The following is a 42,345-nucleotide window of genomic DNA, read 5'->3' on the forward strand; positions in this document are numbered from 1 at the left end:
GTGAAGCACGCGCCCAGACCATCATGATCACGGCCAATACCAACGCCAGCACGCCAATATTGCTCCAGCGCCCACGCATGGAAAACACACTCCCCAACAAACCTGAACGAAGGTTTTCCAGACGGCGGCTGATATCGTATAAACCCAGCGCCAGCAAGGGGCCAACCAGCAAAAAACCACAAGTCAGCGCCGACAAATATTCCGGCGCATTGTTGAGCACCAGTTTCAATACCATGCCCATGGCCGCAAAACAGACACCGTAGAAAAAACTGGCCCCACCGGACGCACGAAAATCTTGCCAACCCATCTTTAACCAGACGAAGGGACGAAATATTCCAACCCGTCGCAAGGGTGGGAAAACCGACTCTTGGTCAATCACTGTCTTGATATCGGGTGGGGCGCTGTCCTCATCCCTTGCTTGATTTGTCATTGTCTGTCCCCATTCTTTTAATGTCTTGATAAGCATGGCTGTCCGATTTATAGAAACGGATCACGTCCATTGCAAACATCCTAAGTCAGTATGGGTCGAATGGCAATGCTTGACGACGCCGATGATTAAAGGGGACTCATTTCAATTTATCACGTAAAAAAGTAGTCAGCGCCGTTGATAATTCGGGTGCCAAAGGCAAAGCTGGGTCGCCATAAGAGGCTCTTTGCTGGCTCAAATCTCCAGTCACGATTTTCAGTACATGATTCATATTGTGTACCAGCACCGACGTGGCATCCGGCTTGGCGGCTTTTAGTATGCTCAGTTGACTGGCGTCGATCTGTGTATCGTTATCACCTTGTAGCAGTAACACTGGACAAGTCAGCTTGCCGATTTCATTTTCCGGCGTGTAGCGAAACCATGAAATCAAATAGGGCTGGATACTGTCACGGTACATCGATTTCAATTCTGGCGGCATCTCGCTCACCAGTTTTCCGGCTTGCAAGTTTGTAAGAATTTCTTCATTTTTTTGTGTCAGCAAAGGTGGTAATTTACGCTGCATTTGCTGACGCAATAGATCACCCGCGTTTTTGGCGGGACCGGCAACCGAAATCAATGCCTTTACCTGTTCCTGCTGTGCCGCCAGAATCGCAATCAATGATCCCTCGCTATGGCCAAGTATGGCAACACCTGAAAAACGGGGATCGGCTTTCAGCAACTTCAACCAGTCAACTGCATCCTGAACATAGGTTTCAAAACGCAAGACAGATTCACTGGTCGCCGCAGCACTACTGGCCGCTATGCCACGCTTGTCAAAACGCAAGGACGCAAAACCGGCCCCAGCCATATCCTGCGCCAGCATTTTCAGGGAATTGCTTTTCCCTTTCATGCCTACGGTATTGCCATCCCTGTCCGTCGGCCCGGACCCGGCAATGATCAGTACCACTGGCACTTTACCCTGGCCAGCGGGCAAAAGCAGACTACCGGCTATCTTGCCAGTGTCGGTGGCAAGAACCATATCCTGTTCAGTCAATGCCGTCGCGGGCTGTTCGGCGGCCATGCAGATAGCACAGAAACTTAAACTGGCAATACTTAAAACCGCAGATAAAATCAGGCGCATGGTTTTAGTCAGTGGCTATATCAATGGTTACGTAAGCAGTATTTCAACGGATTACAGCATCTTCAGACGTGTTGATTTTTCAGTGCTCTTTCAATGCGGCGATCCGGTATCAGCCAGATCATGGCCATAGTGACATACAAGGCCATGGAAACCAGCGGGTACCAAAAAGCCATGGGAATTCCTGTTGCATAAGTAATCGGCGACAACTTACCCTTCCAGTCGCTGCCAACGGCTTTTTTTAAAATCGAATCCGCCCCCTGGGTCACAATGATCTGCTGCTGCAAAATGAAGTAGGCGATAGCTGCCATCAACAGCACCAGGCCATATAGCGCCGCAGGTGCAGAGGCGAAATGGTTTTCACCAGCCCAACCGGACGCAAACGGTATCAATGATAGCCAGAATAGCAAATGCAGGTTCGCCCACAGGATGCCGCCGGTGACCCGGTGGCAGGTATGCAGCAAGTGGTGGTGATTGTTCCAGTAGATGCCGACGTAGATAAAGCTCAATACATAACTGAAGAATACAGGCCAGACCTGCAGCAAGGCATCCAGCGTGCCGCTATGCGGCACCTTCATTTCCAGCACCATGATAGTGATCAGAATAGCGATAACGCCGTCGCTGAATGCTTCCAGTCTGGTTTTTCCCATTATTTACTACCTCATCCTTTACGACCTGTTAACTTAGTCTTGTTTGTGTAATTGGATATATGTATCCACCGCCAGCAACAGACTGCTCCGATGCTGCCGAGCAACTTGCTGCCATGGTATACCGGTCAGCACCGATTTTAAATTCCAAAACAAATTCAGCCTGACTTATGCCCATTTTGTAGCACACTGCCGCACCAATTTCTTGTAACTGAATATGCGTCCTTATCCCTGCCATTGCCGGCATGGCCAGAATTCATTTGGTCTCTCGACACAACACCAGAAGCTCAGGTATGTAGCAACCGCCCACCTGCAAAGGACCAATTTTCCCAGGCAGTTTCCCTGAAGCAAACCATGATGTTTTCCGGATTCATACTCTTGTCGCTCAGTCGCTTCATCAGGCTTTCCAATAATTTTTTCTTGACATTGACACTGCGACCTACCGCCCAAAGAATCTCTATCAAGACAAAGTCCTGGTTACGGTTTTTATGCAAATCAGGGTAATGCGGATCGAAACGGAAATTTTCTGTATCCAGTTCCAGAATGCGCTGAAACTTGTCAGTCTCAGGCACACCCGCTTCAACCAGTGATGCCTGCACGGCATTCAGTACGGTTTCTTTGAAAAGCAGGGATTTGGGTTTGCAGACGGTGATTGTGACTAAAGGCATGATGTCTCCTTTCCACGCTAATGATGGCAAACAAGACGACGCCGAATGTCGTGTCATGTTGCCCGGCTGACCTTACGTTGAGGCAGCTCATTCCTTTTGTTGGAATGAGCATTACCATTTTATCAAATTATTGGAAATTATTTCAGCTTTAGCAATGAGACTGCTTTCTCAAAGCCAGCCAGGGTCCGGATCAACGAGCAGAACATGCTCATTTCCGTTAACTGGCAATACGGTGAAAAACCGTATTGCAATCCAGTCTGTACCGCAGGCAGAATCGTTGCCCCCCATCCAACATGAGAACATGTCATGCGCGACAAGTGGCCCCAATATTTCGCCTATTTTTTGTTCAGTCGAGTACCCGACAAAGTGACAGCACGTTTCCTTGGTCCGGGCGTGCGGCACCGCTCAGCATGGTTTCATAGACCTGACGCACATCAGCTTCACCAAAACCATGGGTGACTTGCATCCATGGCTTTTCGGCAGCCATGACCGGCTGCATGAAGGCTTGCCAGGCACGTGCCAGGCGTGTCTGTACACCACCCGGGCCCCAGTCTGTCATGCGTTTTTTTATTTGTGCCGGGGCAAAAAACAGGGTCGGCCTGGCCCCGGGCAAATCAGATGCGCCGCTCAGTTCGTCCCAGTGAGTGCCGCCAACGGCACAACTGTGTTTCATATTGTTGCCGAAATGATGATGTAACTGGCTGCGCAATTGTCCACTGCCAGCCATATCCACATAAACCACGGCCTGGTCTGCAGCCAGTGCAGCAACCTGGTCGTAACTGATCACCTGATCATAGATACCCATATTACGCACAAATTCCAGGTTCGCTGTCGAGGTCAGGCCGATGACCTTGCAAGTCTTTTCTTTGCGCAGCGAAAGCATGAATGCCAGGCCATAGGCCGTTTTGCTCGATGCGCTGGATATCAGCACAGATTGCGCACCAAAGAACTGATTGTCGTCGAGAAAATCATCGATCATGAAAGACGTGATAAACAGTGGTCGCAACAAGACCTGTACATCTTCTGATTCCTTGGTATAGCCAGGATCTGTCGTGGTCCTGACATAGTGGTTATACAAGCCATGCATGGCCTGACGGTGTTCTGCACCATCAGTAAAACCGGCATCAGATACTCTGGTGGCATTGACCGTCAAATGTGTCGCCATCGGATAATAGCCATAAAAGCGCTCACCCACCTGCACACCGTCTGCTTTTGATGCCAGCACGTCGGCAAAACCCCAGACCGGGATATTGCCCCAGCCCTCTTCCGTAGGAAAGAAATTCCAGTATTGCATGGCCTTGCCAAAAGCAGCGTAGGTGACATTGTTGGAGGTAAAGGCAAAGCGGTCTATCTGCAACAGTACCTGCCCGTCTTTCAGATCCGCCGGTTCTGGCACATGTAGCGGAACAAATCTGGACTCTGGCAAATTGCTTTTATTTACGATGAATTCTTTGGGCTGGATGTTCATGGTCTCGTTATCTGTTTTTTTAAAAAAATAAGTATTGCACGATTTTGACATTTTTTCTAAGTCTTCAGTTTCGTTTTTGAATTTCCAAAAACACAACTTCTCCCACCATTAGCACTTGTCACACTTCGCGCCGTTTTCAACACCGCTTACACCAAACTTCTGCACCCGGTCGCATAGCCGTTGAGGGTCAGCAGTTGCCTGTTTAATCTCCATTTGTCGCACAAACGACACCGCATCCATCTCTTCAATTTGCACAGGAGTCTCATATGTCGCTCATTCAAACTACTACCGGTAAAAAATTCCTGCTGGTCAGCAGCCTGTCCTTTGCCCTGTCCTCCCAGGCACTGGCATTTTCGGATACCCAGTTTCAGGCGGCTTTCCAGCAATTCATACAGCCCGCCAAAGGAAATGAAGAAAATACCGCGAATGCCTTCAAAGAACTGCTGAAGCAAGATCCAGCCAGCCCGTTGCTGATGGCATATGCAGGTGCCAGTACCAGCAAACTGGCAACCACCACGATGTTCCCCTGGAAAAAAATGGCCTATGCAGAAGAGGGTCTGGGCATGCTGGAGAAAGCCTTGCAACTTGCCGCAAATAATGAGAATGCGCAGGGACACGGCAGTACGCCGGTCGTGCTGGAAGTCAAATTCGTGTCCGCGACCACTTTCCTGGCAGTACCAGCTTTCATGAATCGCGGCCCACGCGGCATCAAATTACTGAATGAAGTGCTGGAACACAAACAGTTTGAGAAGGCAGAGCCGGGTTTCCGTGGTTCAGTATTGATACGTGCAGCAAACCTGGCTAACGAACAAAAGCGGACTGATGATGCCAAACGCTACCTGAACGAAGCCATCAAACAGAATGTACCGCAGGCAGAAGCCGCCAAAGCCATGCTGAAAGGCATCCCATCATGAGTCTGGCACCTGCGATTGAACTGCATGCAGTTCATAAAACCTATCGTCTTGGCGCGCATGTGGTCAAAGCTTTGCAAGGAGTAGATCTGTCACTGGCCCGTGGTGAACTGCTGGCACTAACGGGGCCTTCAGGCAGCGGCAAAAGCACGATATTGAATCTGTGCGGATTGATCGACGATGCTGATTCTGGCGACATCCTGCTGAACGGTGTCAACATCGGGCAATACAGCGACACACAAAAAACCCAACAAAGACGCGACACCATAGGCTTTATCTTCCAGAGCTTTAACCTGGTGCCGGTCATGACGGTAGCTGAAAACGTCGATTACCCGTTATTTCTGACAGGTGTACCACTGGCAGAACGACGTGAACGTGTTACCGCGCAATTGAAGGCCGTTGGTCTGCATGAACATGCACAGCATTTACCGGATGCTCTGTCGGGCGGTCAGCGGCAACGGGTGGCGATTGCCCGTGCGTTAATCAAACGCCCCAGCCTGGTCATCGCTGATGAACCAACTGCCAGTCTGGACTCACACACTGCCGACCAGGTGCTGGACCTGATGCGTGAACGCGGCCATGCCGAAGGTGTCGCCTTTGTCATAGCCAGCCATGATAACCGCCTGACTAGCCGCAGTGACCGCATTGTGTCTCTGCTGGATGGGAGACTGCAATGAAACAAAGCTGGATGAAATTTGCGTTTTATAACACCCTGCGCAACCGCCGCCGCTCCACCATTACAGTTGCCGTGGCAGCTCTGGGTACGGCAGCCATTTTGCTGGCCGGTGGTTTTGCCTATTCCACCTATGAAGGACTGGCGCAGATATCGGCACGCAGTACCGGCCACCTGATCATAGGCAAACCCCAGCACTTCACCAGCGACCAGGATGTGCCTTTGCAATATGGTCTGGACAATGCCAACGAATTGAAAAACAAAATACTCGCAGACCCTGCCGTGCGCTACGTCTTGCCCCGGATTGAATACAGCGGCCTGATCAGCAATGGTGACAAATCCACCATCATGCTGGCAGTAGGCATAGACCCCGACGCCGAATTTTCTGTCAAGGGCCCTACCCTGACAGTTAAGGAAGGCGAGCTAATCCAGACCGATTCGACAGAAGCAGAAATCGTTCTGGGTGACGCGCTGGCTCGCAGTCTGAAAGCGAAACCGGGCAGCAGCCTGACCTTGATGGCCAGCACCACCGACGGCGCCTTGAACGCGGTGGATGTCACGGTCAAAGGTCTGGTCTCAACCGGCGTGCCTGACCTGGACAAGCGTCTGGTGTATTCGAATATCAAGACAGCGCAAAAGCTGTTGAATACCCAGCGGGTTTCCAGTCTTGGAGTCTTCCTCAATTCCATGGACGCGACCATGCCGGCCCAGACCAGACTGGCACAAGCCCTGCCTGAACTGACGGTACAAAACTGGCTGGAACAAGCTTTCTTTTACAAGTCGGTGCGTGATTTGTATAACCGCATCTTTGGTGCATTGGGTGCCATCATCAGTTTCATCGTGGTATTTGTGGTAGCGAATGCCATGGCCATGGCAATTATTGAACGTACCCGTGAAATCGGTACTTTACGCGCCATGGGTACTTTGCCCGGACAACTGACACGCAGTTTTTCTTATGAAGGCATGTTGCTGGGTGGCGCAGGTGCTGTACTTGGCGCAGTAATAGCAATCAGTGTGGCTTTACTGCTGACGGTGTTTCCGATGCAGATGCCACCGCCACCAGGACGTTCCAGCGGCTATCCATTATTGATCAGCATAGATGCGGCAATGTATGCGATCACTATCTTCATGATGATTGCCTTGTCGATGCTGTCTTCCGCACTGATCGCCCGCAAGACACTGCGTCAACCCATCGTCGACGCGCTGGCACACAACTAAAAACCGGAACATACAATGAAAACCTCTATACGCATCGCCATTTTACTACTGGCAAGCAGCGCAGGTCTGGCCAGGGCAGATGAAGTCACAGACTTGTTGAAAGCAGCCGACCAGCTTCGCGTAGGCACAGAAAACATGCAGGTGGAAACCGAGATCACCACCTATGCCAAAGATGGCAGCAAGGAAAAAGAAAGAAATTACCTGGTGTTTTCACAAACCAATCATCAGTCACTGGTGTTGATGAAAAGCCCGGCAGAAAAAGGACAAAAGGTCTTGATGCTGGGGGATGATTTCTGGATGCTTTTACCCGGCAGTCAACGCCCACTGCGCATTACACCCATGCAGAAATTGCTGGGCGATGCATCGATCGGCGACATCGCGACCATGAGCTGGTCCCAGGATTACACCGGCAAAATTATCGGTGAAGAAAATTGCAATGACAAACCCTGCCTGCACCTGAGCCTGAATGCCGTGCGCAAATCGGTGGCTTATCAACGCATAGAATTGTGGCTGGGAAAAACCCGTCATGAACCGGTCAAGGCAGATTTGTATGTGCAGTCAGAAAAGCTCGCCAAGCAAGCCAGCTTCATTCTGGACAAGCCACAGGCGCCGACTGCGGTGTCTGAAATGCTGCTGCTGGACCAGTTAAGCAGCCACAAAGAGACGCGTGTGCGGTATATCAGCCGCAAGCAAAAAACCGTGCCGGAGCAATGGCTGAATCCCATGTTTCTGGCAAAAAACCCCAGTCTGGAGTAAGCATGCCTGATCTCAAACACCATGCACTTGGCAGCTTGCTGACTGCGCTGTTCTGCATCCCTGCTTTTGTCATGGCTGAAGAGGCTGATTTCAGCGGTCAGGTGCGGGGACTGGTCAACAACACGACCAGCAACAGTTCCAGCCAGCTCGCCATAGCGAATCAATTTGCCCCCGGCCTGACCAGTAGTCATGCCCAGCTGGCAGTCATGGAAACCGAGCTGCGTGCCAATGCCAAAGGGATCAATGCGGTCGCCACGGTGCAAGGACAGATGAATGATGGGGGGCACACTCAGGCAACGGCCTGGCTGAATGAACTGTATGGCAGCCTGGGGGACGGTGCCTGGCATTTCAGCACCGGTAAAAAAACCATCTCCTGGGATGTAGGCTATGGTTTCAGGCCGAATGACGTGATAGCACAGGAACAGCGCCGTTCACTGATCAGCAATACCATCATCGGCAAGCCTTTGGCGAGTGTGGAATATTTCGATTTAAATACTTCCGTTTCGGCAGTCTGGGTCAATCCTGGTCACTCTGCGACCACCGATGTCACGGATGAACAAGCCCTTGCCGCCCGGCTTTACCATCATGCCGGCGCAGTGGACTTGCATGGCTTTGCCCGCTATGGACAAAAGAACGGCGGCAGTGTCGGTGCCGCCGCGTCATGGGTGGCAACTGATGAAATGGAAATACATGCATCCCTGCGCTATATATCGCACAACACCGGCCTGCGCATGAATGCCGATAACACGCTTTTGCAACGCAATACGCCCTGGCAAAACAGTACGCAAAATAATGCGGTGCAAGCCATGCTAGGTACCAATTACACGACTGAATCGCAGCACAGTTTTTTCCTGGAAGCCTGGTGGGATGGCACCGCCCTGTCCGGACATGAATGGCAAGACTGGAATACGCGCAATCAGGCTTTGCAGAGCAGCGTCAACTACCTGCCACAAATGCGGCAGGTGATTGGCTATAACCTGGCCTGGCAGAATCAGGCACTTTCAGCATCGGGCAATATGCGTCGCAAAAATGTTTTTGCCCGCTGGAGCTGGCAAGAAAACAATTGGCAACCCTCACTGGATATCTTGTGGACGCCGGAAGACAATGGCCGGATTATTACGGCTGCCCTGGGCTGGCAAGGTGACCGCATCAGCATCAATGGCGGCTTGCGTCTGTATGGTGGCCCTGCCAAAGCGATATTGGCGCAATTGCCGGACAGCAGGATGGCATACCTATCCGCCACCTGGGCATTCTGAATGCCGGGAGCTTGCGTTTAAGCGATAATAGCGTCTTGTCCCACGAATGCCGAAAGTCGCTTGTATGTCGAAATCCCATGTTGATGCCAATTACCGCTTCATCGCTGCCAATCAGGAAGTAAATACCCGTATCGCACAAAGACATCAGGCACTGGCATTGTATGTCACGCTGGTGGTCAGTCTGCTGGCTGCTCTGGTGGCATTAAAACCGGGGGAAACCACCAGCAAGTTGCCGATAGAATGGCTGGTATTGGGCTTTCCCGTGGCATCGATCTGCCTGGCATTTTTGAATTACAAGGCTGAACGTTCGATCACCAATCTGCGTCACTTTCTCGCCACGCTGGAAAGACTGGAAGATGCCCACCTGCACCTGCCCAGCTATAACACCGACCCGCGCTGGGCCAGGAATGCCAACAAGGCCAGGCGATTCCAGGATTATGCCTGTGCAGTTCTGGTGGCTGCAGCGAATGCAATAGGTTTGGGAGCAGTCGTGCATATTTACCCAGAGCGCATTGCAGCAAATCAGTACGTGGTCTGGATCAGCGCCATCACCGCCCTGTTTTCACTGTTTGTTTTACTGTTCATGCCAGCCTGGAGTTATAGGCCGGATGATGAGCCAGTCAGCAAGGACGATACGCCAACACCACCAGCAGAATCTGTCTGAGGCGGCAGGTCCATCCGCACCGCATTGCGGCCAGAAAGTTTTGCTGCATATAGCATGGTGTCAGCACGCTGAAACCATGCATCGGTATCTTCGCCCGGCAGTTTTTTGGCCACACCTATGGAAACCGTTACCGGGAAATCACGCAGTAGCTCTGATTTTTCTACCAATGCACGTAACTCCTCTGCAAAACGGGCACCGGTGATGTGGTCGGCCCCCATCGCGATCACCACAAATTCTTCCCCTCCATAGCGAAACAGGCTATCAATGGCACGTATGCGTGCACGCAACAGGGAGCAGAAATTAATCAACACTTGATCCCCCACGGAATGGCCGAACTGATCATTCACTTCCTTGAAATGATCAAGATCCAGAATCAGCAAGCAGGCATTGACCTGGGAATGCTCGTCAGCGCAAATTTCCTGCAACTTGCGGTCAAAGGCACGGCGGTTGCCTACACCCGTCAGGAAATCTTTTTCTGCCTGTTGATTCAGTTCAGAATGTTGCAGGTTCGTTCTATGGGAAAAAATGGCAGCAAACAGATTAATCAGTACCAGGGTCACAACGATACTGGATAAATCCAGTACCGACATCGCGCTGAACAAAATGCCAATCAGGCAAGCCAGGGATGCCGAATTGATCATCAGCGCCTCTTTGGCACGCAGAATGAAAAATGCGGAAATCATGGTGGGGTAGACCCAGTACACGATAGCCAGGCCCTTGACATAAATGGCAGCCAGCATGCCCATAGAGTAAAAAATCGTAACGATCACTCCGGCAAAACCTACACGTCGGGTGCGCCAGACAAACAGCATGATGCACAGCATGCCACCCACGATCAGCAGATCAATCGTTGCCAACAACCAGTTCTTCTGAATGATGCGGATAATGCCGAATGGAAGTATGCTGGGTATGCTCAGGCCGGTGAGCATCAGCAGAATAATTTCTTCTTTTGAGCGTTTTAAAAACATACTGAATTTCCCTGGCAGCGATGCTGGCGAGCTATCAGACATTTCACGCCTACATGGACAAGCTTGAGTTCAACATTGAGTCTGTTCAGTTCCAGACTAACTCATACAGGATGCATATGTCCAACACAAAACGATAGTGTTGACATGAAAAAAAACACTTTAACGAATATTGTTTTGATGATCATCAGTCAGCAAGACCTGGATGTAGCAATGAATACATCCAGAAATTACCTGGTTTGCCACGTACCATGCGAAATGCCCGCAAATATCCCTCACGTTGAAAACCGAGACGCTCCAGTACCTTGATAGAACTGGCATTGCTTTCCAATACAGTGGCTTGTATGCGATTAAGCCTGCCCTCACTGAAACCCCAGTCACACATAGCCTTTGCCGCGGCAGGCATGATGCGCCGCCCCCAATATTCGGGAGCCAGATCATAAGCTAATTCGGCACTGCGATTCAGGTCAGACATGGTGTGAAAACCCACTGTCCCCACTAGCAGATCGTCAGCCTTTCTGACGATTGCCAGGCGTATCGATGAATTGACTGCGTCTGTTTCAAAAATGGCTAGCTGAGGTAACAAATCATCCGCAGCTTCCAGATTCCAACTGGTATGGCGGATAACATCCGGGTTCTTCAGATAGGCGTACCACGCCCCCGCATCGCTGGAGCGGGTGTTGCGCAAGCCTAAATCATCAAACGGCAAAGTAGGGATGTTTACTATTTGCATATGGAAAAGTATAAGCAGGCTTATTGTTTAATTATCAATTCAACAAGTAAAAGTGTTGGTGCCAGCCACGCGAATTCATTGCTAGAGCCACTCATGATATTCCCGGTTCAACAGATGTTTTAAAAAACCAATGCAGACCTGACTTGTGCAAGCTTATCAGACCAAGCGTAGCCAACAAATAGTCCTGACCTGAAATCAATTACTGAAGCGTAGTACCTGTTTTGCAGGCAGTGTCATACAAAGCAATATTTAACCAAAAGAAATATTAATTAAATTACAAATATTTGCTAAAATAAACATTATTGATGAACTTTTTACATGGATATCACTCACATTGTAAAAGATACAAATTATGAGCAAATAATTCCATTGATACCATATGAAAACCAGAATACTGAAGATAGCCATGCCGGTTTGGCATCTGCTTCCCCGCCGGTTCCGCCAAACAGGCTTGGCAGCACGAATACGACAACAGTTCGTAATACCACCAACAATGCCTGAATCTGCCCCGGAACCGCAACCAGAGCCACCACATCAATTAGCGGCAGAAGAACTGAATTCAAGTACGGCAAATATATTTCAACATATTCAGGCGTGGCAAAACGGTTTCACTACCATGCATGATTATCGGCAAGACCCCGCCCTCCCCCTTCCCGGCTTATTAAAATCGTCGATATGTACAGAACAGGTAATGCGTTCAGAAACCTTTCAGTACTGGACTGTACGCATGGGTGACCGCCCTGGACATATGCACAGAAAAATCTGGGAATGGGCGTTTATTGTTCAGGCCCTGAAAGAACGCGGCATGCTTCAGGCTGGGCAACTGGGGCTGGGGTTTGCAGTTGGCACTGAACCACTGACTGCCCTGTTCGCCGCCCACGGTACCAGCATCGTCGCAACCGATCTGTTCACTGAAGAAGCGCAGGCCAAGGGCTGGGTAGAATCGACCCAGCATGCGAATGGCTTTGAAGCCATCAATCAGAGAAACCTGTGTGATGAAAAAGAATTGCACAGGCTGGTCGAATTCAAGTTTGCCGACATGAACAATATCAGTGAAGAACTGCATGGCAAATTCGACTTCCTCTGGTCTTCATGCGCGTTTGAACATCTGGGTTCTATCGAACACGGCAAGAATTTTGTCTACAACGCCATGCACTGTCTGAAGCCAGGAGGGTTTGCTATCCATACGACTGAGTATAATTTATCTTCCAATGACGATACAGTAGACAGTGGCGCAACCGTGCTGTTCCGCAAGCGGGATATAGAAGAAATCATCAACACTTTGCAGGCACAGGGCCATCAGATAGACATAGACTGGGATGAAGGTGATGGTTACGCTGACGGCCACGTTGATCTTGCACCGTATATACAAGATACCCATTTACGTCTGCAGATAGAAAAATATGTCGTCACATCGATCGGCTTGATCGTGCAAAAAGCGCTTTAAATGATAAAAAAGTCCTGAAACCTCACAGGCTCCAGGACTTTTTCAATTCAGTTACAGCCTTTTATTCAGCAAATACCTTGGCCGCTGGAGTGATGCTGACAGCTTCCGCCTTGATATTCAATTTGCGATTCCCAATGACCTGATCTTCATCCAGTAATTCCCTGGGTTTCTCAGAATTGTATTTAATCGCGGAAAATCCATCGGACACCAGTTTGTCTTTCAGGCCCGTCGCATCTTTGGCGATCATGACTACCGACATATTTTGCGCCGACAGGTGTTTCTTTATCGCGGCATTGACATCGGCCAGACTGAGCCTGGACAGATTGTCACGCATCATTTTCGTGAATTCTGGCGTGCGATACCATTGTGCGTCCAGGGCATAACCCAGTTGCTGGTCTTGCGTCGCCGTCATCATGAAAACATTCTTCATCAAGTAAGTACGGGTGATTTCAAACTCTTCCTTGCTCAGGCCCTGATTCACCATCTTGTCCAGTTCAGCCACGGCGACACGCATGGCCATGTGGGCATTTTCAGGTGCTACCGGGCGTATCCAGATTTCAAACAACTGCGATTGACGGGCACGATTTGGGGTCGGGAAGGACATGAACATACCGCCCGGGAAGGCTTCGATGTACGCGTAATCACCATAGTTCATCCCTCGTATTTCACGTATGCGCTGATACAGGTGTGAAGAACTGGAACGATGTTCGCCCAGCCAGGTTTTTGCCAGCCACAGTGCAGCAAAGTCAGGATGTGAACGGGTAACTGCGATTGGAAAACCCATGGAAATCGCGGTTGCCCGGGTATTCTTTTCTATGATCTCGACTTCCATGCCCTGGCTGACTTTGCCGACAGGTGCAGCTATGGCAGCCATGCCTGGGCCGTCAGGCAATTTGCTCAGGGCCTGCTTCAGACTGGTCACCATGGCATCAGATACGTCGCCGGAAATACCCACCTTCAGTGCACCCGTTGTATAAGCTTTTTTCCAGAATTGTTTGACATCATCCAGGGTAATGGCGTCTATACCCTTGACCGTTCCCAGCACAGGATGAGCATAGGCAGAACCGGCGAATACATTGGTCTGCAAACGTTCTTTGGCAAATTCTTCTTCATTATTGTCTTTCAGGTCCAGCAACAAGGCATTTTTTTGTTCATCCTTGATACGGCGAAAATCTTCTTCACGGAAGCCGGGTTCCAGCAATTGCGGCAGGGCGATCTGGATGAATTCCTTCCATTTTTCCTTGTGCACTGAACCGCTGAAGCTGGTCATTTCCTTGTCTGTCTGGGCAGAGAAACTGGCTGCCAGCGGGAACAGGATTTTCTTAACTTCATCAATCTTGCGCTCTTTGGAACCGGCACTGTCTATCATCGCTGCCGTCATTCTCGCCAGACCTTCCTTGCCGACCGGATCTTGTGCAGAACCGGCAGCAAACACCAGCTTGAAGCGGATCTGTGGCAGCTTCGATGCCTGTACCAATACGTCAAACTTGCCATCCACAGGTTTGTCATTGAAACTGGCCAGTTTCGGCAGACTGGCCAATTCTGCTGGCAAAGCAGTATTCGACAGACTGGTAACGATCATGCCATCATCAATCAGGTATTTTTTGGCGACTGCCTGTAAATCTGCCGGTGTCAGGCTATCAATCACTTTATAAAACTGATTGATGGTGGCGTACGAGCGTTTGTAATGGACAAAGCGTGCCAGGGTGCCAGCGATCTGGTCGGTGTTATCCAGGCTGCGTATCAGGCCATATTTGAGTGCGGATTTGGCGTCGGCCAGTTCCTGGTCTGCCAATGGCGTCTGCACGATGCGGGCAATTTTTTGCAGGATGGCATCACGCACATACACGGTATCTTCTACTTTCTTAACGCGCGCGCCTATGGTCGCCAGGCCCGGGTCCACACTGGGAGGGGTGAAATCAAATAGCTGATCCACCTTTTGCTCATCCTGCTGCAAGCGTTTATAGATATCCGAAGTACTGCCGAAGGACAGGGACAGCAACATGCTCAACGCGGCATGTTCCTTGTTCGTCACGGAAAAAGCCGGTGCATGGAAAGAAACGGTGACATATGGCAAGGTTGGGCTGGGCCATGGCACATGTTTGTACAAGGCGCCCGTCGCTGCCGGTTCGGCCGGTACCGGCGCCTGGGCTTTACCGCGTTGCCATTGGCCCCAGTATTTTTCTATCAGGGCGATGGTGGACTTGGGTTCGACATCACCAGCGACGATGATGGTCGTGTATTCCGGCCGGTACCAGCGGTCGAAGAAAGTTTTCGAATACGCGTATTGATTCGGCATGTCCTCAATATCCTTGAGGAAGCCCATGGTCGTATGCTTATAGGTGTGCTTCTGGAAAGCCGTATCACGCATCACCTCCAGCAATTTGGTGATGGGATTGGCGCTGTTCTTATTGTATTCACCCAGTACAGCACGTGATTCAGTCTTGAAATCACTTTCGCTATACGACAGATGCTGGAAGCGGTCGGCTTCAATTCTCAATACCGTTTCCAGGTCTTCCTTGGAAAAGGTCGTGTAGTAATTTGTCAGGTCATCGCTGGTATAGGCGTTCTGGCGTGCGCCGGTGGCGGTCAGAATATCCTTGTACTTGTCTGCCGGGATGTCCTTGGTACCGCGAAACATCATATGTTCAAAGAAATGGGCGAAGCCGGACTTGCCGGGTTCCACCTCATTGCGAGAACCGGTCTGCACCGGTATCTGCACCGACACAATATTCGGCAAGCCAGTGGGCACGATGATGATTTTTAAGCCATTTGGCAATAGCTTTTCCGTCTCCTGGAATGGCAATACATCCTTGCTACCTGGTGCCTCCTTGACAGATTTGTTGGCAGACTTGCTGCCGGTACCAGAATCTTGCGCTTGCAGGGGTAAGGCAAGGCTAGCCAGTGCCAAAGCCGCGGTCAGCGTAGCAGGTAGCATTTTTTTCATTTTTTCTCCGGATAAGGAAATCATTGAAGTAGACGATATTGTCGTCATAAGACCGCAAATGCAAGAACAAGTTCAGCAAATACATAGTCCCTTGAGCAGAACCACAAAAGCAAAACCCCCGCTGCAGTTTCCTGCAACGGGGGTTGATTACCGCCAAAGTGCTTTACTTCTTGCGCTGCGGTGGCAAATCAGTGCAGACACCTTTATACACTTCTGCCGCCATGCCTATCGATTCACCCAGGGTAGGATGTGGATGGATGGTCTTGCCTATATCCACTGCATCCGCACCCATCTCGATGGCCAGGGCAATCTCACCTATCATGTCACCTGCATGCGTGCCGACGATGCCACCACCAACGATGCGTTTGGTTTCTGCATCAAACAGCAGCTTGGTGAAGCCTTCATCACGGCCATTCGCCACTGCACGACCAGAAGCCGCCCATGGGAAGTGACCTTTTTCCAGTTTGATGCCCTTGGCCTTGGCATCATCTTCCGTCATACCTACCCATGCGACCTCAGGGTCGGTATAAGCAACCGATGGAATCACGCTGGCATCGAAATAGGCTTTTTCACCTGAAGCTGCCTCAGCTGCCACATGGGCTTCATGTACGGCTTTGTGTGCCAGCATGGGTTGGCCAACCAGATCACCAATCGCAAAGATATGCGGCACATTGGTACGCATTTGCTTGTCGACATTGATGAAACCACGATCAGTCACAGCCACGCCCGCCTTGTCGGCGGCAATTTTCTTGCCATTAGGGCTGCGGCCCACTGCGACCAGCACCAGGTCATAGACTTGGGGTGCGGGTGCAGTTGCACCTGGTTCTGCGGCTTCAAATGTGACCTTGATACCTTCAGGCAGTGCTTCAACAGCAACCGTTTTGGTTTTCAACATGATGTTGTCAAAACGTTTTTCATTGAATTTTTGCCAAACCTTGACCATGTCACGGTCTGCACCCTGCATCAGACCATCCAGCATTTCGACGACATCAATGCGTGAACCCAGTGTGGAATACACTGTTGCCATTTCCAGACCGATAATGCCGCCGCCGATGACCAGCATGCGCTTCGGTACCTGACGCAATTCCAGCGCGCCTGTGCTGTCAACGATGCGTGGATCAGCCGGTACAAAAGGCAGGTTTACGACAGCAGAGCCAGCAGCAATAATGGCTTGCTTGAACTGTACGGTTTTCTTGCTGCCATCCGCCGCCGTGACTTCAATATGATAAGGGCTAAGGAACTGGCCTACACCCTGCACTACATTAACCTTGCGGGCTTTTGCCATGCCACTCAGGCCAGTCGTCATTTTCTTGATGACGCTTTCCTTGTAGCCACGCAGTTTATCGATGTCGATTTCTGGCTTGGCAAATGTCACGCCGTGCGCAGCCATGGAAGCAGTTTCATCAATCACCGCTGCCACGTGCAACAGTGCCTTGGATGGAATACAACCTACATTCAGGCAAACACCGCCAAGAGTGGAATAACGCTCAACCAGCACCGTATTCATGCCCAGATCGGCAGAACGGAAGGCTGCGGAATAACCACCAGGACCAGCGCCCAATACCATCATGTCGCATTCGATATCGACCTTGCCTGTGTAGCCGGAAGCGACTGGAGCAGCCACGGCGGGCGCTGCAGGTGCAGCAGTTGCAGCAACTGGAGCAGCGGCAGCAGGAGCAGACGCTGCCTGGCCTGCGGCTTCCACCAGCAACAGCAAGCTGCCTTCAGCAACCTTATCACCGACCTTGACCTTAATTTCTTTTACTGTACCAGCATGACTGGATGGAATCTCCATACTGGCTTTGTCGGATTCAACAGTAATCAAAGACTGGTCTACCTTGATGCTGTCGCCGACTTTGACCATAACTTCGATGACTTCAACTTCTTTGAAATCACCAATATCAGGTACCTTGACTTCGACTATACCGACCGGCCCAGCAGACGCGGCTGCGACAGGCGCAGCGGGAGCCGAAGCTGGCGCAGGAGCAGCGGCAACTGCTGGAGCTGCCTGTGCCACTGGTGCTGCACTTGCCGCCGCACCTTCAGCTTCAATCACCAGCAACAGACTGCCTTCGGCAATCTTGTCGCCCAGTTTGACTTTCAATTCCTTGATGACACCGGCATGGCTGGATGGGATTTCCATGCTGGCCTTGTCCGATTCAACAGTTACCAGCGATTGATCAACCTTGATGGTATCGCCCACCTTGACCAGCAATTCGATGACTTCAACTTCCTTGAAATCACCGATATCGGGTACTTTGACTTCGATTGTGCTCATAGTCTGTTCTCCGTTCACAGCAGGGTTTTACGCAGATCAGCCAGCACATCGGCCAGATAGGCGGTGAACTTGGCAGCCATGGCACCATCGATGACACGATGATCATACGACAACGACAAAGGCAGCATCAGGCGTGGCTGGAATTGCTTACCATCCCACACAGGTTTGATACTGGATTTGGACAAACCCATGATCGCCACTTCAGGCGCATTGATGATAGGCGTGAACGCCGTACCACCTATGCCACCGAGTGAAGATATCGTGAAGGTCGCCCCCTGCATGTCAGCAGGTTTCAGTTTGCCGTCACGTGCCTGTGCCGACAATTCGCCCATTTCGACAGCGATTTGTGACAGGGTTTTCTGGTCTGCATTTTTGATGACCGGTACCACCAGGCCATTAGGCGTATCGGCAGCAAAGCCAACGTTGTAATACTGTTTCAGGATCAGGTTTTCACCAGTCGCATCGAGTGAAGAATTAAATGCCGGGAATTTTTTCAGCGCAGCAACGCTGGCCTTGATGACAAAAGCCAGCATCGTCAGTTTGACGCCGGATTTGGCCATGGCTTCATTCGAAGATTTACGGAATTCTTCAAGGCCAGTGATATCAGCTTCATCAAATTGCGTGACATGCGGGATCATCACCCAGTTACGGTGCAAATTCGGGCCACTGAGTTTTTTGATACGTGACAAAGGTGAAGTCGTGGTTGCGCCAAACTTGCTGAAATCCAGCGATGGCCATGGCAACAAGTCGAGACCGACACCACTGCCATTTTTTGCCGGTGCAGAAACTGCAGCAACGGCTGTACTGCCCGCCATGATGCCCTTGACGAAGTTTTGTACGTCTTCTTGCGTAATGCGGCCTTTTTGACCGGAACCAGCAACACGGCCCAGGTCCACACCCAGTTCACGCGCAAACTTGCGTATCGATGGAGAAGCATGGGCTTTGCCTGCACTGGCAGTAGCAACCGGTGCCGCCGCTGGAGCCGGGGCAGCTACAGGAGCTGGAGTTGGCGCTGGCGCTGATGTTACGGGAGCCGGAGCTACAGCAACAGTTGCTGCGGCAGCGGGCGTTGCTGCTGGTGCAGCTGCTGCACTTGCCGCAGCGTCCACTATCACCAGCAAAGAACCTTCAGCAACCTTGTCGCCCACTTTGACTTTAATTTCAGTCACTACACCAGCATGACTGGAAGGAATTTCCATACTGGCTTTATCTGATTCTACGGTGATCAGTGACTGATCAACCTTGATGGTATCGCCGACTTTGACCATCAGCTCAATGACTTCCACTTCCTTGAAATCACCGATATCCGGCACTTTGACTTCTACGCTACTCATAGTTTTCTCCATTTACACCCTCCTTTTCAAGAGGAGGGTTCGGGTGGGGATGGATTCTTATCCTCCCTCATGCAAGAAGCATGAGAGAGGACATGTTAGTGGGTGTCAAACGTCAGAATTACACAGTCACCGGATTTGGTTTATCTGCATTGATACCGTATTTTGCAATCGCCTGAGCAACCACAGAAGCAGACAAAGCACCTTCATCAGCCAGCGTCTTCAATGCGGCAACGGTCACGAAGTAACGATTCACCTCAAAGAATTCACGCAATTTTGCGCGTGAATCCGAGCGGCCAAAACCATCTGTACCCAAAACCTTGTAGCTGCGGTCTTTCGGTATGAAAGCACGAACTTGTTCAGCAAAGGTGCGCATATAGTCTGTCGATACGACGATAGGGCCGGTCGTATCTTTCAGGCATTGGGCGATATATGGTACGCGTGCTGTTTCGGTTGGGTGCAACATGTTCCAGCGTTCTGCGTCCTGACCATCACGAGCCAGCAGAGTGAAGGATGGCGCGGACCAGACATCGGCTGCGATGCCCCAGTCACTTTGCAGTAATTCGGCAGCAGCAATCACTTCGCGCAGGATAGTGCCGGACCCCATCAACTGCACACGGTGCTTGGTGGTTTCTGCTGATTTTTGCAACAGATACAGACCTTTGATGATGCCGTCTTCCTGACCTGCTTTCAGACCTGGATGGCTATAATTTTCATTCATCAGGGTGATGTAATAGAACACATCTTCCTGATTGGTGACCATACGACGCAAACCGTCATGCATGATGACTGCCACTTCATGCGCAAATGTCGGGTCATACGGTACGCAGTTAGGGATGGTAGATGCCAATACATGACTGTGACCATCTTCATGTTGCAAGCCTTCACCATTCAATGTGGTACGACCCGCAGTGCCACCCAGCAAGAAGCCACGGGCACGCATGTCGCCAGCAGCCCAGGCCAGATCGCCAATACGCTGCAGACCGAACATCGAGTAATAGGTATAGAACGGGATCATGACGCGGTTATTGGTTGAGTAGGATGTCGCCGCAGCGATCCATGAACTCATACCACCGGCTTCATTGATACCTTCCTGCAAAATCTGACCGGCTTTGTCTTCGCGGTAATACATGACCTGGTCTTTATCGACCGGTTCATACAATTGACCTACCTGGCTGAAAATACCGATCTGACGGAACAGACCTTCCATACCAAAGGTACGGGATTCATCCACCATAATAGGCACAACACGCTGACCCAGGCTGGCATCGCGCAGCAAAGCTGTCAGGATACGGACATAAGCTGCAGTCGTGGAAATTTCACGGCCTTCGGCAGTCGGTTCCAACATGGCCTGGAAAGCTGTCAGTTCTGGCACCACCAGGGCTTCATCCGCTTTTTGGCGGCGCTGTGGCAGATAACCACCGAGTTCCTTGCGGCGCGCATGCAGATACTGCATTTCCGGTGTGTCATCAGCCGGTTTGAAGAAAGGAATGTTCGGCAGTTCGGAATCAGCAATCGGCAACTGGAAGCGGTCACGCATGGCCTTGATGGCTTCATCGTCAAGCTTCTTGGTATTGTGTGCGGTATTGCGTGCTTCGCCAGATTTGCCAAAACCAAAGCCCTTGATACTTTTCGCCAGGATGACGGTAGGCTGGCCTTTGTTTTCCTGTGCGACTTTGAATGCAGCATAAATCTTGTGTGGGTCATGACCACCACGGGTCAGACGCCAGATGTCGTCATCTGACATTTTGCTGACCAATTCCAGCAATTTTGGATGTTTACCGAAGAAGTGGCTGCGGACATAAGCACCATCCTTGGCTTTGTAGTTCTGATATTCACCGTCTACGGTTTCCATCATGACTTTTTGCAGGATGCCGTCCTTGTCTTTAGCCAGCAATTCATCCCAGCCACTACCCCAGATCACTTTGACGACATTCCAGCCTGCGCCACGGAAATCGGATTCCAGTTCCTGGATGATCTTGCCATTGCCACGTACCGGGCCGTCCAGACGCTGCAGATTACAGTTGACCACGATCACCAGATTGTCCAGTTGTTCGCGGCCAGCCATACCGATAGCACCCATGGATTCTGGTTCATCCATCTCACCGTCACCACAGAAAGCCCAGACTTTACGCTTCTCTGTATCGGCAATACCACGTGCATGCAGATACTTCAGGAAACGCGCCTGATAAATCGCCATCAGCGGGCCAAGGCCCATGGACACGGTAGGGAATTGCCAGAAGTCTGGCATCAGTTTCGGATGGGGATAAGAAGACAAGCCCTTGCCATCCACTTCACGGCGGAAATGCAGCAATTGCTCTTCAGTCAGACGTCCTTCGAGGAAGGCGCGTGCATAAATACCTGGAGAGGAATGGCCCTGGATGTACAACAGGTCACCACCATGGTCTTCAGTAGGCGCATGCCAGAAATGGTTGAAGCCTATGCCCAACATATTCGCCAGCGAAGCAAAACTGGACAGGTGGCCACCAAGATCGCCATCCAGGCGATTAGCCTTGACCACCATGGCCATCGCGTTCCAGCGCATATAAGAGCGCAGGCGCTCTTCGATTTCCAGATTGCCGGGGCAATGCTGACCCTGATCAGCAGGAATGGTATTGACGTATGCGGTATTGCTGGAGAACGGGATATGGGCACCACGACGACGCGCCAGATCAACCATGCGCTCCATCAGGTAGTGGGCACGTTCTGGCCCTTCCGCCTCGATAACGGCTTCCAGCGCATCTAGCCATTCATTGGTTTCAACTACATCGGGATCATTGGCGGCCTGGGCCAGCACCTGGTCTATCTGGGGTGACATAGAGTGGTCTCCTGTTATTGCACGTTTGGATGAAACGCGCGTGGGCGAATCGACAAATTACGGCTTGAATTCTGTTTTCGCAAGCATTCTAACAGGAGTTTTTCATTTTTCAAATAGCGATATTCAATTCCACATTATGAAATTTACCTCGCATTGCAACAATTTTAAGCTGATTTAAAAGCAAGAACATTACCAGTAAATCATTCCTGCAAGAGTGCGCCGCAGCAAGAATGTCTGATAGCCTGCTGTCAACTGTGGATCATCCGTAGATCAACACATTTATCAACCCGTGTATCGACAAATTAAACAGTTGTTATTAGCCAATTTTTTACCGCAAAAAAAAGGGCGATGAATAATTCATCGCCCTTGGAAAGCGCTTATTCAGCGCGATTTATTATTATTTGAACTGATATTTCAGACCAACTTTGAAGTAACGACCCAGTGCGCCACTAGAATCCATAGGATTGAAGCCCATGGCACCGTATGTCAAAGGATCCAATGGTGCAACCTTGTCAAACAGGTTGGAGATGGAACCGAAGACTTCCAGATTTTTCATTGCTTTGTAGCGGAAAGACATATCCAGCGTAGTGAAGGATGCCAATGTGCAGCCTGCTGGAGCGTCAGTGCCATCAACAAACTTGTTAGCACATGGCTGACCTTCTTCTGGAATGTTTTTCAAAGAACCGCGATAGTTGATTACACCAGTCACGTTCCAGTCGCCCTTATCCCATCCAAGGACAAAGGTAACTTTGTCTTTTGGTGTACCAATACAGTTGGAAGTATCGCAGTTACCATGTGTGCCTGCATATTGATGCTGGACAGCACCATCTACACGCAACCAGGAAATCACATGTGTCCAGTTCAGGTCCGCATTCAGCTTGCCGTATTCACCCAGGTTGATGCGTTGTTTTGCATTGAAATCCACACCCTTGACTTCGGTGTAGCTGGAGTTTGCATACGGAGCAGCACCGCCGATGATGGTACCTGTATTCGGTGTCACCACGCCGTTGATGGTCAGGTTATTGTCTTGACGCAGTACACCTGGCAAGCCAGCTGCAGTCTGGAAGGACATGGAGTTGATTTCGTTGTTACGGCGAATCAACCAGCCATCCACTGCCAGACCGGTGTCAGGCAACGGATCCCAGACTACGCCCAAAGTGTAACCTTTGGATTTTTCTGGTTGCAGGTTAGGATTGCCGACTTTGAAGCCCGTAAAAGTTGTCGCGCAATCTGAAGACTGTGCGCCTGGCAACGGTGTCCCATTCGGGCAGCGAACTGGATCCCGGACAGTTGCCGTACCGGCACTGAAGCTTTCTGTACCGGATTCTGGTGCACTTGGTGCACGGAAACCTTCAGAGTAAGTACCACGCAAAGCAAAAGTTTTGACCGGCGTCCATTTGGCACCGACTTTTGGTGTCACGGAAGAGAAGTGAGAATATTTGTCGTAACGCAACGCTCCCGACAATTCTACAGTCTTGATTACTGGAGCAAGTATCTCTGCATACAGGGCAGACACTGTTTCATCACCTTTGGCAGCGACATAGCTGCTGTTGATGGAACCGTCCTGGCTACCATCCAGGGATGGCATGTTGTAAGACTCTTTACGGTATTCCGCACCAACCGCCAGACCCATCATACCGCCAGGCAAAGGCATCAGTTCACGAGAAGCCTTGAAGTCGATGATGTCCATCTTGGTAGGCGCATCCAGAGTCGCTGTCTTGACCATGGCAGCATGCAGGGCAGGATTGTTTTTGCTAGCCTGTGTGCCTATATAGTATGGGAAGTACGGGCTCTTAGGATCGCCCAGGGCTGCCTTCAACACGTTCATGTTGATCATGTTGGTGTAGTCCAGATGCAGCTTGGACTCGGAATGCAGAATTGCTGTATCGAATTCCCAACCCGCCATGGTGCCTTTCAAACCGGCGACAGCACGATAGAAGGAGTTATCAGCGATACGACGATTGGCACCCACATCAAACATGGAATAACGCAGACGAACTGGTACGCCATATGGATTTTGCGGATGCTCTGCCGCCATCACAATCACAGTACCGTAATTGATGTTACCAGTCGGGCTGTTCGCGTTCGGCGGGAAGAAAACGTTAGAGGATGTCGCTGGAGGCGTTACCGTGAACGCTGCCTTACGTTGAGAATAACCAAATTCAGCATAGGCTTGCAAATCTTCATTGATCTGGAACGTGCCACGGCTGAACAGATTCACGCCATCGATTTGCGGCAGCATGGAACGGAACTGATCTGCATACCACAAGCAGCCACCACCTGGATCTTGCACTTTGGTTGTGGACAATGTCGAGCAACCTGGCAAAGATACGTAATTCAGTGTCTTGGGATCGCGCAAGGAGCCAGTAGGACTTGGGGAAGCGCTGTTATTGCCAGCAATGTAGCCGTTAGTGAAAGAACCAACGGTATTCATAGGGTAACCCCAACGACGCCAGTCACCTGTACCGATCCAGTCGCGGTCAGAGCGCTGGGAATTCATCAATTCGTTGGACTTGTAAGCCTCAGCATTGAGAATAATGTTGTATTTGTCTTTTTCCAGATTACCAAAACCAGCGGTAATCGAGGCTTTGGCCTGGTTAGCATCATGTGAACCCGAAGTGCCGACAGTGGAACTGACTGTCACGCCTTCATAGTTCTTTTTCAGGATGATGTTGACCACACCGGCGATCGCATCCGCACCATAGATGGAAGACGCACCATCTTTCAGGATTTCGATACGCTCAACCACTTCCATAGGAATTGTCGAAATATCAGTAAATGCTTTTTGACCATCATCAGCACGGCCGAACTGTGCCATACGGCGACCATTCAGCAATACCAGTGTGGAAGTGGCGCCCAGACCACGCAGGGAAATTGCTGTGGAGCCAGCGGCGAAACCATTACCGAAGCTGGTTGGCAACGAGCCGGCACCATCAGCAGTCAGGGTTTGCAGGTATTCAGCTACGGTTGTTTTGCCTGCCTTGTCGATATCGGCACGCGTGATGATCTGTATCGGGGAGGCAGATTCAGCTTCAGCACGCTTGATGCTGGAACCTGTCACTTCTACCCTTTGGACTTTAGCATCATCCTGCGCAAATGCAGGTTGTGCCAGCATACCGGCTGTTACCATCAAACCGCCAGAAAACATGATGCGCAGCGATCTCGAAATTACTTTTTCCTTCAGCATATATTTCTCCTTTTTAAGTAATTCTGTGCATTACGACGTCAAATCTCCGTCGCGATGAAAAATTTTTGAAAATAAATTTTCATAGGTGGTATGAAGCCACTCTTGAAATGTGAAGTCAATTACAACCCGGCGAATGCGGACAGAAAACAACAGACCTGAGACAACCCATAACCAAATAAGAAAATTTACTCACTCAAAGGTAATCCACGAACAGGAAATTTATTGCCTTATAAATAATTTCTTTTAAATGCATTGGCATACTGAAAAAAAGCCTGGGCCACAGAGAATGAGTCAGTCAACGCGCATCATTTATAATCAAGGCTTATTTCCCTTCCAATTCTCACTTGAACATCAAATCATGACTGCCCAAATTATCAGCGGAACCCAGCTTTCTCAACAAATACGTGCCGATGTAACCGAGCGCGCGGCTGCACTGACTGCAAAAGGTCATCAACCTGGTCTGGCAGTTATCCTGGTGGGTGAAAATCCCGCCTCTCAGGTTTATGTACGCAATAAAGTAAAGGCGTGTGAAGACTGCGGCTTTTATTCCGTTATGGAAAAATACGAAGCAGATTTGAGTGAGCAAGCCTTATTGGCCCACATAGACAGACTGAACAAGGATGCAAAAATCAATGGCATCCTGGTGCAGTTACCTTTGCCTGCACATATCAATGCCAATAAGGTAATCGAAGCAATTGCTGCAGAAAAGGATGTGGATGGTTTTCATATCAGCAATGCTGGCCTGTTGATGACAGGGCAACCACTGTTCCGCCCCTGCACCCCATATGGCGTTATGAAGATGCTGGAGTCGATTGACTATCCTGTGCGCGGAGCCAATGCTGTCGTAGTTGGTGCTTCCAACATCGTGGGCAAGCCACAGGCCATGTTGCTCTTGCAAGCTGGCGCAACCGTCACCATCTGTAATTCCAAGACCCGTGACCTGGCAGCCCATACCCGCAATGCCGATATTCTGGTAGTTGCCACTGGCAAACGCAATATCGTTACGGCAGACATGATCAAACCCGGTGCCGTCGTCATCGATGTCGGCATGAACCGCGACGACGAAGGTAAATTGTGCGGTGACGTTGATTATCTGCCAAGCAAGGAAGTGGCAGGCTATATTACGCCTGTGCCAGGCGGTGTCGGCCCGATGACCATCACTATGTTGCTGGTTAATACCATAGAAGCTGCTGAGAGAATTTAATATGACCCAAGATAATCCCCTGCTAGACTTTAGTGATCTGCCACGTTTTGCCGATATCCGCGCCGAGCACGTTGGCCCTGCCATTGCAGCCCTGCTGGAGGAGAATCGTGCGGTTATCGCTGAACTCGAAAAAAATGCTGTCCCAATCACCTGGGACAACTTTGTTGAACCGCTGGAAAACGCCACTGAAAAACTGGGGCGCGCCTGGGGTATCGTTGGCCATTTGAACGCGGTGGTCGATACGCCAGAAATGCGTGCCGCCTACAATGAAAACCAGCCCGCCATTACTGAATTCTGGACCGAACTGGGACAAAACCTGGCTCTGTTCGCCAATTACAAGACATTGAAAAATGCAGCTGGCTTTGATGGCCTGCCAGAGGCAAGAAAAACCATCATCCAGAACGCTCTGCGTGACTTTCGTCTGAGCGGTGCAGAACTGCCAGAAGCACAAAAGCAGCGTTACGCCGAAATCCAGGAAAAACAGGCAGCGCTGTCGACTAAATTCTCCGAAAACCTGCTGGATGCTACCAATGATTACGGCTTGTTTATCGAAGACGCAGCCGAACTCAAAGGCTTGCCCGAAGATATTTTGCAGGCAGCTAAAACTGCGGCAGAAGCCGACAAAAAAACTGGCTATAAATTTACCCTGCATTTCCCTTCGTATTACCCCTTGCTGCAATATGCAGAAAACCGTTCCATACGCGAAACGATTTATCGCGCAAGCGTGACCAAGGCTTCCGAACTGGGTGCCAAAGCAGAGTGGGACAATAGCAATATCATGAGCGAGCTCTTGCGCCTGCGCAAGGAAGAAGCTGAATTGCTGGGTTATAAAAACTTTGCTGAAGTATCGCTGGTCAGCAAGATGGCAGAATCACCTGCACAAGTCAGCCAGTTCCTTGAAGACCTGGCCCGCCGTGCTCGCCCTTATGCAGAAAAAGACTTGGCAGAACTTCGGGCCTTTGCAGCAGAACAATTGGGCATTGCCGAGTTACAAGCCTGGGATTATGCCTTCGCCTCAGAAAAATTGCGCCAGCAGCGCTATGCTTTTTCAGAACAGGAAGTGAAAGAATACTTTCCTGAACATAAGGTGGTGGATGGTTTGTTCCGCGTCATCCAGACACTGTTTGCAGTAGAGATCAAAGCTGATCAGGCAACTACCTGGCACAAGGACGTCAAATTCTATCGACTGGAAAGAAATGGCGAACTGATAGGCCAATTTTATCTGGATCTGTACGCCCGTCATGGCAAGCGTGGTGGAGCCTGGATGGACGATGCACGTGGTCGCAGGCTCACCAGCAAAGGTGTACAAACGCCAGTTGCTTACCTTACCTGCAACTTTAGCGCGCCAGTCAGTATGAATGGTGTCAGCAAGCCGGCCCTGTTCAGCCATGATGAAGTCATTACCCTGTTCCATGAATTTGGTCATGCTCTGCATCATTTGCTGACCAAGGTGGATGATCTGTCAGTCTCCGGCATTTCTGGCGTGGAATGGGATGCAGTGGAACTGCCGTCACAATTCATGGAAAACTTTTGCTGGGAATGGGATGTGCTGCAACATATGACGGCCCATGTTGATACCGGCGCAAGCTTGCCACGCGCCCTGTTTGACAAGATGATCGCCGCGAAAAATTTCCAGTCCGGTCTGCAGACTTTGCGTCAGGTTGAATTTTCGCTGTTTGACATGCGCCTGCATGATGCCTTTGATCCTCAGGGCAAGCAAACCGTACAGGACATACTGCAAATGGTCAGAGCCCAGGTGGCGGTATTGCACCCGCCTGAATTCAATCGCTTTCAGCATTCTTTCAGCCACATTTTCTCTGGTGGTTATGCAGCAGGCTATTACAGCTACAAATGGGCAGAAGTGTTATCGGCAGATGCCTATGCAGCGTTTGAAGAACACGCCAAAGAAGCCGGCAGTACTCTGTCGCGCGCTGTGGGTGAACGCTTCCAGACTGCAGTGCTGGAAGCCGGTGGTTCGCGCCCCGCGCTTGCTTCATTCAAGGCATTTCGCGGACGCGAACCTGTTATCGACGCCCTGTTGCGACATAATGGCATGAGTGCATAATTTTTTATCCGGAGAAAACGATGAAATCAAGTAAAACGATCTTAGCCTTTTCGCTGCTGCCAGCATTGTTGTCTGTACTGTTTTTTAGCGCCCATGCGCAAGCGCAAATGTATAAGTGGGTGGGTCCGGATGGCAAGATAACGTATAGCGATCAGCCGCCACCTCCGGGGCAGAAAAAAGTGGAAAAGAAGAATTTTTCCGATGGGCCTGATGTTGGTAATCTGCCGCCCGAGTTGGCTGCAGCCCTGGCCAAAAACCCGGTGATACTGTACAGCACCAGCAATTGCTCACCTTGCAATGACTCCCGTAACTTCCTGAAAACAAACGGTGTCCCATTTACTGAAAAAACCATCAGCAATAGCGCCGATCTCGACAAGCTCAAGCAAGTCAGTGGTGATACAGAGTTGCCATTCATGTTGATAGCCAAAGTCAAGTTCCAGGGCTTCAATACTGAAGAATGGAGAAAAGCACTGGATAGTGCTGGCTACCCTGCCACCAGCAAATTGCCTAAGGATTATCGCTATCCGGCAGCAGAACCAGCAGCACCGATAGTAGCATCTGCGGCCAAGGATGCAGATGCTGCAACGAAACCTGCGCCCCCCTTGCCAGCGCGAAAACCGGCACAAGACAATGGCATACGCTTTTAATATCGCATGACACGGATCGATTTTCATAGCAATGTGGCCGACAAGCTGAACTACACTTGCCGGCTGATACGCAAGGCGCATGCGGCCAAAAGCAAGATGGTCGTGTTTCATCACGACCGGGTTTTCCTGCAAAAACTGAGCATGGCCTTGTGGACACTGACCGAGGCAGATTTCTTGCCACATGTCATGCTGACTGACCCTTTGTCGTCGTGCACACCTATCGTGCTCAGCTATGACGACGGGGCGGCCTGTCCGCATTACGACGTATTGATCAACCTGACCGCTGAAACACCAGCCAATTTCACCCAGTTTCAGCGCATGATAGAAGTCATCTCTGCTGATGATACCGACAAGCTTGCCGGACGCGAACGCTATCGACATTATCAGCAGCAAGGCTATCCACTTACTCACTCGGTCGCAAAATAAAATGAATAATCAAATTGATACCAGCATCCCGGTATTGACCGAGGTCATCCTGCCGGAAGAAATAACTACGTCTATAGAAAATACAGTTGCGCCTGCTGCGCCGGAAACACCACCGGCAGCAACCGGTGACTATGACGACCGCGACGAAGAAGACTGGCAGGCGCTGGAGCAAACCTTGCGTGAAAACGTCTTGCGTCAGGTTTTGGCACGCATCGATTTCGTGCTTGAACACAGGGTCAGGGACAGTCTGGCGGATGTTTTGCAAATCGCCGTCGAAAATCTGGCAGTTGAAATACGCACGGGATTGCATAAAACCCTGGAAGAAGTCATCACCCGTGCCATCACCCAGGAAATCACCAAGGCAAAATCCCCAAAATAATCAAAATTCCATGAATTATTTTTATTTTTAAACATAAATTTTAATTTTTCTTTCAAAAATAAAAATATAAACAGTTCTTTTGATTACCTGGAAAATCAAAGTATTTCTACAATCTCCTTAACGTATCGCACGTGCATCACGCATCAGATCACTTAAGGAGATTTCCGCAATGAAAGTCATCGTTCTCGGTTCCGGCATCATAGGCACGTCTTCGGCCTGGTTCCTGAAAAAACAGGGTCACGAGGTCACCGTCATAGACCGTCAGCCTGGTCCTGCACAGGAAACAAGTTTCGCCAACGGCTGCCAGATTTCGGTATCGCATGCGGAACCCTGGGCCAATCCTTCGGCCCCCATGAAGGTGTTGAAGTGGCTGGGCAAGGAAGATGCGCCGCTATTGTTCCGCCCCCGGGCCGAATTGCTGCAATGGCTGTGGGGCCTGAATTTTTTGCGTGAATGCACGCCAGCCCGCACGGCTAACAATATCCGGCAAATTGTCGCCATTTCGGAATACAGCAGACAAACCCTGCGTGCGCTGCGTGCAGAAACCGGCATACAGTATGATTGTCTGACCGAAGGCATACTGCATTTTTATACCGACCAAAAAGAATTTGACAGTTCGCTGCCTGCCGCCAAGTTAATGCGTGACCTCGGTTGTCCACGTGACTCCATATCTGCCGACGAAGTGGTCAAGCGGGAACCTGCTCTGGCTGGCATACGTGACAAAATCGTTGGTGGCGACTATACCGAAACCGATGAATCTGGTGATGTCTATCAATTCACCACCGGGTTAGCAGACAAGGCCAGGGCAGCGGGCGTACAGTTCCAGTTCAATACCACAGTCACCCGCTTGCTGTCTGAAGGCACAGGTGCTGCCGCCAAAGTCACCGGTGTGGAAATCATCGATGCGGCTGGCCGCCATAGTGTATTGAAAGCAGATGCCTTCGTCATGGCCATGGGCAGCCATTCTCAAGCCTTGCTAAAACCCATGGGTATTTCACTGATGATTTATCCAGGCAAAGGCTATTCCGCCACCTACCACATTACCAGACCAGAACTGGCACCTACAGTATCACTGACGGATGATGGATACAAACTGGTGGTATCACGCCTGGGTGATCGCCTGCGGGTGGCCGGTACCTGTGAAATTAACGGTTATGGCCGTGACCTCAACAGTGCCCGTTGCGAAGCGATCACTCGCCGTACGCGTGAGCTGTTTCCGGGTGCCTGCGATTATGAGAATCCTGTGTACTGGACAGGATTACGTCCGCTGACACCATCGAATGTCCCCTACATAGGTAAAACCCGGTTCAACAACTTGTTCCTTAACACTGGCCACGGCACATTGGGTTGGACCATGGGAGCCGGATCTGGCCGGGCCATCGCAGATATTGTCTCTGGCCTGACGCCAGAAGTCGATTTTGCTTTTACCGGCATTGCCCGATCACAACAAAAAAGCCAATTGCAAACAGCCTGATCCACCATCAAGCTGACAAGGCACATTCACATAATTTGGCCATACTAAGGCCCCAAATCTAAGCTTACCCCCTCACGCAAGTTGCGTTTTAGCATCATCAGATGCCGCAACTTGCGTTCTTTTGACATCCATGCAGCAGTCCACCACGTTTATAGAGTAAATTGTTTAGGACTTAAGCAAAATTGTCCCAGCAAGGCTATTGTTTTAGGAAACCGCCCTTGCAGGGGAGGTTCGTTACTTCGGCAGACAGCATGCTGTCTGCCCCCCCGACTACACCGTAGCGACGAAGACAGTACGAACAGTACGGCCAGGAGCTGCAACGCAGCTGGGGCAGTTTTGCGTAAGTCCTATTATTTACCGATGCGTACAGGTAACTCTGCTGCCTTCTCATCAAACGCGATACGGGTAGTAAATTTGGCTCTTTTCATGGGGAAACGCGAATGAAAATGGCGGACATTGCCAGACCCCGAAATCGCCCGCCGCACAAACTGGTAATAAGCATCCATGTCAATCACATGCACAACCAGGAAGTAATCATACTCTCCAGAAACAAAATAACATTGCATGACCTCGGCTTCCTTGTTCATGCGGGCTTCAAATTCACGCATGAATTCATCCGTCTGGTTAATCAGGGACACCTCCAGAAAGGCCAGCATGCCATAGCCCAGCGCAAAGCTGTCGACCATGGCCACTTCGGCGCTGATGACACCGGCTTCACGCAGCTCGCGGATGCGCCGAAGGCAGGTTGGCTGCGAAATATGCAGCTTGTCTGCCAGGACTCTGGTAGGGATTTGGTTATCTTTCTGGAGCAGGTTCAAAAGCTTGCGATCCAGCTTGTCAAGGGTGCGATATTGGGGCATATAAAAAACGTCAGTTTGGAGAAAAAACCACACAAAATAGCTTTGCGAAATATTTTTTCTGATGTACCTTCTTGCTGTTCAGTTATCTGAATAAGTCAGAGATGCAGTGTTGTTATCCTACTTTTTTTTATTCCTTAGGAGTATGTTCATGTCGTTCAAAACTAAAATGATTCCACTGGCTGGCGCAATTGCATTCGCTTTCGCTGGTGCTGCGGCAGCTCAAGATCTGGTTGTTAAAATTGGTCACGTTGGTCCGATCTCCGGCGCGATCGCCCACTTGGGTAAAGATAATGAAAACGGCGCCAAAATGGCGATCGAAGAATTGAATGCCAAAGGCGTCATGATCGGCGGCAAAAAAGCAAAATTCGAACTGTTGGCTGAAGATGATGCAGCGGATCCAAAACAAGGCACAACCGTAGCACAGAAACTGGTTGATGCGAAAGTAAATGGCGTCATCGGTCACTTGAATTCTGGTACTACCATCCCTGCTTCCAGCATCTACAATGCAGCGGGTATCGTTCAAATCTCCCCATCTGCAACCAATCCAAAATACACACAACAAGGCTTCAAAGGCGCATTCCGCGTAGTGGCGAATGACGGCCAGTTGGGCGGTACTCTGGGTCGTTTCGCTGTTCAGATCAACAAAGCGAAAAAAGTCGCTGTCATCGATGACAAAACAGCCTACGGTGAAGGTGTTGCTGCTGAATTTATCAAAGGCGCCAAAGGCAAGGGTGCTGACGTGGTCGTTCAGGAACATACAACTGACAAATCCACAGACTTCAGCGCTATCCTGACCACAATCAAAGCCAAAAACCCAGACGTCATCTTCTTCGGTGGTATGGATGCGGTTGCTGGTCCTATGCTGCGTCAGATGAAAGCACTGGGCATTACTGCCAAGTTCATGGGCGGCGATGGTATCTGTACTACAGATCTGGCTAAACTGGCTGGCGATGCAATCGGCGAAGGCCAGGTTGTTTGCGCTGAAGCAGGCGGTGTTCTGGAAGCCCAAAAGAAAATCAATGATGATTGGAAAGAAGCTTACAAGAAAAAATTTGGTATCGATGTCCAAATTTACGCACCGTATGTTTATGATGCTGTCATGACCATGGTTGATGCGATGGTACAGGCAAAATCTGCCGAACCAGCAAAATACCTGCCATTCCTGGCTAAAATCAAGCACAAAGGTGTGACAGGCGACATCGCTTTTGATGCTAAAGGCGACATCAAAGAAGGTACTTTGACTTTGTACACTTACAAAGCAGGCAAACGTGAATTGCTGCAAGTTGTGAAGTAATCACTCCCCAAGTACGTAAAAACAGCCAGCATATGCTGGCTGTTTTTTTATTTGCAAATCATGTCTTTTACATCTGAAATTATTAAAAAGATAATTGACTATTTCAGACGACGTACTATTTGCAAAAGCACATATTATTTCAGGGTCAAAATCCATTTAACCAAGGTCTTTGCTTCAGCTTCAGATACTTGCGCATTGGCTGGCATGGGAACTGCACCCCAGGTACCGCTGCCGCCCTTCAATACCTTTTGCACCAGCTTGGCTTCCGCTGTCTTGTCGCCAGCATATTTCTTGGCTACATCCTTGTATGCAGGGCCAACAATCTTCGCATCTACTGAATGGCATGCCATGCAGTTTTTTGCTTTTGCCAAATCCATATTTGCCATTGCCGAACCAGAAGCCATCACTGCCAACACAGAACCTACCAACAAAGAATATTTCATTGCTTTCTCCAGGTTAAAAACTATTTATCATTCTACCGCCTTTTCCACAATTAAACGTTCCTGGCAAACCAAAGGTTGACCTGAAATAAAATCCGTACTGAAATGTATAATAGTATTTGCGCAAAACAGCTGCTATTGTGGTGCAGTCGAAGTTACAAACCTGCCTGCAACCTGGCATTCCTCAGTGGGAGCCTTGCCGGAACAATTTTGCGCAGGTTCCATATCAAAGGATTTAGCCATGTTTGCCATCATTGTCCTGTTTTTGCTGCTGGTATTGAAATTTGCAGAAATCTCCATTTTTGCCAATTTGTCCTGGTGGTGGATAGTCGGCGGTGCTTTTGCCGTTTTTCTCTGGTTTGAAATTTTTGAGCGCGTGTTTGGCCTGGATAAACGCAAAGACCATGCACATTTCGAAAAAATGCAAAAAGAGCGGGTAAAGCGCTCTTTCGAGAAAAAAACTGGCAGACGCTGATTATTTTCAGGTCAACGAATCAGGCTAGTTCATCGCAATACTGTTAAAACCAGCCTGCCCCCCCCAATGCCCATACCTGAAACAAGACATCTAGAATTGCGTCAACTACGCTATTTTCTTGCTGTCGCCGAAGAAATGCATTTTGGCCGTGCAGCAACACGACTGCATATGACTCAACCGCCGCTATCCCAGGCCATACAAGCACTGGAAAGCATACTGGGCGCAGAGCTGTTTATCCGCAATACCCGTAATATCTCCCTGTCTTCTGCCGGAATAGCGCTATTGCCGGAAGTAAGGCGTTTGTTGCAACAAGCACAAGACTTGCCACAACTGGCACAGCTTGCCGCCAGCGGTGCCAGCGGCCAGTTATCACTGGCCTTTGTCTCTATTGCCGATTACAGTATTTTGCCACCTGCGCTACGTGAATTCCGTCAGCAGCACCAGGGCGTGCACATAGAATTGCGCGAAGCAACCACAGACCTGCAACTGGATGCGCTGGAAAAGGCGGAAATCGATGCTGGCTTCCTGATCCCGCCCATCCCTGAAAAGCTGCAGCATCTGTTCAATTACCAAAAAGTCTTATCAGAACCACTAATATTGGCCGTACCAGAAAATCTCGCCAACGGACGCAGCAGCATGGGATTGGCGGAATGCGAAAACATGCCGCTGATCCTGTTCCCACGAAAAATTGCGCCAGCATTACACGATGCCATCTTGGGTTGCTTTCACAGCGCCGGCCTGACGCCCGACATCGGGCAGGAGGCGATACAGATGCAAACCATAGTCGGTCTGGTGTCTGCTGGCATGGGAATCGCACTTGTGCCACAATCCGTGTCGAACCTGCAACGCCCCGGCGTTCTGTACTTTGATTTACCGGACAGCACGGCTGTGGTGGAAATTGGCCTTGCCTGGCGCAAAAACAATCATTCTGCAGTCCTTGATGCCTTTGTGCATCTGTTTAACCAATAATTGATATTCATGCTCATTCATCCAAATCCTGACCCTGTTGCTTTTTCCTTAGGCCCGGTTTCTGTTCACTGGTACGGCATCATGTATCTGGTGGCTTTTGTACAGTTCATTATTCTTGGCCGTGTCAGGCTGCGCCAACCACACATCGCAGCCAAAGGATGGACACGCGAGCACATCGACGACATGCTGTTTTTCGGGGTATTGGGTGTCATCATAGGTGGGCGTCTGGGTGAAGTCCTGTTCTATGGTTTTTCCTACTATATGTCCCATCCGCTAGAAATTTTTGCGGTGTGGAAAGGTGGCATGTCTTTTCACGGCGGTTTTTTGGGTGTGCTGGTAGCCATGTACCTGTGGGCGCGCAAGGCAAAATTCCACCTGGCTGATGTGTATGATTTTATAGCTCCGCTGGTGCCGCTGGGTTATGCCGCTGGCCGCATGGGCAACTTCATCAATCATGAGTTGCCTGGACGTGTGGCATCTGCGGATTTGCCTTGGGCGATGATGTGGCCGGGCATCGCTTACCCAGTCCACCCTTCACCAATTTACCAGGCGCTGGTGGATGGCATCCTGGTCTTCATCATACTCTGGCTATTTGCCATGAAGGCAAGGCCACGTCTGGCAGTAGGTGCCCTGTACGTGACACTGTATGGATGCACGCGCTTTTTTACCGAATATTTCCGCACACCGGATTATGAAGTTAACTTCCTTGGATTCACGATATCGGCAGGACAGATGTTGTCCTTACCCATGATATTAGGTGGATTGTTGTTCCTGTTTTTCTCCTACAAATTTGCCGCCGCACCGACGCGCAAATCCTGACTGACAACAAGTGGGAATCTAGGGCGTGTTGGCCTAAATACCAAACAAAAATACATGGGTGCGCTGGCTACCTTCCAAAACACCCATGTACCAACACACACAAAGCGCCAACAAATTTTGCTTGACGAAAGTGCAGTATATCTTTTACAGTAGGCGCATGAACTTTCTTACCTACACATCTGATGCGCACACCGCGACTACTGGCAAGCACTTGCCAGCGGTACAGATGCCTATGTCGGTAACTCTATCTCTACTATCCGCACTATCCGGCGCGCTACTATAAGCTCTATTAGCTTCGCCTTTCTGTAGTACCTCCAGTTTCACTCCCACAGTTTTTTTGGCTTACCTTTAGCGGTTTCCTGTACACAGGAAAAAAAAGCATGACACATATGATCAACTCAGCATGGATTTCTGCCGGTGACAAGTTCGCCGTGACGGCGATCATCCCTGCTGCTTGTCTGCCAGTTCTGCACCTACGTGCGCTACGACTACTGATCGGTTAACCGGCCTCGTATTTTTTCGTGGTCGCCGGTTAGCCTGAGGCCACTCTTCCCATTGCAATCAAAACAGAAATCAGCGCATTGCTGAGGCTGCGTGCAGTCCTTTATTGCCAATTATTGCCCTTTACAAAAGAGAACAAGATGATCATTGACCCAAGTAAGAAATATCAGCCCTTCCCTACCGTTGATCTGGCAGACAGGCAATGGCCCAGCCGCCGCATACAGCAGGCACCCATCTGGATGAGTACCGATTTGCGTGATGGAAATCAAGCCTTGATCGAACCCATGGATGCGACAAAAAAACTGCGCTTCTTTGAAATGCTGGTGAAGATAGGTTTGAAGGAAATTGAAGTCGCCTTCCCCTCGGCTTCGGAAACTGATTTTGCATTCGTACGAAAACTGATAGAAGAACAGCGCATCCCTGCTGATGTCACCATCGAAGTATTGACACAGTCACGTGAAGACCTGATCCGTCGCACCATTGATTCGGTCCGGGGTGCAAAGCGCGCCATCGTGCATTTGTACAATCCCATTGCACCCGCTTTCCGCCGTATCGTATTTGGCAAATCGCGGGAAGAAATCAAACAGATCGCCGTCGACGGCACCCGTCTCATCAAACAATTGACGGATACCATGCCGGAAACAGAATGGGTATTTGAATATTCACCTGAAACCTTCAGTATGGCAGAACTGGATTTCTCGAAAGAAGTTTGCGACGCCGTAGCCGCCATTTGGGAACCGACACCAGAACGCAAGATGATCATCAACTTGCCCACAACGGTCGAATGCGCAACACCGAATGTATATGCCGACCAGATTGAATGGATGCACCGACATCTGGCGCAGCGCGACAGCATCATCCTGAGCGTACATCCGCATAACGACAGGGGCACGGCCGTTGCGTCTGCCGAACTGGCGGTAATGGCTGGAGCCGACCGCGTCGAAGGCTGCCTGTTCGGCAATGGTGAACGCACCGGCAATGTAGATTTGGTGACACTGGCCTTGAATCTGTACACTCAGGGCATACATCCTGGCCTGGATTTTTCCGACATCGACAGCGTGCGTCAGTGCGTGGAAGAGTGTAATCAATTGCCGGTCCATCCACGTCATCCGTATGTCGGTGATTTGGTGTTCACTGCCTTCTCAGGCTCACACCAGGATGCCATCAAGAAGGGCTTCGCCCAGCAAAGCACGGATGGTATCTGGGAAGTTCCCTATTTACCGATAGACCCGGCCGACCTGGGTCGCAACTACGACGCGGTGATACGTGTCAACAGCCAATCTGGCAAAGGTGGCATGGCATTTTTGCTGGAGCAGGAATACGGCATCAGCCTGCCTCGCCGCCTGCAAATTGAATTCAGCCGGGTGGTGCAAGCCTTTGCAGATCAAAGCGGTAAAGAAATGCATGCACAGCAGATACATCAGATTTTTAGCGACACCTATCTGCATCCGGCAAACCCTTTAAGTTATCAGGCACATCATGCAAACCCTGTCCCGCATCACGGGACCTCGCCATCTGATTCAGCACAAATATCATTGTGTCTGGATTTGCTGCACCAGGAACAGCCACAAGCTGCTCACGGTACAGGTCATGGTATTGTCGACGCACAGATACAGGCCTTTCGGGCCATCGGTTTTAACATCAACATCATGGACAGGAGTGAGCAACAGGTCACACGCAATGGCAAACAGCAATTGGTCTGCATCATTGAGGCACGCATCAATGACGGTGTCAGCCAGCATGGTGCGGCCATCGCTGATGATATGACAACGGCCAGTATCAAGGCCATCATCAGTGCGATCAACCGGCATGCCCTGGCGACTTCTGAAACCGAACTGGACATGCTGGCTGCCTGAACCGGAATAACAGCGATTTGATGCGGTGTGAGTTGCTATTGGTTGCTATTGTTCGTTCTTGAACATACTGGCCAGCAACATCACACTGCGTTCTATCTCAACAATATCCAGTGCAGCAAAACCCAGCAACAAACCTGAGGGATGACTGGCAGTGTCGCCAGTCTGACCCGGTATGCCGTCGTAATGCGCCAAGCCGCGCAACTCCAGACCTAACGCCAGCCCTGCCTGGATGATGCGCTGTTCATCACGATTCTTTTTGAAATACACGGCAAGATCCAAACCACCATCTTGCGCGCCACATTCCAGTTCATCACTCAACATGCTACGTATGCATCGGACCAAACATGTCTGACGTTCCGCATAGATTTTGCGCGTGCGTTTGATGTGTCTGCCAAAATGACCTTCCGCAATAAAGTCTGCCAATACCATTTGCGGCATGACGGCTGTATGTTTGTCGATCACCGATTTACCTTGTATCAGCGGCTCGCGCAGTCTCTCCGGCAAAACCATATAGCCAAGACGCAGGCCGGGAAACAATACCTTGGACAAGGTACCGACATAAATCACGCATTGCCGGGTGTCCAGGCTTTGCAGGGATGCCAGTGGTGAACTGCCGAAACGGTATTCGCTGTCGTAATCATCTTCCACTATCCAGGCTGCATTCTGTTGTGCCCATTCCAGCAGGGCCATACGTCTTTGCAGGCTCATGGTCATGCCTAAAGGCATCTGATGTGAAGGGGTGACAAAGGCCAGTTTCGCTTTGGGAAAGTGTTTGGCAGCGTACGCGACATCCATGCCTTCTTCGTCCACCGGCACTGGACACATCTGCGCCTGTACGGCATGCAAGGCAGCGGTGGAACCGCGATAACCGGGTGACTCTACCCATGCCTGTTCGCCCACATCCAGCAGCATGGTGCTGAGCAGATAGAGTGCCTGTTGCGAGCCCGAGGTAATCAGAATTTGTTCTGGTGTGCAATTGACGCCGCGTGCCGCCTTCAGATACACCGCCAACAATTCGCGCAGAGGCAGATAACCGCCTGGGTCACCGTAACCGAGCTGCCCTTTGTGATGGCGGCAATGTCGCGCTTCCAACCGGGCCCAGACATCAAACGGAAACAGGCCCAGGTCTGGCATGCTGACGCGAAAAGCCCGCACCTGCCCCTGATGGAAACGGGTACTGCCACGTGGATCAATATGCCGCCTGCCGCGTTGCGAAAGACCCTGCGCCTCTTCATCAGCCACATTATCAGTCATCTGCACGTCTTTGGACTTGCCCACCTGCACCTGCGCAGGCAAGTCTTCATTGACAAAGGTGCCCTGCCCGACGGTTCCGCGCAGATAACCTTCCGCCAGTAATTGATCATAGGCATTCAACACGGTTTGCCGGGAGATATTCAATGCTACACAAAATTCACGGCTGGGCGGCAATTGCATGCCAGGCAGCATCTGGCCATTAAGTATGGCTTTTCTGATTTCGCCATATAACTGTCTGTACAGCGGCAAGCTGTGCTGCCGGTCCAGCGTGATGCTGGATATCAATGGCGAAACATGCATGGGTCAAGGCTCACTCAAGAAATTGGTATTCTAATTTTACTTAAAATTGGCACTTTTAAATAACCAATATAAAAATTAAGATTAAACCAATTTCTTCCAGATGGAGTAAAAAATGCATCAATACCAGGCAAAAATTAATTGGGAACGCGGTCAGCAAGTATTTAGTGACAATAAATACAGCCGTGCCCACCAGTGGGAATTTGATGGCGGACTGACGGTGCCGGCTTCATCTTCCCCCTTATCTGTACCGCTGCCGATGTCAGAAGCAGGAAACGTAGATCCGGAAGAAGCGCTGGTCGCTGCACTGGCATCCTGCCATATGCTGTTTTATCTTTCCTTTGTAGCTCAACGCGGCTATGTACTGGACCAGTATCAAGATCTTGCCGTCGGCATCATGGAAAAAAATACTCAAGGAAAACAGGCTATCACCCGCATCCATTTGCGTCCGCATGAAAGTTATAGCGGATCACAACAGCCAAGTTTACAAGAACGTGAAGAATTACATCATATGGCGCATGAGCATTGCTATATCGCCAATTCCATTCACGCAGAAGTCATTATAGAAATCGAATAATCATGTATATACCAGATCAATTTTCTGAACAACGCCTTGAAGTATTGCATGCCCTGATACAGGCGCATCCTCTTGCTGCCATGGTCACTCACAACGAGGATGGGCTGGATGCAAATCATCTGCCTTTTCTGGTGTCACCACCGACTGCGGAAGCCCCATACGGCACGTTGCGTGGCCACGTTGCCCGCAGCAATCCGGTGTGGCAAAACGCGGCTACAGGCAAAGACGTGCTGGTGATTTTCCAGGGTGCACACGCCTATATCAGCCCGCGCTGGTATGCAGAAAAAAAACACAGTGGCGCGGTCGTGCCAACGTATAACTATGCGGTCGTACATGCCCATGGCCCCATGCGCGTCGTCGAAGACAGGCAAGAATTCCTGGCCTTGCTGACAGATCTCAGCAACCACTTTGAGCGCAAGCTGGATCAGCCCTGGAAAGTCAGCGATGCACCAGCAGAATACATAGACCGGATGATGGATATGATCGTCGGTATAGAAATACCCATCCAGCGCATCTGCGGAAAATGGAAAACCAGTCAGAATAAAACCCCTCAGGACCGCATGACGATAGCGAATGGCTTGCGAGAGCTCGGCAATACGGAAGTGCAGGACATGGCAAGTGTCATGGAACAACAATTATTTACTTAAAGACGTTGAAAAGATATTCTATGAACAAAAAAATCACTGTCAGACCCGTCAAAAAAGAAGACTTTGCCGCCTGGTCTGTTCTCTGGGAAGGCTACAACCGTTTCTATGAACGTACAGGCCCGAATGTGCTGCCGGATGCAGTCACACAGATGACCTGGTCCCGGTTTTTTGATTGCTATGAGCCGGTCCACGCCCTGGTGGCAGAGCAGGAAGGGCAATTGCTGGGGCTTGCTCATTACCTGTTCCACAGAACCACCAGCCGTATCGAAGCCAGTTGCTACCTGAATGATTTGTTCACCACACCAGAAGCACGCGGCCAGGGTGTAGGTCGTGCACTGATAGAAGCTGTGTATGAACAGGCCCGTCTGGCAGGATCGACCGTGGTGTACTGGGGAACCCATGAAACCAACTCCACAGCCCAGCAACTCTATAATCAGGTGGCCGACAAATCAGGCTTTATTATCTATCGTAAATTGATATGACTGAAAACCGTTATTACATCAATGCTGCTCTACAAACCATCTAATCCTCCAGAGCGTCTCGCACGATAGGTTTGGCTGCCTCGCTGCGCAACACAATGGATGTGGTCACCGCACCGTAGACAGCAATGGCATCAACAATGCTTTCCAGTTTGGCCGGTGAAGGCACGA

General features: G+C 50.3%; 38 protein-coding genes (1 of these 38 cut by a window edge). 23 read left to right on the top strand and 15 right to left on the bottom strand.

Annotated elements, in window-relative coordinates:
* From AC1RVX_RS27395 to AC1RVX_RS27415, 5 genes are all read right to left on the bottom strand, one after another.
* Positions 1-430, bottom strand: partial view of a DUF2189 domain-containing protein gene (locus AC1RVX_RS27395; RefSeq protein ID WP_493219757.1) — the 5' portion only. 389 nt of this gene lie to the left of the window's left edge; only the first 430 of its 819 coding nucleotides appear in the window; it begins with the start codon at positions 428-430; its stop codon lies off the left edge, out of view.
* A 136-nt stretch (positions 431-566) separates the two neighbouring features.
* A complete protein-coding gene (locus tag AC1RVX_RS27400) occupies positions 567-1,487 on the bottom strand; it encodes an alpha/beta hydrolase family protein (protein WP_493219758.1) in 921 nt (306 codons plus the stop codon).
* A gap of 122 nt (positions 1,488-1,609) precedes the next feature.
* On the bottom strand, positions 1,610-2,194 hold the full coding sequence (locus tag AC1RVX_RS27405) for a TMEM175 family protein (RefSeq protein WP_493219759.1): 585 nt from the start codon (positions 2,192-2,194) through the stop codon (positions 1,610-1,612).
* Positions 2,195-2,478: 284 nt separating this feature from the next.
* A complete protein-coding gene (locus AC1RVX_RS27410) occupies positions 2,479-2,859 on the bottom strand; it encodes a tautomerase family protein (RefSeq protein ID WP_493219760.1) in 381 nt (126 codons plus the stop codon).
* A 346-nt stretch (positions 2,860-3,205) separates the two neighbouring features.
* Positions 3,206-4,327: a DUF2855 family protein gene (locus AC1RVX_RS27415; RefSeq protein WP_493219761.1), complete on the bottom strand. Its 1,122-nt coding sequence runs from the start codon at positions 4,325-4,327 to the stop codon at positions 3,206-3,208.
* A gap of 266 nt (positions 4,328-4,593) precedes the next feature.
* Here AC1RVX_RS27415 and AC1RVX_RS27420 point away from each other — a divergent pair, with 266 nt between their 5' ends.
* The 6 genes from AC1RVX_RS27420 to AC1RVX_RS27445 all read left to right on the top strand — a co-directional run bounded on the left by AC1RVX_RS27420 (position 4,594) and on the right by AC1RVX_RS27445 (position 9,805).
* On the top strand, positions 4,594-5,241 hold the full coding sequence (locus tag AC1RVX_RS27420) for a hypothetical protein (RefSeq protein ID WP_493219762.1): 648 nt from the start codon (positions 4,594-4,596) through the stop codon (positions 5,239-5,241).
* The gene (locus AC1RVX_RS27425; RefSeq protein WP_493219763.1) at positions 5,238-5,915 is read left to right on the top strand and encodes an ABC transporter ATP-binding protein; all 678 of its coding nucleotides are present in this window, start codon (positions 5,238-5,240) and stop codon (positions 5,913-5,915) included. The genes AC1RVX_RS27420 and AC1RVX_RS27425 overlap by 4 nt, the downstream gene beginning before the upstream one ends.
* Positions 5,912-7,129, top strand: a complete 1,218-nt coding sequence (locus tag AC1RVX_RS27430; protein WP_493219764.1) for an ABC transporter permease — start codon at positions 5,912-5,914, stop codon at positions 7,127-7,129. The genes AC1RVX_RS27425 and AC1RVX_RS27430 overlap by 4 nt, the downstream gene beginning before the upstream one ends.
* A gap of 15 nt (positions 7,130-7,144) precedes the next feature.
* Positions 7,145-7,885 (top strand): outer membrane lipoprotein-sorting protein, encoded by a 741-nt coding sequence (locus AC1RVX_RS27435; protein WP_493219765.1) that lies wholly within the window; start codon positions 7,145-7,147, stop codon positions 7,883-7,885.
* Between the two features lie 2 nt (positions 7,886-7,887).
* Complete coding sequence (locus tag AC1RVX_RS27440; RefSeq protein WP_493219766.1) at positions 7,888-9,141, top strand: hypothetical protein; 1,254 nt, start codon at positions 7,888-7,890, stop codon at positions 9,139-9,141.
* Positions 9,142-9,205: 64 nt separating this feature from the next.
* Entirely contained in the window at positions 9,206-9,805 is a 600-nt protein-coding gene (locus AC1RVX_RS27445) for a hypothetical protein (RefSeq protein WP_493219767.1), read from the top strand.
* Here AC1RVX_RS27445 and AC1RVX_RS27450 read toward each other — a convergent pair.
* Positions 9,739-10,773: a GGDEF domain-containing protein gene (locus AC1RVX_RS27450; protein ID WP_493219768.1), complete on the bottom strand. Its 1,035-nt coding sequence runs from the start codon at positions 10,771-10,773 to the stop codon at positions 9,739-9,741. The genes AC1RVX_RS27445 and AC1RVX_RS27450 overlap by 67 nt on opposite strands.
* 184 nt (positions 10,774-10,957) lie before the next feature.
* Positions 10,958-11,503, bottom strand: coding sequence for a GNAT family N-acetyltransferase (locus tag AC1RVX_RS27455; RefSeq protein WP_493219769.1), 546 nt, complete (start codon positions 11,501-11,503; stop codon positions 10,958-10,960).
* A 318-nt stretch (positions 11,504-11,821) separates the two neighbouring features.
* Between AC1RVX_RS27455 and AC1RVX_RS27460 the strand changes: the two genes are divergently transcribed.
* Entirely contained in the window at positions 11,822-12,004 is a 183-nt protein-coding gene (locus AC1RVX_RS27460; protein ID WP_493219770.1) for a hypothetical protein, read from the top strand.
* A gap of 190 nt (positions 12,005-12,194) precedes the next feature.
* A complete protein-coding gene (locus AC1RVX_RS27465; protein WP_493219771.1) occupies positions 12,195-12,950 on the top strand; it encodes an SAM-dependent methyltransferase in 756 nt (251 codons plus the stop codon).
* Positions 12,951-13,011: 61 nt separating this feature from the next.
* Here AC1RVX_RS27465 and AC1RVX_RS27470 read toward each other — a convergent pair whose 3' ends face one another.
* The 5 genes from AC1RVX_RS27470 to AC1RVX_RS27490 form a co-directional block, all read right to left on the bottom strand.
* Positions 13,012-15,897, bottom strand: a complete 2,886-nt coding sequence (locus AC1RVX_RS27470) for a M16 family metallopeptidase (protein WP_493219772.1) — start codon at positions 15,895-15,897, stop codon at positions 13,012-13,014.
* A 163-nt stretch (positions 15,898-16,060) separates the two neighbouring features.
* On the bottom strand, positions 16,061-18,175 hold the full coding sequence (gene lpdA, locus AC1RVX_RS27475; RefSeq protein WP_493219773.1) for a dihydrolipoyl dehydrogenase: 2,115 nt from the start codon (positions 18,173-18,175) through the stop codon (positions 16,061-16,063).
* A 14-nt stretch (positions 18,176-18,189) separates the two neighbouring features.
* Positions 18,190-19,509: a dihydrolipoyllysine-residue acetyltransferase gene (aceF, locus tag AC1RVX_RS27480; protein WP_493219774.1), complete on the bottom strand. Its 1,320-nt coding sequence runs from the start codon at positions 19,507-19,509 to the stop codon at positions 18,190-18,192.
* Positions 19,510-19,627: 118 nt separating this feature from the next.
* Complete coding sequence (gene aceE, locus AC1RVX_RS27485; RefSeq protein WP_493219775.1) at positions 19,628-22,324, bottom strand: pyruvate dehydrogenase (acetyl-transferring), homodimeric type; 2,697 nt, start codon at positions 22,322-22,324, stop codon at positions 19,628-19,630.
* A 397-nt stretch (positions 22,325-22,721) separates the two neighbouring features.
* On the bottom strand, positions 22,722-25,511 hold the full coding sequence (locus AC1RVX_RS27490) for a TonB-dependent receptor (protein WP_493219776.1): 2,790 nt from the start codon (positions 25,509-25,511) through the stop codon (positions 22,722-22,724).
* Between the two features lie 358 nt (positions 25,512-25,869).
* Here AC1RVX_RS27490 and folD point away from each other — a divergent pair, with 358 nt between their 5' ends.
* The 6 genes from folD to AC1RVX_RS27520 all read left to right on the top strand — a co-directional run bounded on the left by folD (position 25,870) and on the right by AC1RVX_RS27520 (position 31,706).
* Positions 25,870-26,715 (top strand): bifunctional methylenetetrahydrofolate dehydrogenase/methenyltetrahydrofolate cyclohydrolase FolD, encoded by an 846-nt coding sequence (gene folD / locus AC1RVX_RS27495; protein ID WP_493219777.1) that lies wholly within the window; start codon positions 25,870-25,872, stop codon positions 26,713-26,715.
* A 1-nt stretch (position 26,716) separates the two neighbouring features.
* Positions 26,717-28,780 (top strand): M3 family metallopeptidase, encoded by a 2,064-nt coding sequence (locus AC1RVX_RS27500; protein WP_493219778.1) that lies wholly within the window; start codon positions 26,717-26,719, stop codon positions 28,778-28,780.
* 20 nt (positions 28,781-28,800) lie between these two features.
* Positions 28,801-29,427: a glutaredoxin family protein gene (locus tag AC1RVX_RS27505; RefSeq protein ID WP_493219779.1), complete on the top strand. Its 627-nt coding sequence runs from the start codon at positions 28,801-28,803 to the stop codon at positions 29,425-29,427.
* Positions 29,428-29,433: 6 nt separating this feature from the next.
* A complete protein-coding gene (locus AC1RVX_RS27510) occupies positions 29,434-29,853 on the top strand; it encodes a DNA polymerase III subunit chi (protein ID WP_493219780.1) in 420 nt (139 codons plus the stop codon).
* A gap of 1 nt (position 29,854) precedes the next feature.
* A complete protein-coding gene (locus AC1RVX_RS27515) occupies positions 29,855-30,232 on the top strand; it encodes a DUF2486 family protein (RefSeq protein WP_493219781.1) in 378 nt (125 codons plus the stop codon).
* Positions 30,233-30,401: 169 nt separating this feature from the next.
* Positions 30,402-31,706, top strand: a complete 1,305-nt coding sequence (locus AC1RVX_RS27520) for a D-amino acid dehydrogenase (RefSeq protein WP_493219782.1) — start codon at positions 30,402-30,404, stop codon at positions 31,704-31,706.
* Positions 31,707-32,056: 350 nt separating this feature from the next.
* Here AC1RVX_RS27520 and AC1RVX_RS27525 read toward each other — a convergent pair whose 3' ends face one another.
* Positions 32,057-32,566, bottom strand: a complete 510-nt coding sequence (locus AC1RVX_RS27525; protein ID WP_493219783.1) for an Lrp/AsnC family transcriptional regulator — start codon at positions 32,564-32,566, stop codon at positions 32,057-32,059.
* Positions 32,567-32,714: 148 nt separating this feature from the next.
* On the opposite strand from AC1RVX_RS27525, the gene AC1RVX_RS27530 reads away from it, so the two are divergent.
* Complete coding sequence (locus AC1RVX_RS27530; RefSeq protein ID WP_493219784.1) at positions 32,715-33,860, top strand: branched-chain amino acid ABC transporter substrate-binding protein; 1,146 nt, start codon at positions 32,715-32,717, stop codon at positions 33,858-33,860.
* Positions 33,861-33,994: 134 nt separating this feature from the next.
* Here the strand turns inward: AC1RVX_RS27530 and AC1RVX_RS27535 are convergent, their stop codons facing one another.
* On the bottom strand, positions 33,995-34,303 hold the full coding sequence (locus AC1RVX_RS27535; protein WP_493219785.1) for a c-type cytochrome: 309 nt from the start codon (positions 34,301-34,303) through the stop codon (positions 33,995-33,997).
* Between the two features lie 238 nt (positions 34,304-34,541).
* On the opposite strand from AC1RVX_RS27535, the gene AC1RVX_RS27540 reads away from it, so the two are divergent.
* The 5 genes from AC1RVX_RS27540 to leuA all read left to right on the top strand — a co-directional run bounded on the left by AC1RVX_RS27540 (position 34,542) and on the right by leuA (position 38,920).
* On the top strand, positions 34,542-34,775 hold the full coding sequence (locus AC1RVX_RS27540; protein WP_493219786.1) for a TIGR04438 family Trp-rich protein: 234 nt from the start codon (positions 34,542-34,544) through the stop codon (positions 34,773-34,775).
* A gap of 66 nt (positions 34,776-34,841) precedes the next feature.
* Complete coding sequence (locus AC1RVX_RS27545; RefSeq protein WP_493219787.1) at positions 34,842-35,744, top strand: LysR family transcriptional regulator; 903 nt, start codon at positions 34,842-34,844, stop codon at positions 35,742-35,744.
* A 9-nt stretch (positions 35,745-35,753) separates the two neighbouring features.
* A complete protein-coding gene (gene lgt, locus AC1RVX_RS27550) occupies positions 35,754-36,563 on the top strand; it encodes a prolipoprotein diacylglyceryl transferase (RefSeq protein WP_493219788.1) in 810 nt (269 codons plus the stop codon).
* 380 nt (positions 36,564-36,943) lie between these two features.
* Positions 36,944-37,066 (top strand): hypothetical protein, encoded by a 123-nt coding sequence (locus AC1RVX_RS27555; RefSeq protein WP_493219789.1) that lies wholly within the window; start codon positions 36,944-36,946, stop codon positions 37,064-37,066.
* Between the two features lie 138 nt (positions 37,067-37,204).
* Complete coding sequence (gene leuA, locus AC1RVX_RS27560; RefSeq protein ID WP_493219790.1) at positions 37,205-38,920, top strand: 2-isopropylmalate synthase; 1,716 nt, start codon at positions 37,205-37,207, stop codon at positions 38,918-38,920.
* Between the two features lie 45 nt (positions 38,921-38,965).
* Here leuA and pdxR read toward each other — a convergent pair whose 3' ends face one another.
* Positions 38,966-40,474 carry a MocR-like pyridoxine biosynthesis transcription factor PdxR gene (pdxR, locus tag AC1RVX_RS27565; protein ID WP_493219791.1) on the bottom strand — a complete coding sequence of 503 codons (1,509 nt, stop codon included), beginning with the start codon at positions 40,472-40,474 and terminating at the stop codon, positions 38,966-38,968.
* A 112-nt stretch (positions 40,475-40,586) separates the two neighbouring features.
* Between pdxR and AC1RVX_RS27570 the strand changes: the two genes are divergently transcribed.
* The 3 genes from AC1RVX_RS27570 to AC1RVX_RS27580 are packed head-to-tail and all read left to right on the top strand — an operon-like array spanning position 40,587 to position 42,177.
* Positions 40,587-41,048, top strand: a complete 462-nt coding sequence (locus AC1RVX_RS27570; protein WP_493219792.1) for an OsmC family protein — start codon at positions 40,587-40,589, stop codon at positions 41,046-41,048.
* A gap of 2 nt (positions 41,049-41,050) precedes the next feature.
* Positions 41,051-41,695, top strand: a complete 645-nt coding sequence (locus AC1RVX_RS27575) for an FMN-binding negative transcriptional regulator (protein ID WP_493219793.1) — start codon at positions 41,051-41,053, stop codon at positions 41,693-41,695.
* Between the two features lie 20 nt (positions 41,696-41,715).
* Positions 41,716-42,177 (top strand): GNAT family N-acetyltransferase, encoded by a 462-nt coding sequence (locus tag AC1RVX_RS27580; protein WP_493219794.1) that lies wholly within the window; start codon positions 41,716-41,718, stop codon positions 42,175-42,177.
* The last annotated feature ends 168 nt before the right edge of the window (positions 42,178-42,345 follow it).

Source organism: Undibacterium sp. GW821-FHT11B02, assembly GCF_058808955.1.

Coding starts and splice junctions, on each gene's coding strand:
- AC1RVX_RS27400 (WP_493219758.1), bottom strand. CDS start 1,487: ATGGCCGCCGAACAGCCCGCGACGGCATTGACTGAACAGGATATGGTT.
- AC1RVX_RS27405 (WP_493219759.1), bottom strand. CDS start 2,194: ATGGGAAAAACCAGACTGGAAGCATTCAGCGACGGCGTTATCGCTATT.
- AC1RVX_RS27410 (WP_493219760.1), bottom strand. CDS start 2,859: ATGCCTTTAGTCACAATCACCGTCTGCAAACCCAAATCCCTGCTTTTC.
- AC1RVX_RS27415 (WP_493219761.1), bottom strand. CDS start 4,327: ATGAACATCCAGCCCAAAGAATTCATCGTAAATAAAAGCAATTTGCCA.
- AC1RVX_RS27420 (WP_493219762.1), top strand. CDS start 4,594: ATGTCGCTCATTCAAACTACTACCGGTAAAAAATTCCTGCTGGTCAGC.
- AC1RVX_RS27425 (WP_493219763.1), top strand. CDS start 5,238: ATGAGTCTGGCACCTGCGATTGAACTGCATGCAGTTCATAAAACCTAT.
- AC1RVX_RS27430 (WP_493219764.1), top strand. CDS start 5,912: ATGAAACAAAGCTGGATGAAATTTGCGTTTTATAACACCCTGCGCAAC.
- AC1RVX_RS27435 (WP_493219765.1), top strand. CDS start 7,145: ATGAAAACCTCTATACGCATCGCCATTTTACTACTGGCAAGCAGCGCA.
- AC1RVX_RS27440 (WP_493219766.1), top strand. CDS start 7,888: ATGCCTGATCTCAAACACCATGCACTTGGCAGCTTGCTGACTGCGCTG.
- AC1RVX_RS27445 (WP_493219767.1), top strand. CDS start 9,206: ATGTCGAAATCCCATGTTGATGCCAATTACCGCTTCATCGCTGCCAAT.
- AC1RVX_RS27450 (WP_493219768.1), bottom strand. CDS start 10,773: ATGTTTTTAAAACGCTCAAAAGAAGAAATTATTCTGCTGATGCTCACC.
- AC1RVX_RS27455 (WP_493219769.1), bottom strand. CDS start 11,503: ATGCAAATAGTAAACATCCCTACTTTGCCGTTTGATGATTTAGGCTTG.
- AC1RVX_RS27460 (WP_493219770.1), top strand. CDS start 11,822: ATGGATATCACTCACATTGTAAAAGATACAAATTATGAGCAAATAATT.
- AC1RVX_RS27465 (WP_493219771.1), top strand. CDS start 12,195: ATGCGTTCAGAAACCTTTCAGTACTGGACTGTACGCATGGGTGACCGC.
- AC1RVX_RS27470 (WP_493219772.1), bottom strand. CDS start 15,897: ATGAAAAAAATGCTACCTGCTACGCTGACCGCGGCTTTGGCACTGGCT.
- lpdA (WP_493219773.1), bottom strand. CDS start 18,175: ATGAGCACAATCGAAGTCAAAGTACCCGATATCGGTGATTTCAAGGAA.
- aceF (WP_493219774.1), bottom strand. CDS start 19,509: ATGAGTAGCGTAGAAGTCAAAGTGCCGGATATCGGTGATTTCAAGGAA.
- aceE (WP_493219775.1), bottom strand. CDS start 22,324: ATGTCACCCCAGATAGACCAGGTGCTGGCCCAGGCCGCCAATGATCCC.
- AC1RVX_RS27490 (WP_493219776.1), bottom strand. CDS start 25,511: ATGCTGAAGGAAAAAGTAATTTCGAGATCGCTGCGCATCATGTTTTCT.
- folD (WP_493219777.1), top strand. CDS start 25,870: ATGACTGCCCAAATTATCAGCGGAACCCAGCTTTCTCAACAAATACGT.
- AC1RVX_RS27500 (WP_493219778.1), top strand. CDS start 26,717: ATGACCCAAGATAATCCCCTGCTAGACTTTAGTGATCTGCCACGTTTT.
- AC1RVX_RS27505 (WP_493219779.1), top strand. CDS start 28,801: ATGAAATCAAGTAAAACGATCTTAGCCTTTTCGCTGCTGCCAGCATTG.
- AC1RVX_RS27510 (WP_493219780.1), top strand. CDS start 29,434: ATGACACGGATCGATTTTCATAGCAATGTGGCCGACAAGCTGAACTAC.
- AC1RVX_RS27515 (WP_493219781.1), top strand. CDS start 29,855: ATGAATAATCAAATTGATACCAGCATCCCGGTATTGACCGAGGTCATC.
- AC1RVX_RS27520 (WP_493219782.1), top strand. CDS start 30,402: ATGAAAGTCATCGTTCTCGGTTCCGGCATCATAGGCACGTCTTCGGCC.
- AC1RVX_RS27525 (WP_493219783.1), bottom strand. CDS start 32,566: ATGCCCCAATATCGCACCCTTGACAAGCTGGATCGCAAGCTTTTGAAC.
- AC1RVX_RS27530 (WP_493219784.1), top strand. CDS start 32,715: ATGTCGTTCAAAACTAAAATGATTCCACTGGCTGGCGCAATTGCATTC.
- AC1RVX_RS27535 (WP_493219785.1), bottom strand. CDS start 34,303: ATGAAATATTCTTTGTTGGTAGGTTCTGTGTTGGCAGTGATGGCTTCT.
- AC1RVX_RS27540 (WP_493219786.1), top strand. CDS start 34,542: ATGTTTGCCATCATTGTCCTGTTTTTGCTGCTGGTATTGAAATTTGCA.
- AC1RVX_RS27545 (WP_493219787.1), top strand. CDS start 34,842: ATGCCCATACCTGAAACAAGACATCTAGAATTGCGTCAACTACGCTAT.
- lgt (WP_493219788.1), top strand. CDS start 35,754: ATGCTCATTCATCCAAATCCTGACCCTGTTGCTTTTTCCTTAGGCCCG.
- AC1RVX_RS27555 (WP_493219789.1), top strand. CDS start 36,944: ATGACACATATGATCAACTCAGCATGGATTTCTGCCGGTGACAAGTTC.
- leuA (WP_493219790.1), top strand. CDS start 37,205: ATGATCATTGACCCAAGTAAGAAATATCAGCCCTTCCCTACCGTTGAT.
- pdxR (WP_493219791.1), bottom strand. CDS start 40,474: ATGCATGTTTCGCCATTGATATCCAGCATCACGCTGGACCGGCAGCAC.
- AC1RVX_RS27570 (WP_493219792.1), top strand. CDS start 40,587: ATGCATCAATACCAGGCAAAAATTAATTGGGAACGCGGTCAGCAAGTA.
- AC1RVX_RS27575 (WP_493219793.1), top strand. CDS start 41,051: ATGTATATACCAGATCAATTTTCTGAACAACGCCTTGAAGTATTGCAT.
- AC1RVX_RS27580 (WP_493219794.1), top strand. CDS start 41,716: ATGAACAAAAAAATCACTGTCAGACCCGTCAAAAAAGAAGACTTTGCC.